43 protein-coding genes are annotated in these 47,276 nt (G+C 72.4%); 10 read left to right on the plus strand and 33 right to left on the minus strand.

The window, feature by feature from the left end:
* Positions 1 to 92: 92 nt before the first annotated feature.
* On the minus strand, positions 93 to 1,247 hold the full coding sequence (locus tag AB0J67_RS16200; protein ID WP_363482488.1) for an alkaline phosphatase PhoX: 1,155 nt from the start codon (positions 1,245 to 1,247) through the stop codon (positions 93 to 95).
* Between the two features lie 447 nt (positions 1,248 to 1,694).
* A complete protein-coding gene (locus tag AB0J67_RS16205) occupies positions 1,695 to 3,836 on the minus strand; it encodes an MMPL family transporter (RefSeq protein ID WP_363482491.1) in 2,142 nt (713 codons plus the stop codon).
* A 131-nt stretch (positions 3,837 to 3,967) separates the two neighbouring features.
* Between AB0J67_RS16205 and AB0J67_RS16210 the strand changes: the two genes are divergently transcribed.
* Both AB0J67_RS16210 and AB0J67_RS16215 read left to right on the plus strand, forming a co-directional pair.
* Positions 3,968 to 4,669 carry a TetR/AcrR family transcriptional regulator gene (locus tag AB0J67_RS16210; protein ID WP_363482494.1) on the plus strand — a complete coding sequence of 234 codons (702 nt, stop codon included), beginning with the start codon at positions 3,968 to 3,970 and terminating at the stop codon, positions 4,667 to 4,669.
* Positions 4,670 to 4,704: 35 nt separating this feature from the next.
* A complete protein-coding gene (locus AB0J67_RS16215) occupies positions 4,705 to 7,182 on the plus strand; it encodes an FAD-dependent oxidoreductase (RefSeq protein WP_363482496.1) in 2,478 nt (825 codons plus the stop codon).
* Between the two features lie 249 nt (positions 7,183 to 7,431).
* Here AB0J67_RS16215 and AB0J67_RS16220 read toward each other — a convergent pair whose 3' ends face one another.
* Positions 7,432 to 8,622, minus strand: coding sequence for a S8 family peptidase (locus AB0J67_RS16220; RefSeq protein ID WP_363482499.1), 1,191 nt, complete (start codon positions 8,620 to 8,622; stop codon positions 7,432 to 7,434).
* Between the two features lie 324 nt (positions 8,623 to 8,946).
* Complete coding sequence (locus AB0J67_RS16225) at positions 8,947 to 10,506, minus strand: Rieske 2Fe-2S domain-containing protein (RefSeq protein WP_363482598.1); 1,560 nt, start codon at positions 10,504 to 10,506, stop codon at positions 8,947 to 8,949.
* Positions 10,507 to 10,732: 226 nt separating this feature from the next.
* On the opposite strand from AB0J67_RS16225, the gene AB0J67_RS16230 reads away from it, so the two are divergent.
* On the plus strand, positions 10,733 to 10,954 hold the full coding sequence (locus AB0J67_RS16230) for a DUF2631 domain-containing protein (protein WP_363482502.1): 222 nt from the start codon (positions 10,733 to 10,735) through the stop codon (positions 10,952 to 10,954).
* A 142-nt stretch (positions 10,955 to 11,096) separates the two neighbouring features.
* Here AB0J67_RS16230 and AB0J67_RS16235 read toward each other — a convergent pair whose 3' ends face one another.
* The 8 genes from AB0J67_RS16235 to AB0J67_RS16270 form a co-directional block, all read right to left on the minus strand.
* Positions 11,097 to 12,206, minus strand: coding sequence for a DivIVA domain-containing protein (locus AB0J67_RS16235; RefSeq protein ID WP_363482504.1), 1,110 nt, complete (start codon positions 12,204 to 12,206; stop codon positions 11,097 to 11,099).
* 103 nt (positions 12,207 to 12,309) lie between these two features.
* A complete protein-coding gene (rlmN, locus tag AB0J67_RS16240; RefSeq protein ID WP_363482507.1) occupies positions 12,310 to 13,437 on the minus strand; it encodes a 23S rRNA (adenine(2503)-C(2))-methyltransferase RlmN in 1,128 nt (375 codons plus the stop codon).
* Between the two features lie 110 nt (positions 13,438 to 13,547).
* Complete coding sequence (locus AB0J67_RS16245) at positions 13,548 to 14,585, minus strand: phosphatidate cytidylyltransferase (RefSeq protein WP_363482511.1); 1,038 nt, start codon at positions 14,583 to 14,585, stop codon at positions 13,548 to 13,550.
* A complete protein-coding gene (gene frr / locus AB0J67_RS16250; protein ID WP_363482514.1) occupies positions 14,585 to 15,142 on the minus strand; it encodes a ribosome recycling factor in 558 nt (185 codons plus the stop codon). Before frr ends, AB0J67_RS16245 begins: the two co-directional genes overlap by 1 nt.
* A 276-nt stretch (positions 15,143 to 15,418) precedes the next feature.
* A complete protein-coding gene (gene pyrH / locus AB0J67_RS16255; protein WP_363482517.1) occupies positions 15,419 to 16,138 on the minus strand; it encodes a UMP kinase in 720 nt (239 codons plus the stop codon).
* A gap of 104 nt (positions 16,139 to 16,242) precedes the next feature.
* Complete coding sequence (gene tsf, locus AB0J67_RS16260; protein WP_363482520.1) at positions 16,243 to 17,070, minus strand: translation elongation factor Ts; 828 nt, start codon at positions 17,068 to 17,070, stop codon at positions 16,243 to 16,245.
* A gap of 78 nt (positions 17,071 to 17,148) precedes the next feature.
* A complete protein-coding gene (rpsB, locus tag AB0J67_RS16265; RefSeq protein WP_363482523.1) occupies positions 17,149 to 17,973 on the minus strand; it encodes a 30S ribosomal protein S2 in 825 nt (274 codons plus the stop codon).
* 364 nt (positions 17,974 to 18,337) lie between these two features.
* The gene (locus tag AB0J67_RS16270; RefSeq protein WP_363482526.1) at positions 18,338 to 19,198 is read right to left on the minus strand and encodes a hypothetical protein; all 861 of its coding nucleotides are present in this window, start codon (positions 19,196 to 19,198) and stop codon (positions 18,338 to 18,340) included.
* A gap of 161 nt (positions 19,199 to 19,359) precedes the next feature.
* Between AB0J67_RS16270 and AB0J67_RS16275 the strand changes: the two genes are divergently transcribed.
* From AB0J67_RS16275 to AB0J67_RS16290, 4 genes are all read left to right on the plus strand, one after another.
* Positions 19,360 to 19,719, plus strand: coding sequence for a YraN family protein (locus AB0J67_RS16275; RefSeq protein WP_363482529.1), 360 nt, complete (start codon positions 19,360 to 19,362; stop codon positions 19,717 to 19,719).
* A 100-nt stretch (positions 19,720 to 19,819) separates the two neighbouring features.
* The gene (locus AB0J67_RS16280; protein WP_363482532.1) at positions 19,820 to 21,340 is read left to right on the plus strand and encodes a YifB family Mg chelatase-like AAA ATPase; all 1,521 of its coding nucleotides are present in this window, start codon (positions 19,820 to 19,822) and stop codon (positions 21,338 to 21,340) included.
* Positions 21,337 to 22,527: a DNA-processing protein DprA gene (dprA, locus tag AB0J67_RS16285; RefSeq protein ID WP_363482535.1), complete on the plus strand. Its 1,191-nt coding sequence runs from the start codon at positions 21,337 to 21,339 to the stop codon at positions 22,525 to 22,527. Before AB0J67_RS16280 ends, dprA begins: the two co-directional genes overlap by 4 nt.
* A 258-nt stretch (positions 22,528 to 22,785) precedes the next feature.
* Entirely contained in the window at positions 22,786 to 23,964 is a 1,179-nt protein-coding gene (locus AB0J67_RS16290; protein ID WP_363482538.1) for an aminotransferase class V-fold PLP-dependent enzyme, read from the plus strand.
* Here AB0J67_RS16290 and AB0J67_RS16295 read toward each other — a convergent pair.
* From AB0J67_RS16295 to AB0J67_RS16355, 13 genes are all read right to left on the minus strand, one after another.
* Positions 23,888 to 24,505 (minus strand): M23 family metallopeptidase, encoded by a 618-nt coding sequence (locus AB0J67_RS16295; RefSeq protein ID WP_363482541.1) that lies wholly within the window; start codon positions 24,503 to 24,505, stop codon positions 23,888 to 23,890. The two genes, AB0J67_RS16290 and AB0J67_RS16295, sit on opposite strands and share 77 nt — an antisense overlap.
* 119 nt (positions 24,506 to 24,624) lie before the next feature.
* Complete coding sequence (locus AB0J67_RS16300) at positions 24,625 to 24,942, minus strand: DUF2469 domain-containing protein (RefSeq protein WP_203751208.1); 318 nt, start codon at positions 24,940 to 24,942, stop codon at positions 24,625 to 24,627.
* Between the two features lie 100 nt (positions 24,943 to 25,042).
* A complete protein-coding gene (locus tag AB0J67_RS16305) occupies positions 25,043 to 25,711 on the minus strand; it encodes a ribonuclease HII (protein WP_363482544.1) in 669 nt (222 codons plus the stop codon).
* A complete protein-coding gene (locus AB0J67_RS16310; RefSeq protein ID WP_363482547.1) occupies positions 25,705 to 26,181 on the minus strand; it encodes an NUDIX domain-containing protein in 477 nt (158 codons plus the stop codon). The genes AB0J67_RS16305 and AB0J67_RS16310 overlap by 7 nt, the downstream gene beginning before the upstream one ends.
* A gap of 50 nt (positions 26,182 to 26,231) precedes the next feature.
* Complete coding sequence (gene lepB, locus AB0J67_RS16315; RefSeq protein ID WP_363482550.1) at positions 26,232 to 26,873, minus strand: signal peptidase I; 642 nt, start codon at positions 26,871 to 26,873, stop codon at positions 26,232 to 26,234.
* A gap of 35 nt (positions 26,874 to 26,908) precedes the next feature.
* Positions 26,909 to 27,796, minus strand: coding sequence for a signal peptidase I (lepB, locus tag AB0J67_RS16320; protein ID WP_363482553.1), 888 nt, complete (start codon positions 27,794 to 27,796; stop codon positions 26,909 to 26,911).
* A 177-nt stretch (positions 27,797 to 27,973) separates the two neighbouring features.
* Positions 27,974 to 28,330 carry a 50S ribosomal protein L19 gene (gene rplS / locus AB0J67_RS16325; RefSeq protein WP_363482555.1) on the minus strand — a complete coding sequence of 119 codons (357 nt, stop codon included), beginning with the start codon at positions 28,328 to 28,330 and terminating at the stop codon, positions 27,974 to 27,976.
* Between the two features lie 162 nt (positions 28,331 to 28,492).
* Positions 28,493 to 29,263 (minus strand): tRNA (guanosine(37)-N1)-methyltransferase TrmD, encoded by a 771-nt coding sequence (gene trmD, locus AB0J67_RS16330; RefSeq protein ID WP_363482600.1) that lies wholly within the window; start codon positions 29,261 to 29,263, stop codon positions 28,493 to 28,495.
* A 17-nt stretch (positions 29,264 to 29,280) separates the two neighbouring features.
* Entirely contained in the window at positions 29,281 to 29,799 is a 519-nt protein-coding gene (rimM, locus tag AB0J67_RS16335) for a ribosome maturation factor RimM (RefSeq protein ID WP_363482557.1), read from the minus strand.
* Positions 29,800 to 29,815: 16 nt separating this feature from the next.
* Positions 29,816 to 30,079: an RNA-binding protein gene (locus AB0J67_RS16340; protein WP_120318507.1), complete on the minus strand. Its 264-nt coding sequence runs from the start codon at positions 30,077 to 30,079 to the stop codon at positions 29,816 to 29,818.
* Positions 30,051 to 30,530 (minus strand): 30S ribosomal protein S16, encoded by a 480-nt coding sequence (gene rpsP, locus AB0J67_RS16345; RefSeq protein WP_363482560.1) that lies wholly within the window; start codon positions 30,528 to 30,530, stop codon positions 30,051 to 30,053. Before rpsP ends, AB0J67_RS16340 begins: the two co-directional genes overlap by 29 nt.
* Before the next feature lie 121 nt (positions 30,531 to 30,651).
* Positions 30,652 to 31,320, minus strand: coding sequence for a DUF402 domain-containing protein (locus tag AB0J67_RS16350; protein WP_363482563.1), 669 nt, complete (start codon positions 31,318 to 31,320; stop codon positions 30,652 to 30,654).
* Between the two features lie 183 nt (positions 31,321 to 31,503).
* Complete coding sequence (locus tag AB0J67_RS16355; RefSeq protein ID WP_363482566.1) at positions 31,504 to 32,157, minus strand: DUF402 domain-containing protein; 654 nt, start codon at positions 32,155 to 32,157, stop codon at positions 31,504 to 31,506.
* A 169-nt stretch (positions 32,158 to 32,326) separates the two neighbouring features.
* Here AB0J67_RS16355 and AB0J67_RS16360 point away from each other — a divergent pair, with 169 nt between their 5' ends.
* The gene (locus AB0J67_RS16360; protein WP_363482568.1) at positions 32,327 to 32,866 is read left to right on the plus strand and encodes a hypothetical protein; all 540 of its coding nucleotides are present in this window, start codon (positions 32,327 to 32,329) and stop codon (positions 32,864 to 32,866) included.
* A 56-nt stretch (positions 32,867 to 32,922) separates the two neighbouring features.
* Here AB0J67_RS16360 and proS read toward each other — a convergent pair whose 3' ends face one another.
* Both proS and AB0J67_RS16370 read right to left on the minus strand, forming a co-directional pair.
* Positions 32,923 to 34,332: a proline--tRNA ligase gene (gene proS / locus AB0J67_RS16365; protein ID WP_363482571.1), complete on the minus strand. Its 1,410-nt coding sequence runs from the start codon at positions 34,330 to 34,332 to the stop codon at positions 32,923 to 32,925.
* Between the two features lie 253 nt (positions 34,333 to 34,585).
* Entirely contained in the window at positions 34,586 to 35,668 is a 1,083-nt protein-coding gene (locus AB0J67_RS16370; RefSeq protein WP_363482574.1) for an amidohydrolase family protein, read from the minus strand.
* Between the two features lie 257 nt (positions 35,669 to 35,925).
* On the opposite strand from AB0J67_RS16370, the gene AB0J67_RS16375 reads away from it, so the two are divergent.
* Positions 35,926 to 36,615 carry a hypothetical protein gene (locus AB0J67_RS16375; RefSeq protein ID WP_363482577.1) on the plus strand — a complete coding sequence of 230 codons (690 nt, stop codon included), beginning with the start codon at positions 35,926 to 35,928 and terminating at the stop codon, positions 36,613 to 36,615.
* Positions 36,616 to 36,872: 257 nt separating this feature from the next.
* On the opposite strand, the gene ffh is transcribed toward AB0J67_RS16375, so the two are convergent.
* The 6 genes from ffh to ftsY form a co-directional block, all read right to left on the minus strand.
* Positions 36,873 to 38,435 carry a signal recognition particle protein gene (gene ffh / locus AB0J67_RS16380; RefSeq protein WP_363482580.1) on the minus strand — a complete coding sequence of 521 codons (1,563 nt, stop codon included), beginning with the start codon at positions 38,433 to 38,435 and terminating at the stop codon, positions 36,873 to 36,875.
* 495 nt (positions 38,436 to 38,930) lie between these two features.
* Positions 38,931 to 41,204 carry a [protein-PII] uridylyltransferase gene (locus AB0J67_RS16385; RefSeq protein ID WP_363482583.1) on the minus strand — a complete coding sequence of 758 codons (2,274 nt, stop codon included), beginning with the start codon at positions 41,202 to 41,204 and terminating at the stop codon, positions 38,931 to 38,933.
* A 27-nt stretch (positions 41,205 to 41,231) separates the two neighbouring features.
* Positions 41,232 to 41,570: a P-II family nitrogen regulator gene (locus AB0J67_RS16390; protein ID WP_166386781.1), complete on the minus strand. Its 339-nt coding sequence runs from the start codon at positions 41,568 to 41,570 to the stop codon at positions 41,232 to 41,234.
* A 24-nt stretch (positions 41,571 to 41,594) separates the two neighbouring features.
* The gene (locus tag AB0J67_RS16395; protein WP_363482586.1) at positions 41,595 to 43,007 is read right to left on the minus strand and encodes an ammonium transporter; all 1,413 of its coding nucleotides are present in this window, start codon (positions 43,005 to 43,007) and stop codon (positions 41,595 to 41,597) included.
* A 249-nt stretch (positions 43,008 to 43,256) separates the two neighbouring features.
* Positions 43,257 to 44,060 carry an aminoglycoside phosphotransferase family protein gene (locus AB0J67_RS16400; RefSeq protein WP_363482589.1) on the minus strand — a complete coding sequence of 268 codons (804 nt, stop codon included), beginning with the start codon at positions 44,058 to 44,060 and terminating at the stop codon, positions 43,257 to 43,259.
* A 28-nt stretch (positions 44,061 to 44,088) separates the two neighbouring features.
* On the minus strand, positions 44,089 to 45,372 hold the full coding sequence (ftsY, locus tag AB0J67_RS16405) for a signal recognition particle-docking protein FtsY (protein ID WP_363482592.1): 1,284 nt from the start codon (positions 45,370 to 45,372) through the stop codon (positions 44,089 to 44,091).
* A 112-nt stretch (positions 45,373 to 45,484) separates the two neighbouring features.
* On the opposite strand from ftsY, the gene AB0J67_RS16410 reads away from it, so the two are divergent.
* Positions 45,485 to 47,068, plus strand: a complete 1,584-nt coding sequence (locus AB0J67_RS16410; RefSeq protein WP_363482595.1) for an alkaline phosphatase D family protein — start codon at positions 45,485 to 45,487, stop codon at positions 47,066 to 47,068.
* Positions 47,069 to 47,276 lie beyond the last annotated feature (208 nt).

Here is a 47,276-nt window from a genome sequence, read left to right on the forward strand (position 1 = left end):
CCGACGGCGGGCAGCGCCACCGGCAGTTCGGCGGTGGCGCTGCCCCGGTCGGTTCGGCGCGCGGGACGGCGACAACGCGGGCCCCGGCCCGGTCAGCTCCGGAACGGGCCGGTGACCTCGTAGGTGATCCCGCCGGACGAGGAGCCCGAGGTGCCCCGCTGGGACGAGAAGTAGAAGCGGTTGCCCGCGGGGTTGAAGGCCGGGCCGGTGATCTCCGACGAGCCCTGGCCGGTGATGCGCAGGAACGGCGCGACGATGTCGTCGGGCGTGATGACGCAGATCTCCATGTTCCCGCCGTCCTCGGCGACGAACAGGTCGCCACTGGTGGCGCTGCCGGTGATGTTGTCGACGCCGGTCAGCGGCGGCGTGCCGCTCACCAGCGAGTCGTCGTACGCCAGCTCGATCAGCGCGGTGGCCGTGTTGTAGGCCCAGACCCGGTTGTCGCCCTTGGTGGTGAAGTAGACGATGCCGTTGTCGTACCAGCAGCCCTCGCCGCCGTTGAACCGCTTCACGCCGCTGACCTGGTTGCGGGTCGCGGTCGGCGAGCCGTCCGGGTCCGGCACGGTGGCCCAGGTCAGCGTCACCGAGGTGCCGGAGCCGCCCTTGGCCACCTGCAGCGTGCCGGTGGCCAGGTTGCCCCAGGTGTTCGGGATGAACCGGTAGAAGCAGCCGTCGGACTGGTCCTCGGTCAGGTAGATGATGCGGTTGACCGGGTCGCAGGCCGCCGCCTCGTGCTTGAACCGCCCCATCGCCGGCCGCGCCACGGCCGCGTTCACTCCCCACGGGTCGGTCTCCCAGACCCGGCCGGTGTTCGTCTCCTCGCACGACAGCCAGGTCTGCCAGGGGGTGTGCCCGCCCGCGCAGTTCGTCGAGGTCCCGGACAGGATCCGGTACGCCCCGGTCACCGTCCCGCCCGAGTTGAACCGCACCGCCGAGGCGCCGCCCGCGGACACCTCGGAGTTGGAGACGTAGATCCAGCCGGAGCCGTCGGCGAAGCAGGCGCCGCCGTCGGGCGCGCTGTGCCAGGTGTACGACGTGCCGGGCACGGTCTGGCTCGACCGCGCGATCACCCGGCTGGTGAACCCGGACGGCAGCATGATCCCGTTCGCGTCGGCGGCCTGCAGCGCGCCGTAGGGCCCGGGGCCCGGCTGCGCGGGCGCGGCGAACGCCTCCTTCCACAGCGCGCCCGAGAAGGCGGCCGCCGCGCCGCCCACGATCCCGGCCCGCAAAACGTTGCGTCGTTCCACGAAGACCTCCACGTTCGTCGATGCCTTTCGGTCATCGAGCACGCTAGAAGCCCCAGGCGTCACCCAACCCGTGATCAGGTGAACCCTTCATGTCTCCACGGTAGCCACTACCGCGGGCCGCGCCGCCGGCCCGACCGGCGGCGGCCGGAAGCCGCGAAGATCGCTGTTTCGTGTCGAAAAGTGCGGTCTCACCGCAAGTTCTGACACGAAACAGCGATCTCCGCCGTGCCACCGCGGACCGGGCACGGTAGAGATCGCTGTTTCTGGTCAAGAAGTGGAGCCAGACTGCACTTTCCGACCGGCGACAGCGGTCATGCTCCCGAGCCCCCGGCACCGGGCCCCGGCCTCGGCCCCGGGCTCCGGCTCCGGGCCCCGGCAGCCCGAGCGCCGGCCTCGCCCCGACCAGACCGGCCCCGGCACCGGTCGGCGGGCCGGTCGGGGCGAGGGTCAGGCCTCCTTGAGGCCGTAGCGGCGGTAGACGAGGCGGAGCGGGCCAGGGGCCCACCAGTTCCAGCGGCCCAGCAGGCGCATGGTGGCGGGCACCAGCACCGCCCGCACCAGCGCCGCGTCGATCGCGACCGCGACGACCATCCCGATGCCGAGCACCTTGATGGTGGTCGCGCCGCCGGTGGCGAACCCGCCGAGCACCACGATGAGCAGCAGCGCCGCCGCGGTGATGATGCCGCCCGTCCGCTGCAGCCCGGACGCGACGGCCTGGGTGTTGTCCCCGGTGGCGTCCCACTCCTCGCGCACCCGGGACAGCAGGAACACCTCGTAGTCGGTGGCGAGCCCGAACAGCACCGCCAGCATCAGCACCATGTTGCCCGGCTCCAGGAACCCGGTGACGGTGAAGCCGAGCCACTCGGACAGGTGCCCGTCCTGGAAGATCCAGACGACCACCCCGAACGACGCCCCGATCGAGATCACGTTCATGGCGATCGCCTTCAGCGGCAGCACCACCGAGCCGAAGGCCAGGAACAGCAGCAGGAACGTGCTGAGCGCGACCATGCCGAGCATCCACGGCAGCCGCCCGCCGAGGGAGTCGAGCTGGTCGAGGTCGGCCGCGGTCCGGCCGCCGACCATGACCCGTGCGCCGGCGGGCGCGGGCAGCTCGCGGATCCGCGCGACGGTGTCGCGGGCACTGGCGTCGGCGGGCTCGCCCGGGTACGACGCCGAGATCAGCGTGGCCTCGCCGCGCTGGGCGGTGATCGCCGCGCCGCTGACGCCCTCGACGCCCTGGACCCGCGCCAGCATGGTGTCCGCACCGGGGCCGACGACCAGGACGCTGATCGGGGCGGCGCTGCCGCCGGGGAACTCCGCGGCGATGCGCTCGGTGACGGTGCGCGACTCGGTCCCGGAGGGCAGCACGCGCTCGTCGAACCCGCCGAACTTCGCCCCGAGGAACGGCGTCGCGGTGAGCGCCAGGAACGCGGCGACGGCCAGCGCGTACACGACCGGGCGGCGCATGACGCTGCGCGCGATGCGGGCCCAGCCGCCCTCCCCCTCGGGCCGGGGCGAGAAGAACCTCGGCAGCGGTACGCGCAGCGCGTTGACCTTCGGCCCGAGCACCGCCAGCAGGGCGGGCAGGGCGGTGAGCGCGGCGAGCATGGCGACCAGCACGGCGGCCATGCCGCCCCAGGCCATGGACTTGAGGAAGTCCATCGGGAAGATCAGCAGGCTGGCCAGCGCGAGCGCCACGGTCAGCCCGGAGACCAGCACGGTGCGCCCGGCCGTGGCCAGCGTGTGCGCGACAGCCGCGCCGACCGCCGCGCGTTCGTCGGCGGGCTCGCCGCCCTCGGGCAGCCGCCGGGCGAGCTCCTCCCGGAACCGGCTCACCACGAACAGCGCGTAGTCGATGGCCATGCCCAGCCCGAGCATCGTGATGATGTTGACGGCGAACACCGACACGTCGGTGACCTGCGCGAGCAGGCGTACCGCGATGAACGCGCCGAGCACGGCCAGCACGCCGACGAACAGCGGCGTGGCGGCGGCGACCAGGCCGCGGAAGATGAAGACCAGCAGCACCAGCAGGATGGGCAGGCTGATCAGCTCCGCCTTGGTGATGTCGTCGCTGATCTGGGTATTGGCGTCGTCGAGGAACGGCATCAGCCCGCCGACCTCGGTCTGCAGCCCGCTCGCGGCCAGCTCGGGCCGCAGCGCGGCGAGGTCGGCGAGCTTGCTGTTCTCGTCCCCGTCGCGCAGCTGGATCGCCAGGTAGGTGGCGTGCCCGTCGGCGGAGGCGAACCGCGGCGGGACGCCGGGGGTGTACGCGCCGACGACGCTGACCACCTCGGGCCGGCCGGACACCTTCGCGGCGACCGCGGTGACCGCGTCCCGGAACGCGGGCTGGTCGTAGGTGAGGCTGTCGGAGGAGTACAGCGCCAGGATGTCGACGTCCTGCCGTCCGAGCTGGGCGGTGATCTCCCGGTGCGCCCGGCTGGACGGGCTGCCGGGGTCGTCGAACCCGCCGCTGATCAGGTCGTTGAACACGCCGCCGCCCCACGACGCCCCGATGACCAGCACCGCGGCCGCGATGCCGAGCACCAGCCAGCGCAGCCGGACCACGGCCCGCCCCCACCACGCGAACATCCGTTTCCCTTCCGGAACCGATATGCTGTTTACAGCACTTATTTAAGTGAACATCGCTTGTTGAAATAAACGCTGTTTAGTGAACGCCGTTTACTTTCGCTGACACGGTTCACCGCCGTCAAGGGAGCTCCATGTCGGACACCTCACACCGCGAGCGGGTGCGCGAGCGCACCGTGGCCGAGATCAAGGAGCTGGCACGCAGGCAGCTGGTGGCGGGCGGTCCGGCGAGCGTCTCGCTGCGCGCCATCGCCCGCGAGATGGGCATGACCGCCGCCGCCCTCTACCGGTACTTCCCGGCGCTGGACGCCCTGGTCATCGAGCTGTGCACGGATCTCTACGACGAGGTCCGGGCCGAGTGCGAGACCGCCCGCGACGCACTGGGACCCGCCGCCGACCCGGTGGACCGGCTGCTCGCCATGGCCCGCACGCTGCGCGGCTGGGCGCTGGCGCACCGGCCCGAGGCCACGCTGATCTTCGGGCCGCCGGTGCCAGGGGTGGAGCAGTTCCACGAGCAGTGCCTCGACCTGGAGCACGCGGGCGCCTGCTTCGGCGCGATCTTCGTGCAGCCGATGGTGGAGCTGTGGGAGGCCGGGCGGCTGCCCGACGCCAGCCACGTCGACCTGACCCGGCTCGCCGGGGCGCTGCCGTCGCAGGGCGAGCTGCCGATCGAGGTGACCGCGGTGTTCCTGACCTCCTGGACCAGGCTCTACGGGGTGCTGGCGGCGGAGCTGTTCGGCCAGCTGGCGTGGGCTGCCACGAACACCGAGCCGCTGTTCGAAGCGGAGCTCGCCTTCTTCGCGTCGCAGGTCAAGCCGGGCGGCGCCGCCGGTTGACTGATTGACCGCTCAGGACGGTAGGCTCGCCCGCTATGACGCCCGACACATCGGTTCCCCAGCTGCCCGACCGTGCCCGCGTGGTGGTCGTCGGCGGCGGCATCATCGGCACCTCCATCGCGTACCACCTGGCGCACATGGGCTGCACGGACGTGGTGCTGCTGGAGCGCGACCGGCTCACCTCGGGCACCACCTGGCACGCCGCGGGGCTGATGGTCACCTTCGGCTCGCTGTCGGAGACCTCGACCGAGCTGCGCAAGTACACCCGGGACCTGTACGCGCGGCTGGAGGCCGAGACGGGCCTGGCCACCGGCCTGAAGCAGGTCGGCTTCGTGCAGGTCGCCACGGACACCGACCGGCTGGAGGAGTACCGCCGCGTCGCCGCGTTCAACCGCCTGTGCGGCGTCGACGTGCACGAGGTCTCCCCCGCCGAGGTCAAGGGCCTGTTCCCGCTCGCGCACACCGACGACGTGCTCGCCGGCTTCTACGTCGCCGAGGACGGCCGGGCCAACCCCGTCGACGTCACCATGTCGCTGGCCAAGGGCGCCAGGATGCAGGGGGTACGCGTCATCGAGGGCGTCCCCGCCACCGGCTTCCTGCGGCAGGGCAACACGGTCACCGGCGTGCGCACGCCGTACGGCGACATCGAGGCCGAGTTCGTGGTCAACTGCGCGGGCATGTGGGCCCGCCAACTCGGTGAGAAGGCGGGCGTGAGCATCCCGCTGCAGGCCGCCGAGCACTATTACCTGATCACCGAGCCGATCGACGGCATGCACGGCGACCTGCCGGTGCTGGAGGACCCGTCCTCCTACGGCTACTTCCGCGAGGAGGGCGCCGGGCTCATGATCGGCCTGTTCGAGGCGCTGTGCGCGCCGTGGAAGGTCGACGGCATCCCCGACTCGTTCTCCTTCGGCGAGCTGCCCCCGGACTGGGACCGCATGGCGCCGTACCTGGAGAAGGCCATGTCCCGGATCCCGATCTCCACCGAGGTCGGCGTGCGCAAGTTCTTCTGCGGCCCGGAGAGCTTCACCCCGGACCTGGCCCCGATCGTCGGCGAGGCGCCCGAGCTGAGGAACTACTTCGTCGCGGCGGGCCTGAACTCGATCGGCATCCTGACCGGCGGCGGCATCGGCCGCGCCATGGCGCACTGGATCCTGAACGGCCGCCCCGACATCGACGTCACCGGCATGAACATCGACCGGCTGCACAGCTACCAGAGCAACCCCGCCTACCGCGCCACGCGCACGGTGGAGTCGCTGGGCATGGTCTACGCGCCGCACTATCCCGGCAAGTCGATGGAGACCGCGCGCGGGGCGAAGCTGTCCCCGCTGCACGAGCGGCTGGCCGCCCAGCGCGCCTACTTCAAGGACGTCAGCGGCTGGGAGAGCCCCGACTGGTACGCCCCCGAGGGGCAGCAGCCCAAGGTCGAGCGGCTGTCCTGGGGGCGGCAGAACTGGTTCGGCAACTGGGCCGACGAGCACCGGGCCGCCCGCGAGAACGTGATCCTCATGGACATGTCGTTCATGGCGAAGTTCCTGGTGCAGGGGCGTGACGCGGGCGAGGCGCTGGAGCGGCTGTCCGCCAACCGGGTGAACGGCGCGACCGGCATGATCACGTACACCCAGTGGCTGAACGAGGGCGGCACGCTGGAGGCCGACCTGACCGTCACCAAGCTGGCCGAGGACCGGTTCTGGGTGGTCGCCTCCGACACCGCGCACCGCCACGTCGAGACGCGGATGCGCCGCCACTTCGAGCAGACCGGCGCGCACGCCTTCGCCACCGACGTGACCGGGGCGTACGCCCAGATCAACATCCAGGGACCGCGCTCGCGCGAGCTGCTCGCCGCGGTGACGTCGGCCGACGTGTCCAACGAGGCGTTCGGCTTCCGGACCGCGCGGGAGATCGACCTCGGGTTCGCCCGCGCGCTGTGCATCCGGATCACCTACCTCGGCGAGCTGGGCTACGAGCTGTACGTCCCCGCCGAGCAGCCGGTGCATGCCTACGACCGGCTGGTCGAGGCCGGGCGGCCGCTCGGGCTGCGCCACGCGGGCCTCAAGGCGCTGTCCAGCCTGCGCATGGAGAAGGGCTACCGCGACTACGGCCACGACATCGACAACACGGACACGGTGCTGGAGGCCGGGCTCGGGTTCGCGGTCGCGCTGGACAAGCCCGGCGGCTTCATCGGCCGCGAGGCGGTGCTGGCGCGCAAGGCGGCCGGGCCGCTGCACCGGCGCCTGCTGCAGATCCTGGTCACCGACCCGGAGCCGCTGATGTTCCACGCCGAGGTGGTCCGCCGCGACGGCGTCCCCGTCGGTTACATCCGCGCCGCGTCGTACGGCCACACCCTCGGCGGCGCCGTCGGCCTCGCGATGATCGACGCCGGGGAGACCCCGCTCGACCAGGCGTGGATCGACGCGGGCACGTGGACGGTCGAGATCGCCGACCGCACCTACCCCGCCACGGCCTCCCTGCGCCCCCTCTACGACCCGAAGAACGACCGCATCCGCATGTAGCACGCCCCCGAGCCGCGCACCGCCCTGCCCCTCCGCACTCCCGGCCCCACCCGCGCGGCGGGCGGGGCGGCGGCTGGGCGGCGCGCCCCGTCTTTCATAGACGTTGGCCTATCTGGATGAGGAATTCGTGATCGAACTCATCCAGATAGGCCAACGTCGATCGCAAGGCGGCGCCCCCTCGACGCGCCTCGCGCGGGTGCCGGGCGGGGTCCGGGGGTCGGTGGACCCCGCCGGGCACGTCAGAGCCGGCTAGAACGCGCCGGTGTAGAGCAGCCGGTTCGGGGAGCCGCTGCCGGGCGAGCCGACCACACCCGTGGTCGCGTTGGCGATGAGCGCCGACTGCACCTGGGCCGGGGTCGCGCCCGGGTTGTTCTGCAGGTACAGCGCGACCGCCCCGGCCACGTGCGGGGTCGCCATCGAGGTGCCGCTGATGGTGTTCGTCGCGGTGTCGTTGGTGAACCACGACGAGGTGATGCTCACGCCCGGCGCGAAGATGTCCACGCAGGTGCCCCGGTTGGCCCAGGAGACCTTGGCGTCGTTGTTCTGCGTCGCCGAGACCGTGATCGCCTCGGGCACCCGGGCGGGCGAGTAGTTGCAGGCGTTGGCCGCGAAGATGCCGAGGATGCCGTTGCCGGCCGCGATGGCGTACGTGACGCCGTCGGCGATGGACGCCTTCACCGCGTTGTCCAGCACCGTGTCGGCACCGCCGCCGAGGCTCATGTTGGCGACCGCGGGCTCGCCCGGGTCGTGGTCGGCGGTGACCCAGTCGATGCCCGCGACGACCTGCTCGGTGGTGCCACTGCCCTCGGCGTCGAGCACCCGCACGCCGACCAGGGTCACGCCCTTGGCCACGCCGTACGTGGCGCCGCCGACGGTGCCCGCGACGTGGGTGCCGTGCCCGTTGGCGTCGTCGGCCGTGCCGCCGTCGATGGCGTCGAAGCCGGAGACGGCCCGCCCGCCGAACTCGCTGTGCGCGAACCGGATGCCGGTGTCGATGATGTACGCCCGCACCGACGAGGCGGTGTTGGAGTACGTGTAGGAGTTGCTCAGCGGCCGGTTGCGCTGGTCGATGCGGTCGATGCCCCAGGTGGCCGGCGACTGCGTGTCCGTGGCCCGGTGGATCATGTTGGGCTGCACGTACGCCACCGCGGGGTCGGCGGCGATGCGGCGGGCGGACAGGGCGCTGCCGGTGAACGAGAAGCCCTTCAGCCCGGCCCGGAACGTCTTGCGCAGCCCGGCCCCGTGCCGGATGGCGAGCGTCCTGGCCTCGGAGACGTCGGCTCCCGGCTTCAGCACGACGAGGTAACTGTCGGCCACCACCTCACCGCTGACGACGAGCACGGGGGCCTCGGGGGGCGCCGCGGCGGCCACGGCGGGCAGCGCGGTGGCGCCGGCCAGCACCGCCGCGACGCCCAGCACGAGTGTGCGGGCACGGTTCATGGTGGGTCCCTCCCCTGTCAGGCCGGCGGCCCGTCGCTCGTGGCTCGTCACAGGGCGCACCGGAACTGTTTTGGAGGAACGTACCCATGGGATATGAATATTTGAAGACTTCTCTTTTATGCCGTCTTCCTATTCACTGGGAAGGTTGGAAACCCTCCCGCGGCCCGGCGACGACGCGCCGAAGCCACCCCCCGCACCCCCGCACACCTGGTTTGACCTGCACAGATGCCAACCAGCGGGACCGTCGGCGGGTGACGGCCGCACGTGATCGGAACAGCGCGAAGGCGACCGCCGGACAGCCGGCGATCGCCTTCTGTAGCCGCGTCAGGCGGCCGGAGCCTGTGCCGGGGTCCCGGCGGGCTCGGACCGGATCTCGTGGCCGACGCTGGTCAGGCAGCGGCCGGTCTCCAGGTTCCACTTCCAGCCGTGCAGCTGGCAGGTGAGCTGGTTGCCCTCCACGATGCCGAAGCGGGTCAGGTCGGCCTTCAGGTGCGGGCAGCGGCGCTGGAACGAGAAGCCGCCCATGGTGATGTCCTCGGCGTCGGGGCGCTGCGACTCGTACCACCCCTCGGCGTACTGCAGGCGCTCCTCGGACAGGCACTTGAAGAACGCGTACACGAACTCGTTGTACTGCCCGATGCGCGCGGCGGAGAACCGGCAGGACAGGAACAGCGAGTTGACCCAGTCGCCCTCGTCGATGAAAAGCAGGTGCTCGATCAGGCGGCGCTCGGTCCGGAACCGGTAGCGGACCTTCTCGTCGGCCGCGATCCGGACCTCCTTGCCCGGGAAGTCCACCAGGATCGACTCGATCACCTCGCCCGCGGGGTCGGTCAGGTCGAACCGCACCGGGCCGCCCACGCCCTGCGCCAGCCGCACGGACTCGTCGAGCAGCGGCTCGATCCGGGCCTTCATGCCGGCCAGCACGTCGATCTCCGGGTGCGACCAGGAGGCCTTCTCCCGCTCGATGACCACCCGCTGGCGCTCCTGGTACGCCTTGAGGTGCTCCTCCTTGCGCGCGAAGAACTCGTCCAGGTCGGCCACCGGGTGCGTGGTGTCGCACGCGTCGGCGGTCACCGTGGAGACCGAGCCGGGCAGCAGCACCACGCCGTTGGCGCCGCCGACCTTGGCGTACTCCTTCATGAACTCCGACTGGTCGGGGAAGATGTTGCCCTCGTCGCCGAAGATGTCGTTGAACTGCCACAGCTCGTCGTCGAGGAAGCACGGCGGGCCCGCGATCGGGAAGACCCAGCTCGCGTGCAGGTCGTCGATGTAGCGCCAGGTGCGGTCGAACTGCCGGTCGCGCTTCTGCTTGCCGAACGCGGTCTTGGCCGACTGCGGCAGCTCGTAGACCATCGGATACCAGATCGCCCCGGAGAACTGCAGCATGTGCGCGTGCACGTGACCCAGCTCGGCGAAGCGGGTGAGGTCGGTGGGGCGGGCGTCGTTCTGGTTGAGCACCCGGACGCCGTCGTGCTCGACCCACAGCGACGAGTCGCCGATCGGGCCGTCGGTCGGCGAGATCAGCGCCTGGATCATGACCTTCAGGCCGCCGTCGAGCTCGTGCACCTCGTCCGACACGGTCTTGAAGAACCGGGTGAAGCCCAGGTCGCGCAGCTCGTCCTCCAGCTGCGAGGTCGGGTACTCCGGCAGCAGGACGGTCGCCTTCTTCGAGACGTACCGCTTCAGGTGGGCCGCGTCGAAGTGGTCGCGGTGCAGGTGCGAGACGTAGAGGTAGTCGACGTCGCCCAGGGTGTCCCAGTCGAGCTGCGAGTTGTCCGGGAAAGGGAACCACGAGGCGAAGTACGCCGGGTTCACCCACGGGTCGCACAGGATGGAACCCGCCGCCGTGTCGATCCGCATGCTGGCGTGTCCCGTACCGGTGATCCGCACTGCCCGTTTCCCTTCTCGCCGCTGTCCGCCGACGTATGACGCTACCTGAGGCCGCAGGTGGGCCGGCCCACCGCCACCGTGGTCCGCCGCTGGACCCGGCGCGCCGCGGCATGCCGGACTCCCCAGGAGTCCTCGATCACGCCATGCCAGACTGTATTGCCACCACCGCGACGCCGCACCGTCGCCGGGGCCCCGCACGTCGAGAGAGAAGGACCAGATCGTGGCCGCAGAAGAGCCGGTAACCTCGCCCGACCAGCACACTCCCACGCCGGTGAAGGCCGCCCGGGTGGCCGGGGTCGTGGTGATCATCAGCCTGCTGCTGATGCTGTTCGGCAACCACGAGGGCAACGTCGAGACCATCTGGCTGCTCGGCACCGCCGGCGTGCTCGCCGCCATCATGATCATTGACGCGGTGCTGCGCCGCAACGGCCTGCGCGACTGACCGCGTGAAACGGCCCCGGTCGCGCCCTGCTGGGCGCGACCGGGGCCGTTTCACGTCGTCGTCGAGTGGGGAGATCGCCGTTTCCGGTCATGAACCGCGATCGGACGGCAGCTCATGACCGCTGAAGGCGATCTCCGGTCGGCTAGCGGCGCGCCACGATGTCCCGGACCTCGCGCAGCGCCTGCTCCACCTCGGCCTCGTAGTAGCCGCCGGGGACCAGGTTGAGCCGGCCCGGGTCGAGCTCGCCCTCGTTGACCGCGCCGCCGGTGCGCCCGGCCAGCGTGCTGAGCACGGTCTCGAAGAGCCGGTCCACCTGCTGCGGGTCATAACCGCTGCCGAAGCGGCGCAGCTGGAAGGTGCGGCGCAGCTGGTCCACCCGGGCCAGCTCGCCCGTGTACGCCGGACCGGCCGGCATGGGCGGCGCCGACGGGGGCGGCGAGGCGAACCCGCCACCGCCGTACGACGACACGGCCGGCGCCGGGGGCACCGCGCTGAACGTGTTGGTGGCGTCGGCGTCGTACCCGCCGCGCGGCGGCGTGTCGCGGTAGACCGGCTGCTGCGCGGTCACCGAGCCGAAACCGCTGCTCGGCCCGTACGGGTCGACGCGCGGCGGCTCCGGGCCGCGGGGCGGCTCGTTGCGCGGCGGCTGCGGCTGCATCCGGATCTCGCTGGTCATGTCGGCGCGGCCGTGGCTGCCGCCGAAGCCGTCGAAGCTGCCGGGCGGGCCGGGCGGCACGGCGGGAGCGCCCTGCCCGGCGTACGACGGCTGCTGCTCCTCGAAGCGGGGCTGCTCGTAGCGCGGCAGCGCACCGGTCGGCGCGCTGGCGGCCGGGGTGCGCGTGGGCAGCGGCGGGGGCGGCGGGCCCATCCGGTCGGGCATCGGCGCGGGAGCGGGCGGCGGCGCGGCCGGGCTCATCCCCGGACGCAGGTCGGGGCCGCCCATGCCGGCGCGCAGCTCGGGGCCGCCCATGCTGGCGCGCAGCTCGGCGCCGCGGCCCGGCGCGGCCGGGCGCTCCTCCAGCTCGGCGAGCTGACGCTCGACCCGGTCGAGGTGCAGGTCGACCTGCCACTCGTCGTAGCCGCCGAAGCGCACCCGGAACACGACGTCGCGGACCTCCTGCGACCGGACGTCGGGCCCGACCGGGCTGCCGTTGAGCGTGGCCTCCACCCGGTCCAGGAACGTGTCGACCTCATCGACCTTGTAACCCCGGCGCATCGCGCGCCGGCGGAACCGCTGCCCGTGCGAGCTCACGCCGACACCTCACTCAGCTTGACCATGCCGCTCATGCCGTCTCCTCGCTGCGCTCGTCGACGGCATGAGTCGACACTGCCCATGATTCGCTCGCTTTGCTCGCTCATGCCTCAACCTCGCTCGCAGCCAACTGTCCACATGCGCCGTCAATCTCCCGGCCCCGGGTGTCACGCACCGTAGTGGCCACACCGGCCGCGCGCAACCTCCGGACGAACTCCCGCTCCACCGGCTTGGGACTCGCGTCCCACTTGCTACCCGGTGTCGGGTTGAGCGGGATGAGATTGACATGTGCCAGCCGCCCCGATAGCAGGCGACCCAGCAGGTCGGCCCGCCACGGCTGATCGTTCACATCCTTGATCATGGCGTACTCGATGCTGACCCGGCGGCCGGTGCGGGCGGCGTACGCCCACGCGGCGTCGAGCACTTCGGCCACCTTCCACCGCTGATTAACCGGCACGAGTTCGTCGCGAAGGTCATCATCGGGCGCGTGCAGCGAGAGCGCAAGGGTCACCGAGAGGTCTTCGTCGGCCAGTTTGCGCATGGCGGGGACCAGACCCACGGTCGACACCGTGACGTGCCGCTGCGACAGCCCCAGGCCCTCCGGCGCCGGGCTGGTCAGCCTGCGCACCGCGTCGATGACCCGGTTGTAGTTGGCCAGCGGCTCGCCCATGCCCATGAAGACCACGTGGCTCAGCCGGCGCGGCTGCCCGCCCATCACCCCGGACGCGGCGATCCCGGCCAGGTAGACCACCTGGTCGACGATCTCCGCGGTGGACAGGTTGCGGGTCAGGCCCGCCTGGCCGGTGGCGCAGAACGGGCACGCCATGCCGCACCCGGCCTGGCTGGAGATGCAGACGGTGACCCGGTCGGCGTAGCCCATCAGCACGCTCTCGACGAGGGAGCCGTCGTGCAGCCGCCACAGCGCCTTGCGCGTGTCGCCGCCGTCGCAGGCCAGCTCGCGCACCGGGGTCAGCAGCTTGGGCAGCAGCGTCCCGGTCAGGCGCTCCCGCGCGGCGGCCGGGATGTCCGTCATCCCGGCCGGGTCGCGCTCCAGGCGCCCGAAGTAGTGCGTCGACAGCTGGCCGGCGCGGAACGCCTGCTCGCCGAGGTCGGCCACGGCGCGGCGCCGCCCCGCCAGGTCGAGGTCGGCCAGGTGGCGCGGCGGCATGGATGCCCGGCGCGCAGTCGCACCGTCACCATCTGTAACGGAAATCAAGGGAAGGCTCGTCATGACCGATCCAGTGTCCCACGTCAGTTCACCGACGACACACCCCCGAGGGTGCCAACAGTGCTGCTCGCGAAGGTGATGGGCGTGCGCGGCGCCGTGCGCTGTGTCTCAACTCACGACGTCGGCGCCAGCACGGAAAGCAACAGGTACGCCGTCGGCACGGCGAACACGATGGAGTCGAGCCGGTCCATGATCCCGCCGTGGCCCGGCAGGATGTTGCTCATGTCCTTGATGCCGAGGTCGCGCTTGAGCAGCGACTCGGCCAGGTCGCCGAGCACCGCCGCGACCGCGATGACCACGCCGAACACCGCGCCCTTCCAGGGGGCGGCGTCCAGCAGCGCCCACAGCAGCGCCGCGCTGCCCACCCCGGCCGCCAGCACCGAGCCGGCGAAGCCCTCCCAGGACTTCTTCGGGCTGATCGTCGGCGCCATCGGGTGCTTGCCGAACAGCACGCCGGCCACGAACCCGCCGGTGTCGGAGAGCACCACCGCGGCGAGCGTCACCACGATCCGCCACTGCCCGTCCTCGGGCGTGGTCAGCGGGGCGGCGAAGCCCAGCAGGAACGGGACGTACACCATGATCAGCGCGGCGGCGCCGATGTCGCGCTGGTAGCCGGCCGGGCCGTCGCCCATCCGCCACACCATGGTGGCCAGCACGGTGATCAGCAGGCCGATGCTGAGCGCGTCCACGCCCGAGTACCAGGCCAGGCCCATCATGGCCACGGCGCCGCCCAGCAGCGGCACCAGCGGCGGCCGGGCGCCGGAGGTGCGCAGCGCGCGGGTCATCTCCCACACGCCCAGCCCCGCCGCGGCGACCAGGATCAGCACGAAGAACTGCTTGGCGAAGAACAGCGGCGTCAGGACGACCGCGAGCAGGCCGACGCCGACGGCGATGGACAGCGGCACGTTGCGCCCGGCCCGGCCGTAGTCCTTCTTCGGCTCGGCCGCGGGCTGGTCGGGCTCGGAGCCGTGGTGGGGCTCGGGGTCCCGGCCGGCGTGCGGCGCGGGCGCGTCCTCGCGGCGGCGGCGGCCGCGGGGCGGGTCGACGGGAGCGTCGGAGGGGTCGGCATACGCGTCGGGCGCGGCATCGTGGGGGTGCCGCGCCCGAGAGGCGCCGGACCGGCGGGGGTCCGTGTCGTATGGCTCGCTCATCAGACCTCGAGCAGCTCGGCTTCCTTGTGCTTGATGAGCTCGTCGATGTGCGTGACGTACTTGCCGGTGAGGTCGTCGAGCTCCTTCTCCGCCCGGCGCCCGTCGTCCTCGCCCGCCTCGCCGTCCTTGACGATGCGGTCGAGCTCCTCCTTGGCCTTACGGCGCACGTTGCGGATGGCGACCTTCGCGTCCTCGCCCTTGGCGCGCGCGATCTTGGTCATGTCGCGGCGGCGCTCCTCGGTCATCGGCGGGACGAGGATGCGCAGCTGGTTGCCCTCGTTGCCGGGGTTGACCCCCAGGTCCGAGTCGCGGATGGCCCGCTCCATCGCGCCGATCTGCGACGCGTCGTACGGCTTGATGATCACCATGCGCGGCTCGGGCACGCCGATCGACGCCATCTGCGGCAGCGGCGTGGGCGTGCCGTAGTAGTCGATCACGATCTTGGAGAACATCGCCGCGTTGGCACGGCCGGTGCGGATCGCCGCGAACTCCTCCTTCGCGTGCTCGACCGCCCGGTCCATCTTCTCCTCGGCCTCGAGGAGCGTGTCGTCGATCACGGGCCTCTCCGTCTCTGATCGTGTGTCCGGGCGGCCCGGCGGTCGCGGCGGGCCTGGTGGGCCCTGCTCCGCGCCGCGCCGGGACGCCGGTCACTGATTGCGGCTGTGCTCTGTCTTCGATCATCCGCCCAACGGCGGCGTGATGGGTGTATCACGTCCGAGCCCGCGTCGACGTGTCCGCCTGCGCGTACCCGTGAACGCGCGGAAACCCGTCCGCTACGCGGCCATAGGGTACCGCCCGTCACACCGGTCACTGCGCGAGCCCGGCCCCGAAGGTCAGGAGGCGGTGATCAGAGTCCCGATCTTGTCACCGCTGACGGCGCGCACGATGGTGTCGTCGCCCTCGGCGCCGAAGACCAGCATCGGCAGGCCGTTGTCGGCGCACAGGCTGAACGCGGCGGCGTCGGCCACCCGGATGCCCTGGCGCAGCACCTCGCCGAAGGTGATCTTGTCGATCTTGACCGCGTCGGGGTTCGTGCGCGGATCGGCGGTGTAGACCGCGTCCACCCCGTTCTTGCTCATCAGCACGACGTCCGCGTGGATCTCCAGCGCCCGCTGGGCGGACACGGTGTCGGTGGTGAAGTACGGCATGCCGGCGCCGCCGCCGAAGATCACGACGCGGCCCTTCTCCAGGTGCCGGATCGCCCGCAGCGGGATGTACTGCTCGGCGACCTGGGCCATCGTGATCGCGGTCTGCACCCGCGTCTCGATGCCCTCCTTCTCCAGGAAGTCCTGCAGCGCCAGGCAGTTCATGACGGTGCCCAGCATGCCCATGTAGTCCGCGCGCGCCCGGTCCATGCCGCGCTTCTGCAGCTCCGCGCCGCGGAAGAAATTGCCCCCGCCGACGACCACCGCGACCTGCACGCCACGGCGCACCACGGTGGCGATCTGGCGGGCGATCCCGGCCACGACGTCCGGATCGACCCCGACCTCGCCACCGCCGAAGACCTCGCCGGAAAGCTTCAGAACCACCCGGTTGAACTGGTGTCCGGACATCAGCACCCTCTCGTCTGACCTGCGACCGCGCAGGCGGTATGGAAAAGGGAGGCCGTGGCTGCCACCGACGACCTCCCTTCTTACTGCTTTGCGCCCGGCGCGGGTCAGGCCTGGCCGACCTCGAACCGCGCGAAGCGCGTGACCTCGATGCCGGCCTCGGCCAGCACCTGCTTGACGGTCTTCTTCTGGTCGCTGACGGACGGCTGCTCGATCAGGACGAAGTCCTTGAAGAACGAGTTCACCCGGCCCTCGACGATCTTCGGCAGGGCCGCCTCGGGCTTGCCCTCCTCGCGAGCGGTCTGCTCGGCGATGCGGCGCTCCGACTCGACGATCTCGGCCGGCACCTCGTCACGGGTCACGTACTTCGGCCGCATCGCCGCGATCTGCATCGCGATCGAGCGGGCGTCGTCCGCGCCGGCCTCGTCGGTCTTGCCGGTGTACGCCACCGCGACACCCACCTGCGGGGGCAGGTCGGCGCTCTTGCGGTGCATGTACACCGCGACGTCGCCGTCCAGCACGGCGAAGCGGCCGATGACCAGCTTCTCACCGATCTTGGCGGACTGCTCCTGGATCAGGTCGGCGACGGTGCCGTCGCCGATCTTCGAGGCCAGCAGCGCCTCGACGTCGGCCGGCTTGGTGGTGGCGACGTGGGCGACCAGCTGGTTGGCCAGCGCGATGAAGGCGTCGTTCTTGGCGACGAAGTCGGTCTCGCAGTTCAGCTCGAGCAGCGCGCTGCCGGAGTGCGCGACCAGACCGTTGGCGGTGGTGCGGCCGGCACGCTTGCCGACGTCCTTCGCGCCCTTGACGCGCAGGATCTCCACAGCCTTGTCGAAGTCGCCCTCGGCCTCCTCGAGCGCCTTCTTGCAGTCCATCATGCCGGAGCCGGTCAGCTCACGGAGCCGCTTGACGTCTGCAGCGGTAAAAGTGGACATCAGTTCCCTCTTTGGTAGAAGACTTCGCAAGTCGTACCACACGGTGCGGGCTCGTCACCCGCACCGTGTGACAGCGGGTCACTCAGCGGCGGCGGCGGGCTGCTCGGCGGCCGGCTTGTCACCGGTCAGCAGCTCCTGCTCCCACTCGGCCAGCGGCTCGTCGGCCGCGACGGTGCCGGGCTCCGGCTTCACGTCGCCGCCACGGGCGGCCTTGCCGGAGCGGGCGATCAGGCCGTCGGCCACCGCGGTCGCGATGACCTTGGTCAGCAGCTCGGCCGAGCGGATCGCGTCGTCGTTGCCCGGGATCGGGAAGTCGACCTCGTCCGGGTCGCAGTTGGTGTCCAGGATCGCGATCACCGGGATGCCCAGCTTGCGGGCCTCGTCGACGGCGATGTGCTCCTTCTTGGTGTCCACGATCCAGACCGCGGCCGGGAGCTTCTGCATGTCCCGCAGACCACCGAGGGTCTTGGTGAGCTTGGTCTTCTCCCGCGACAGCTGCAGGGTCTCCTTCTTGGTGTACCCCGCGGCGGTGCCGGTCAGGTCGATCGACTCCAGCTCCTTCATGCGCTGCAGCCGCTTGTACACCGTCTGGAAGTTGGTGAGCATGCCGCCCAGCCAGCGGTGGTTGACGTAGGGCATGCCCACGCGCGCGGCCTGCTCGGCCACGGCCTCCTGGGCCTGCTTCTTGGTGCCCACGAAGAGCACCGTGCCGCCCTCGGCCACGGTGTTGCGGACGAAGCTGTACGCCTTCTCGATGTAGTCGAGCGTCTGGCGCAGGTCGATGATGTAGATGCCGTTGCGCTCGGTGAAGATGAAGCGCTTCATCTTCGGGTTCCAACGACGGGTCTGGTGCCCGAAGTGAACGCCGCTTTCCAGCAGCTGGCGCATGCTGACAACAGCCATGTCAGGCCAATCTTCTCGGCACGGTCGCAGACCGTGCGTTCCCTGGTTGAACCGGCGGCCGGCGGCCGCCGCCTGGCGCCCGGTCGTCGGCCATGGTGGAACCCCGTGCGAACGGGGACCAGGGAGGCCGCCGCCCAGCCTGTCGAAGGCGGGAGGGCGCGCGAAGTCGACCACGAGGTGTGGTCGCGATAGTCAAGTGTACGCGGTGGTCCGGGCCGCTCTCGCCCGGGACACCGCATGCGGGATCCGGAGCCCGCAGGACCAGGCGCCCGGTGTCCAGCCGGGGCGCACCGCAGGCCGGACGACCGGCCAGGACCGCGCTGCGGGCTCCGCGTCACACGGATCAGGAGCCCGCCGCAGCGGCCTATCCGGCGGCGCTGCCCGCCGCGAGCAGCAGGCCCAGGCCCACCAGCAGGTAGACCAGGGGCGTGCGCAGCCACACCCGCGGGCCCTGGAACTGCACCGCCGTCGCCGCACCGGTGGTCACCGCGTACAGCCCGATGGCCAGGAACGGCAGGCCGAGCATGGCCAGCAGCGGGGCCAGCGCGGGGCCGGGCGGGCCGTCGAACGCGCCCGCCAGCAGCGACTTGAGCATCATCAGCTCGCCGAGACCCGCCACCACGCCGAACAGCGCCAGCAGCGCCGGCCGCTTGCTGCGGTAGAGCCCGTCGGACTCGGTCACCGAGCGGCGCACCGCGGCCGCGTCCACGGTCGAGGTCGGCTGCTGGATCGGGTCGGGCGCGCCCGTGATCATCGGCGGGCCGTACTGGGCGGGCGGCGACATCGGCGGGCCCGACGGCGCCGGCGGCGACATCGGCGGCGGCATGTCGCCCGGCCGCGGGCCGCGCGGGCCGAAGCCCGGGTCGACCGGCGGCAGCGGCTCCCCCGAGCGGGCGCCCCGCGGCGCGAAGTCGGGATCCACCGGCGGCATCGGCTGCCCCGACCGCTGCCCGCGCGGGGCGAAGTCCGGGTCCGCCGGCGGGGCGTAGCGGTCGCGGCCGCGGTCCCAGTCGTCGCCGCGGTCCCACTCCCGGTCGTCGGCGCGGCCGCCCGAGTTCAGCTCGGCCAGCGACGCGTAGCGGCCGTCGCCGGCCGAGCGGGGCGCCGGGACGCGGGAGTCCCCGTCGAAGTCGTACGAGTACTGGTCGGGTGCGCGTCGATCGTCGCGGCCGCCGCGCTGCTCGCGGAAGGAGCTCCAGTCGGCGAAATCGTCATGTCCGTCCACGGGCGCCCACCGTAGAGGAGTTTTCACGTCGGCGCCAACAAGCCGTCCCAATAACAGATCAACTGCATGATCAGGCGCATATCCCCAAGCGCCGCTCCGTCCACAGCCGACGGCCGCGCCGGGTGGCCCGTGACCGGTCCTCGCCCGCATCCTCGGCGGCCATGACGAAGGTGACACAGGCCGTCGGCGCCTGGGGAGAACGCCTGGCCGCCGCGCATCTGGTGGCGGCAGGCATGGTGCTGCTCGACCGGAACTGGCGCGGCCCGGCCGGGGAGATCGACATCATCGCCCGCGACGGCGACGCGGTGGTCTTCTGCGAGGTGAAGACCCGGCGCAGTGCGACGTACGGCACACCCGCCGAGGCGGTGGCGCGGGCCAAGGTGCGGCGGCTGCGCCAGCTCGCCGCGCACTGGCTGGCCGTCACCGGCGTACGCCCCTCGGAGGTGCGCTTCGACGTCGTCGCCGTGTACGCCCGCCACGGCGGCGAACCTGTCGTCGACCACATCCGCGGCGCCTTCTGATGCGCGGGCGCAACGGCCCGCCCGATCGGGTGCGGGAGCAGCGCGGCGTGGCGGGCGGAGCGGGTCGCGTCCGGGCATGCGGGCGGGACGGGGGGCTGCGGTGAGCTACGCGAAGGTGCTGTGCGCGGCGCTGGAAGGGGCCACCGGGCAACTGGTGCGGGTCGAGGCCGACCTCGCCCTCGGCCTGCCCGGCGTGGTGGTGACCGGCCTGCCCGACACCGCGCTCAACGAGGCCCGCGAGCGCGTCCGCGCGGCGATCACCAACTCCGGCGAGACCTGGCCCCAGCGGCGCATCACCGTCAACCTGGATCCGGCCGATCTACGCAAGCGGGGTTCGGGTTTCGATCTTTCGGTGGCGCTCGCCATTCTCGGCGGCTCGGGGACCCTGCCGCTCGTCGCGCTCGACGGCGTGCTGGTGCTCGGCGAGCTGGGCCTGGACGGTTCGGTCCGGCCGGTGCGCGGGGTGCTGCCGATGGTGGCCGCGGCCGCCCGGCAGGGGGTCACCCGGGCCATCGTGCCGCTCGGCAACGCCGCCGAGGCCGCGCTCGTGCCCGGCATGCAGGTCCGCGCCGCGGACACGCTGAACCGGGTCACCGGCTTCGTACGCGGCCGGTGCGCGCTGCTGGACCCGCCGGACGTGCCGCCGCCCGCCACCGCAGCCGAACCGGACCTGGCCGACGTGGCCGGGCAGGAGCTGGGCCGGCTGGGCGTGGAGGTGGCCGCCGCGGGCGGGCACCACCTGGCGCTGTTCGGCCCGCCCGGCGCGGGCAAGACGATGCTGGCGCAGCGGCTGCCGTCGCTGCTGCCGCGCCTCGACGACGAGGCGGCACTGGAGGTGACCGCGCTGCACTCGATCGCCGGCGTGCTCGCCCCCGGGGCGCCGCTGATCCGGCGGCCGCCGTTCCAGGCACCGCACCACACCGCCTCGGTCGCGTCCCTGGTCGGCGGCGGCAGCGGCCTGGCCCGCCCCGGCGCGCTGTCGCTGGCCCACCGGGGCGTGCTGATGCTGGACGAGGCCCCGGAGTTCAGCAGGCAGGCCCTGGACACGCTGCGCCAGCCGCTGGAGGACGGTGTCGTCACGCTCGGCCGCACCCGCGGCATCGTGGCGTACCCGGCCCAGGTGCAGCTCGTGCTGGCGGCCAACCCCTGCCCGTGCGCCCGGCCGGTCGGCGACGCCGCATGCGCCTGCAGTCCCCACTCGCGGCGGCGCTACATCGGCCGCATCTCCGGGCCGCTGCTCGACCGGATCGACATCCAGCTCCAGCTGCCGCCGGTGAAGGCGGCGCACCTGTTCACCGACCTCACCACGCGCGAGGCGTCCGGGACGGTCGCGCAGCGGGTCGCCGCCGCCCGCGCCACGGCCGCCGCGCGCTGGACCGGCCTGGGCGTGCGCTGCAACGGCGAGGTGCCCGGCACGGTGCTGCGGCAGCGGCGCTGGCGGCTGCCGGACGAGGTCACCGCCGAGCTGCGCCACCGGCTGGACGTCGGCACGCTGTCCGCCCGCGGCCACGACCGTGTGCTGCGGGTGGCCTGGACCCTGAGCGACCTGGCCGGACTGGACCGGCCGGGCGCGGCCGAACTCAACATCGCCCTCCAACTCCGCACGGGAGCACTCACATGAACATCCCCGACGACCTCGCCGGCGGTGCCGACGACCGGCAGGTCCGCGACGCCCGCATCGTGCTCGGCTGCCTCGTCGAGCCGGGCAGCGCCGCGCTGCACCGGCTCGTCACCGCGTACGGGCCGGTGGAGGCGCTGGACCGGCTCACGTCCGGGCTGGAGTCCGGCCCGCTCGCCGAGGCCGCCGCGCTGCGGCTGCAGGGCCGGTCCGCGGCCGAGCTGGCGGAGCGGCTGTGGGAGCGCGCCGCACGGCTGGGCGTACGCGTCATCACGCCGGAGTCCGCCGAGTGGCCCGGCCACCTGGCCGACCTGCGGCACATCAGCCGGGAGGGCCCGTCCACGATCGACCGCGACACGTTCCCGCCGCAGAGCGTGTGGCTGCGGGGCCCGCACCTGCTCGCCGAGGCCGTCGCGCGCTCGGTGTCCCTGGTCGGCGCCCGCGCCAACACGGTGTACGGCGCGCACGCCGCGGCGGAGCTGGGCTACGGGCTGGCCGGTCGGGGCTGGACGGTGATCTCCGGTGGCGCGTACGGCATCGACGCGGTGGCCCACCGGGCCGCGCTCGCCGCGGGCGGGCTGACCGTGGCCGTGCTGGCCTGCGGCGTGGACCGGCCGTACCCGCTGACCAACAGCGCCCTGTTCGAGCAGATCGCCGAGGAGGGGCTGCTGATCAGCGAGTGGCCGCCGGGCACGGCGCCGTTCAAGCTGCGCTTCCTGGTCCGCAACCGGGTCATCGCGGCGCTGTCGCGCGGCACGGTGCTGGTCGAGGCGGGGGCGCGCAGCGGCGCGCGGCAGACTCTGCGCCGGGCGCGCGAGCTGGGCCGGGCCGCGATGGCGGTGCCCGGCCCGATCACGTCCGAGGTCTCCGTCGGCTGCCACGAGGAGCTGCGCCGCGAGCCGCACGAGCCGGTGCGCCTGGTCGCCTCGGTGGAGCACGTGCTGGAGGAGGTCGGCGGGGTCGGCGACCTGGCGCCGGTGCCGCGCGGGGCGCAGCGGCCGCTGGACGGGCTCGACCCCGTCGAGCAGCAACTGGTCGACGCGGTGCCGCGGCGGGGCTCCGCGCACGCCACGCAGATCGCCGTGGACGCCGGGGTGTCCCTGCGCGACGCGCTGGCGAAGCTGCCCTCCCTGGCCCTACGCGGCCACCTGCGCGAACAGTCCGGTTCCTACAGCCGCCCCCGCCGGTAACGGGTGAAGATCGCGGTTTCTGGTCAGGAAGTGAAGCCTGACCACACCTTCTGACCAGAAACCGCGATCTTGACGCGGCTGGGGCGTGTGGCCGACGCCGCGGGGCGGGAGCGCGCGGCGGCGCGGGGGCGCGCGGGGGCGCGGGGGCGCGCGGGGGCGTGGGGTGCGGCGGGGGCGGGGCGCAGGGTGGGGTGGGTGGTGGCCGGGGGCTGGGATGAACGGTGCCGGAGGGGGGTGCAGCGCCTAGACTCCGGTTGCGTGATCACCTCTCTCGCCGCCCCCGCCCCGCTGGACGGCTCGCGTGACCTGTTCGCGCTCGACTTCACCGTCGCGCACCTCAACCACGGCTCGTTCGGCGCGGTGCCCGTGCCGGTGCGCGAGGCGCGCCGGCGGCTGATGGACGAGCACGACGCGAACCCGGTGCGGTTCGTCACCAACTCGGGCCTGTGGGAGCGGGTGGCGGCGGCCCGCGCCACGCTGGCCGGGTTCTGCGGCGCCGATCCCGACGACAGCGCGATCGTCGCCAACGCCACCACCGCGACCGCACTGGTGCTGGCGACGGTGGCCCCGCGCGCGGGCGACGAGATCCTGGTGACCGACCACGGCTACAACGCGGTCCGGCTGGCGCTGACCGACGTGGCGCAGCGGCACGGCGTACGGGTGGTGACGGTCCCCGTCGAGCTGGGCTCGTCCGACGCCGACACCGCCGAGGCCGTGCTGTCCCGGGTCGGGCCCCGCACCTGCCTGGCCATCGTCGACCAGGTGTCGTCGGCGACCGCGCAGCGGCACCCGGTGGCGACGCTGGCCGCCGCGCTGCGCGAGCGCGGGGTGCCGCTGCTGGTCGACGGCGCGCACGCGCCCGGCATGCTGGCCCACCCCGCCCGCGGCCTGGAGGCCGACTTCTGGGTGGGCAACCTGCACAAGTGGGGCTTCGCCCCGGCCGGGACGGCGCTGCTGCGGGTCGCGCCGTGGTGGCGGGAGCGGATGGTGCCGCTGGTCGTCTCGCACTCCCAGCCGGACGGCTTCCCGGCCTTCCTGGAGCAGCAGGGCACCACCGACCTCAGCCCGTGGCTGGCCGCGCCGGTGGGCCTGACCCTGTTCGAGCGGTACGGCTTCGACACCGTCCAGCGGCACAACGCGCAGCTCGCCGCGTACGGGCAGCGAATCGTCGGTGACGCGCTCGGGATCGACCCGGCCGCGCTGCCCGATCCGGGTGAGCACGTGAGCATGCGGCTGCTGCCGGTGCCCGACGGCCTGGTCGCCGACCACGACGCGGCGGCCGCGCTGCGCAACCGCATCGCCGACGAGCTGGCCGCCGAGGTCAACGTGATGGTCTGGCGCGACCGCTCGTTCGTGCGGCTCAGCGCGCAGATCTACAACCGCGCCGCCGAGTACGAGCGCCTCGCCGAGGGCCTGCCGGCACTGCTGCGGAAGTAGGCAGCAGCCGCACCCGGCCGAGCCCGAGCACCGCCAGCGGGTCGAGGTACTCCCTGCCCCGCCGCAGCCCCCAGTGCAGGCATGCGGCGGCGGGGCAGCCGGGGTGGCCCGGGGCGAGGGTGCCCAGCGGCTGCCCGGCGGCGACCTGCTGACCGGCCTTCACCACGGCGTCGACGGGTTCGTAGGTGGTGCGCAGCCCGCCCGGGTGGTCGACGCTGACGACGCCGCGCCCGGCGAGGCGTCCGGCGTAGACCACCGTGCCCGCGCTCGCGGCCAGCACCGGCGTGCCGGGGTCGGCGGCCAGGTCCACCCCGCGGTGGCCCGGCAGCCAGGGCTGCGGCGGCGGATCGAACAGGCGCACCGGGCGCGGCGTGCCGCTCAGCGGCCACCGCCAGCCGCCCGAAGGCGCGACAGCCCAGCCGGCAGCGGTGGCTGCCGGGCGGGATGCGACGGCCGCGACGGCTCGCCCGGTGGCCGGCGGCGGAGCGGCGGCGAGCGTGGTCTGCGTGAGCAGGGCCAGGACGGCCCAGGTCGGCTTCATGGCGGGCAGCCTGCCGGGCCGCGCGCTCGCGCGCCACGGGCGCGGAAGCGGGCCTGTGGACGGGCGGGCGGTTGTGGACAACCGCCCGCCCACGCCTTCGGTGTGCTAGGGGCCGTGCGTCAGAAGCCGCCCTCGGCGGGCAGGGAGATGTCGGGCTTCTCCAGCTCCTCGACGTTCACGTCCTTGAAGGTCATCACGCGCACGTTCTTCACGAAACGGGCAGGACGGTACATGTCCCACACCCACGCGTCGTGCATCTCCACCTCGAAGTAGACCTCGCCGTCAGAGTTGCGCACGTGCAGATCGACCTGGTTGGCCAGGTAGAACCGCCGCTCAGTCTCCACCACGTAGGAGAATTGGCGCACGATGTCGCGATACTCCCGGTAGAGCTGCAGCTCCATGTCGGTCTCGTACTTCTCGAGATCCTCTGCGCTCATCGTTCGCCCTCCTGCGGCCACGTCCTGCCGATGAACCGTACCGCGCCGTGCCACGCGGCGCGCGTTTAGCCACGGAGGGCGCTCGGCACCGTCGGCTCGGTCACATTCCCACGACGGCGCGCCCGCGCTCCGCCCGCGCCACGTTCTGGTACGACCGCCGGTGCACCGGGCTGGGCCCGTGCTCCTCCAGCGCGGCCTGGTGCTCGGCGGTGCTGTACCCCTTGTGCAGCGCGAAGCCGTACTGCGGGTACACCATATCGAGCTGCGTCATGATGCGGTCGCGCGACACCTTCGCGAGCACGCTGGCCGCCGCGACACACGCCGCCACCTGGTCACCCTTCCACACGGCGAGGTTGGGCACGCCCACCCCGTCGACGGGGAAACCGTCGGTCAGCACGTACGACGGGCGCGGCTGCAGGGCCGCCAGCGCGCGGCGCATCGCGGTGAGATTGCACACGTGCAGCCCGCGCGCGTCGATCTCCTCCGGGCCGATCACCACCACCGCGTGCGCCACCGCCACGTCGAGCACCCGGGCGTAGATCCGGTCCCGGGCCGCCGCGGTCAGCAGCTTGGAGTCGGTCAGGCCCTCGATCTCGGCGCGCCGGCTCTCCGGCAGCACCGCCGCCGCGGCCACCAGCGGGCCCGCGCAGGCCCCACGGCCGGCCTCGTCGGCCCCGGCGACCACGGCGAAGCCGCGCCGCTGCAGGGCGCGTTCCAGCGCGTACACGCCGCCGTCGACGCGCAGCACGGGCCGGGACGGGCTCAGCACGCGACCACCCCCGCGCCGCACATCACGGCGACCAGGTCTGCCGGGTAGATGACCTCGTCGGTGCCGCGCAGCTCGGCCACGCTCCACCAGTGGTGCCCGTGCACCCAGGCCCGCTCGACCTCGTCGAAGCCGCTGGTGTCGACCTGCCACTGCGGCACGCGTACCACGAAGAAGTCCTGTTCCTGCTGGTATGCGACGCCGGCGAACGAGAACGCGGTCACCTCGGAGTGGACCGGGCCGCCCAGCCGCTCGGCGGGCACGGCCAGGCCGGTCTCCTCGTACAGCTCGCGGGCGGCGGCCTGCGCGGTCGTCTCACCGTCGTCGAGGCCCCCGCCGGGGGTGAACCAGTACTGCCGGTCGGGCCGGTGCGGATCGCTGCCCCGGAACAGCAGCACCCGGTCGGCCGCGTCCACCAGCAACACCCGACCGGCACGCCGGCGCCGGGGTTCGGCCTGCGGTGCCACCTGCATGTCATGGAGCCTAGTTCCTCCGCCGGCCGGCCGCCCGCCCGGCGGGGCGGTCACCGGCTGGCCGCCGCCGACGGCTCGGGCACGCCCGAGAACGTGTCCGGCACGGTGAGCCAGGTGGTCCGGTTGAACGGCCAGAACAGCACGAAGGCACGGCCGATCACGGAGTCGACCGGCACCGTCGCCTCCTCGATGTTCTGGCCGTGGTTGTTGTAGTTGGCCAGCGAGTCGCCGGACGCCTCGCGGTGGTCGCCCATCACCCACAGGCGGCCCTCGGGCACGGTGATGTCGAACTCCTCGGGCGCCATCCGGTTGCCCGGGTAGACGTAGGGCTCGTCCAGCGGGTGGCCGTTGACCTGGATGCGGCCCTGCGGGTCGCAGCAGACCACGCGGTCGCCCGGGACGCCGATCACGCGCTTGATGTAGTCCTCGTGCTCGGGGGTGTTGCGCCAGCTCTGCGGCGACACGAACACGATGATCTCGCCGCGCTCGGGCTCCCGGAAGTCGTAGACGAGCTTGTTGACCAGCACCCGGTCGTCCACCAGGAGGGTCTCCTCCATCGAGCCGGACGGGATGAAGAACGTCTGCACCACGAACTGCCGCACCAGGAACGCCACGATGATGGCCACGCCCAGCAGGATCGGCAGTTCCTTCCAGAACGAACCCTTGCTGCTTTTGGTCTGCTCGTCAATCACGGACGGAGCCTACGCGGCGAAACTGAAAACGACGATCACCCGTGCTGTGTTGCACCACCGCGTGTAAGCCTCCGGCGTACCAGCACGGCGCCCAGCAGCACGGGAGCGATCACCGCGAGCTCCGGTGCGGACGCCGGGGTGGCGGTGCCGGCCGCCAGCGCCGGGTCCGGCACCTTGTCGAACACCTCCTGGTGGGCCACCGAACTCCAGCGGTCCAGCGGCAGCGCGACCACCATCGCCTTGCCGATGACGTCGTCGATGGGCACCTGGCCCTGGCAGCGCGAGTCCTGGGACACCAGGCGGTGGTCGCCCATCACGAACAGCATGCCGGGCTCCACCGTGACCTCGGCGAACTTGCGCGAGTTGCAGCTCTTCTCGGCGGTTGTCTCCAGCGACGAGTTGCGCACCACGTACGGCTCGTCGATCGGGACGCCGTTGACGTAAATCCGACCCTGCACGTCGCAGCAGGACACCCGGTCGCCGGGCACGCCGATCACGCGCTTGATGAAGTCCTTCTCGCCGGGCTGGCTGATGCCGACCAGGTCGCCGACGGTGCGGCCGAGCTTGGAGAAGAAGCCTGCGTCGGGGTCGTTGCCGTTCTCCGGCGCCCAGTTGTCCGGGCCCTTGAACACGATGACCTCGCCCCGCTCGGGGTCGCGGAACTCGTACACCACCTTGTTGACCAGCACCCGGTCACCGACCAGGAGGGTGTCCTCCATGGACCCGGACGGGATGTAGAACGCCTGCATCAGGAAGGTGCGGATGAGCACGGCCAGGCAGAACGCGACCACCAGCAGCAGCGGGAGCTCCTGCCACAGGGGCATGCCCTTGCGACCGCGCCCCCTGCGGCGGCGGCGCTTCTTCCACTGCTCGCCCGTGAACTCGTCGTCGTGGGATGCCCTACGGCTGGGAAGGAGTGCCACAACTGCCGCCGCTCGTGAAGTTCGCCACCGGATGTCGGCGCAACTCTAGAAGACCGGAGAACTTTTCAGAAGTCCCGTCCGGTTCTGGAAATGCGGCGGTCACCCGGTGGGCGCAACGGCGACGGGCGGCGACACCCGCAGGTGTCACCGCCCGTGAACGGCTTTCGGCCGAAGGTCTCAGGCGACCTTGGCGTCCCGCAGCTCCTTGATCTTCGCCTTCTTGCCACGCAGGTCGCGCAGGTAGTACAGCTTCGCCCGGCGCACGTCACCGCGGGTGACGAGCTCGATCCGGTCGATCGCCGGGCCGTGGATCGGGTAGGTGCGCTCGACACCCACGCCGAAGCTCAGCTTGCGGACCGTGAAGGTCTCGCGCAGGCCCGAGCCCTGGCGACGGATGACGACGCCCTGGAAGACCTGGATACGGGAGCGGTTGCCCTCGACGACCCGGACGTGCACCTTGAGGGTGTCACCGGCCCGGAAGGAGGGGATGTCCGCCCGCAGGGAGGCGGCGTCAAGTGCGTCCAGCGTGTTCATCGCTGCATCCTTGAATCTCAGCGCACCGTCGCGATGCGCGTGTGGGCGATACTGACCCCGCGCGCACGCCAACCGCGTGGCGGCGTGGGTCCGGGGTCCTCGTCGTCGCGCACGGCGTGCTCGTCCGACGGCAGACGTCACCGTCCGCGGACGGCAACCTCCCTACTCTGCCACATCGACCGGCCGGGCCGGAAATCCAGCCCCGTCGAGGAGCGCGAGGTCACGCTTGTCCAGGCTCGCCCGGTCGAGCGCGGCCAGCAGGTCCGGCCGCCGGGTGGCGGTACGCAGCAGCGCCTGGTCGCGCCGCCAGCGGGCGATCCGGCCGTGGTCACCGGAGCGCAGGATGTCGGGCACCTCGTGCCCGCGCCACGACTGCGGCTTGGTGTAGACCGGCGTCTCCAGCAGGCCGTGCGCGTGCGACTCGTCGGCCAGCGACTCGGCGTTGCCGAGCACGCCCGGGATGAGCCGGGTGATCGCCTCCATCATCACCAGCACCGCGACCTCGCCGCCGAAGAGCACGTAGTCGCCCAGCGACACCTCGCTGACCGGCATCCGCAGCGCGGCGTGGTCGAGCACGCGCTGGTCGATGCCCTCGTACCGGCCGCACGCGAAGATCAGATGCGGCTCGCGGGCCAGCTCGTACGCGGTGGCCTGGGTGAACGGTGCGCCCGCCGGGCTCGGCACGACCAGCCGCGCCGCGGTGCCCTCGGGCGCCAGCGCGTCCAGCGCCTCACCCCACGGCTCCGGGCGCATCACCATGCCCGGCCCGCCGCCGTACGGCGTGTCGTCCACGGTGCGGTGCACGTCGTGCGTCCACGTGCGCAGGTCGTGCAGGCGCAGGTCGAGCACCCCGGTGGTGCGCGCCTTGCCGATGAGCGACAGCTCCAGGGGCGCGAAGTACTCCGGGAAGATGGTGACGACGTCGACGCGCATGCCCATGCCGGTCTCCGTCACAGGTCGAACAGCCCGCCGGGCGGGTCGACGACGATCCGGCCGCCGGCCACGTCCACCTCGGGCACGATCGCGCTGACGAACGGGATCAGGCCGGTACGGCCGTCCGGCATGCGTACCACCAGCAGGTCCGACGCCGGCGCGTGGTCGATGCGGGTGACCTTGCCCAGCGCCTCGCCGCCGACGGTGACCACGTCGAGCCCGACCAGCTGGTGGTCGAGGAACTCGTCCGGGTCCTCGGGCGGCGTGATGTCGGCGGAGTCGACGTTGAGGACCGCGCTCTTGGCCAGCTCGGCCGTGTTGCGGTCGGCGATCTCCGCGAAGGTGACGATCAGCTTGCCCGAGTGCGGGCGCGCCGACTCCACCGTGAGTGTCCCGGGCAGCCCCGCCACGGTGGGCTCGACGACCAGCGTCGAGCCCACCGCGAAGCGCTGCGCGGGCTCGTCGGTGCGCGGCTGCACCAGGACCTCGCCCCGGATGCCGTGCGCGCGCACGACGTGTCCGACGATCAGAAGCATGAGCCGCTGATCGCCGTCAGAATGCGTCGACGATGTCGACGCGGATGCCCTTGCCGCCGACCGAGCCGACCACCTGGCGCAGGGCACGCGCGGTGCGACCACCCCGACCGATGACCGTGCCGAGGTCCTCGGGGTGCACCCGAACCTCCAGCCGCGGCCCGCGGCGGTTGTCGACCAGACGCACCCGGACGTCGTCCGGGTGGTCCACGATGCCCTTGACGAGGTGCTCCAGCGCGGGCCGGAGCGCTGCGTCAGCCCTGCTGCTCGTCGCCGGCCGCAACAGTCTGCTCCTCAGCCTTGGCCTCGGCTGCCGGCTCGGCAGCCTTCTCCGCCTTGGCGGGCTCCGCCTTGGCGGCCTTCTTCGCCGGGGCGGCCTTCGGGGCCTCGAGGCCCGCGGCAGCCTGGGCGGCAGCCTCGTAGGTGGCCTTGCGGTCGGCCTTCGGCGCCGCGACCAGCAGCGGCGGCGGGGCCGGCAGGCCCTTGAACTTCTGCCAGTCGCCGGTCTTGGAGAGGATGGCGATCACGGACTCGCTCGGCTGCGCGCCGACCGACAGCCAGTGCTGCACCCGGTCCGACTTGACCTCGATCACCGAAGGGTCTTCCTTCGGCTGGTAGATACCGATGTACTCGATCGCCTTGCCGTCGCGCTTGGTGCGCGAGTCGGCGACGACGATGCGGTACTGCGGGTTGCGGATCTTGCCCATCCGCAGAAGCCGGATACGAACGGCCACGTTTTTACGCTCCTGTGGGATTGAGATGAGCGCCATCGCCCTGCGTGGGGTTGCCGGGCTCCGTTGCTCGAGACATCGAGACGCACCGGAAGTTAGAGGGCAGCCGGGAACGAACCGAATATCAGCTAGCCATTGTGCCAGACGGATCGGCCCGCACCGCGCGCGGGCGGTCCCAACCCGCTGTGCGCCGCGGCACCGGCCACGCCGGGTCGGGACGGAAGTCACACCAGGTCCCGTCGAACGGGAACGCGCCCGACTGCGCCACCGCGGCCAGCCGCGCCCCGTCCGCCCGGATCGCCGCGGCCTGCGCCTCGTCCCAGTAGTGCAGGTGACCGGTCTTCGCCACCAGCTCCCGCTCGTCCTTCCAGCGCCAGCTCAGGTCGGGGTCCACCAGCACGTCGAGCGCGTTGTCGGCGAAGTCCACGCCGCGCACGTCACCGTCACGCCAGCGGACGAAGGGCTCCTCGAGGTTGCCGTACCAGGACAGGAACCGCCCCTGCCGGAAGAACCACCACACCGACCACGGCTCGCCGGAGCGCTGCCACATCAGCAGGTCGTTGCCGCTCCAGACCAGCGGGCGCAGCACCGCGTCCGGGCCCAGCTCGTCGAGCGTGCCGTCGTGGTGGGTGCGCCCGTCCCCGGTCATGATCCGCCAGTACGTCGCGCCCGCGGGCAGCCACAGCAGCAGCCCCCGCTCGCCGTCCTCGATCACGCGGGTGGCCTGCAGGAACGTGATCCGTCCACCCCGCCAGCACCGCCGCAGCACGGTCTGTCCCGGTTCGAAGTACATGCGCCGGGACCATACCGGCGGATCCGGCCACGCGGGGTCCCGTCACCCCATGATCACGATTCGGTGTCATGATCCGCAGCCGGACCGCAGATCATGACACCGAACAGCGATCATGCGTCGGCGCGACGCGACGCGACACGGCGGCGTGACGTGACGTGACGCGACGCGACAGGCTCGGCCGGGTCAGCCGGCGAGGGCGCGCGGGCGGTCCCAGCCGGCCGGGACCACGCCGGGGACGGTCCAGGACGGGTCGGGCTGGAAGTCGCACCAGGTGCCGTCGAACGGGAACGCGCCCGCCTCGATCAGCTTCACCACCCGCTCGCCCTCGGTGCGCACCGCCTCCCCGTCGGCCACCCAGTAGTGCCCCGGGTACGCCAGGCGCTCGGTGAACTCCTCCTCGTCCTTCCAGCGCCACGAGCGGTCGGGCGCCACCACGATGTCGAGATCCTGGTCCACGATGTCCACCCCGGCGACGTGGCCGTCGTCCCAGCGCACGCCGGACTCCTCCAGGTTGACGTACCACCGGGTGAACCGGCCCGCGTCGTCGCGGAAGAACCACACCGAGTGGTCCTCGCCGCGCGGCAGCCACTTGAGCAGGCTGGGCCCGGACCAGCTGACCTCCCACAGCTTCGTCTCGGTCTCGATCCACTCCGTGAACGGCATCGCCCGCAGCCCGCGCCGGTCCACCGTCAGCCGGTCCAGCATCGGCGCGCCGCGCGGCACCCACAGCAGCAGGCCCTGCTCGTCGTCGGCGGCCACCACGGCCGTCTTGAGCAGGCCGATGCGGTGGCCGTGGAAGTGGCGGTGCAGGATCACCCGTCCGGGTTCGAAGCGCATGTGCCAACCCTAGCGAAATACTTGATTGACCAAGTCGTACGACACTAGAGTCGTTCCGTCGCGATGCACCGCAGCGGCCTGTCCCGGCCCGCTCGCACAGGGAGCGGGAATGGGTGGCACTCGTCCGGGTGACCGGGCCGGATCGACGAGCCTGCCACATACCTGAGTCATGTCCGTGCACCACGCTCAGGAGGACTGGGGAGTGCAGATTCCCTTCGAACACGCCAAGCGGATCCCGAAGATCGACGAGGACTTCACCTCGTTGGCCGAACACGTCCGCCAGATCGCCGAGACGCAGCGCAAGCACACCGCGATCCTGGAACGGCACACCGTCTACCACCAGGAGCACCGGACCGAGCTGGCTGCCATGCGCAGCGAGCTGGCCGCCGCTCGCACCCACATGGACCTGCGCTTCACCGCGCTGGAGGACGACCTCGTCGGGGTCAAATCCGACGTTGGCACGCTGAAGTCCGACATGATCGAGGTCAAGTCCGACGTGGCCGGTCTCAAGACCGACGTGGCCGGTCTCAAGACCGACGTAGCCGGTCTCAAGACCGACGTAGCCGGTCTCAAGACCGACGTAGCCGAGATCAGGACCGACGTGGTCGAGATCAGGACCGACGTGGCGGAGCTCAGGACCGACATGTCCGAGATGAAGGGCACCCTAGCGGTGATCCTGTCGCGGCTGCCGGAGCCGCCCGCCGTGTGACATGGCGCGAGGGCGGCCCACCGGGGTTCCGGTGGGCCGCCCTCGTCGTTGGTTCGTCAGTACGAGCGGGCCAGGATCGCGGTCAGGTCGGGCTCGTCCTGGGAGGCCGGGACCGAGCCGTCGGCCCGGTACAGGCAGCGCACCGTGACGGCGCGCTCGTTGGCCAGCGCCTCGCCGTCCACGCCGACCGCCGACCACGGGATGCGGGCCCAGCCGGTCGCGGCCGCCTCGAACGCCTCGTCCAGCGTGGACACGTCGGCGGTGTTCGCCTCGCGGCGCGCCAGCGCCTCGTCGTACAGCGCCTTCTGGTCGGCCTCGAGCGCGGCGGTGACCGCGCCGACGGCCTCGCCCAGCGCGAGCGGGGTCTTCGAGCCGTCGAAGCGGCGCACCAGCACGACCCGGCCCTCGGCCAGGTCGCGCGGGCCGACCTCGACCCGGACCGGGTATCCCTTCAGCTCGGCGTCGACGGCGCGGCGGCCGAACGGGGTGTCCACCCGGTCGTCCAGCTTCACCCGCACCCCGGCCGCGGCCAGGTCCTCGACGAGCGTGCGCGCGGCGGACGTGATCGAGCCGTCGGTCTCCTTGACCACGGTGACCAGCGCCTGGATCGGCGCGAGCGCCGGCGGGATGCGCATGCCGTTGTCGTCGCCGTGGCACATGATCAGGCCGCCGAGCATGCGGGTCGAGGTGCCCCAGGAGGTGGTCCAGGCGTGCTCGCGGGCGCCGGCCTGCGACGAGTACGCGATGTCGAACGCCTTGGCGAAGTTCTGGCCGAGCTCGTGCGAGGTGCCCATCTGCAGCGCCTTGCCGTCACCCATCATCGCCTCCAGCGTGTAGGTGCTGGTGGCGCCCGCGAAGCGCTCGCGGTTGGTCTTGCGGCCCAGCACCACCGGGATGGCGAGCAGGTCGCGCATGTGGCGCTCGTACACCTCGTGGTGGATCTTCAGGGTGTAGGCCTTGGCGTCGGCCTCGGTGGCGTGGGCGGTGTGGCCCTCCTGCCAGAGGAACTCCGAGGTGCGCAGGAAGATCCGCGGGCGCATCTCCCAGCGGACCACGTTGGCCCACTGGTTGAGCAGCAGCGGGAGGTCACGGTACGAGTCGACCCACTTGGCCATGAACTCGCCGATCACGGTCTCGCTGGTGGGGCGCACCACGACCGGCTCGGCGAGCTGCTTGCCGCCGCCGTGGGTGACCACCGCGAGCTCCGGCGAGAAGCCCTCGACGTGCTCGGCCTCGCGCTTGAGGTAGCTCTCCGGGATGAACAGCGGGAAGTACGCGTTCTCCGCGCCCGCCGCCTTGATCCGGGAGTCCATGTCGGCCTGCATCCGCTCCCAGATGGCGTACGCCGTCGGTCGGATGACCATGGTGCCTCGGACCGGGCCGTTGTCGGCCAGCTCAGCCTTGGAGATCAGGTCCTGGTACCAGCGGGGAAAGTCCTCCGCCCGGGGAGTGAGCACACGTGCCATAGCGGGTCATCCTACTGACCCGCCCGCGTCCGCCGCGCGCCGCCGTCCCGATCCAGCCAAGATCGTCCGACTTGCCAGGCACATGGGCGTATGCGCGTCCAAGATACGCACAGGTGCCAGGCAAGTCGGACGATCATCTCGCGGGGCACGGCGCACGGCGCGTGGAACGCGGGTCCGCGGCCGGCGGCGGGTCAGCGGATGACGCGCCGAGATCGAGGCGGGTCAGCGGATGACGCGCCGAGATCGAGGCGGGTCAGCGGATGACGCGGCCGCGCAGGACGATGCGCTGGGGGACGAGCAGGGCGCGCAGGTCGGCGCGGGGGTCGTCGGCGTAGACGACGAGGTCGGCCAGGCCGCCCTCGACCAGGCCGGGGAAGCCGAGCCAGTCGCGGGCCCGCCAGGAGCCGGCGGCCAGCACGTCCGCGGCGCGCATCCCGGCGGCGTGCAGGCGCAGCATCTCCTGGGCGGCGAGGCCGTGCGTGATGCCGCCGCCCGCGTCCGAGCCGACGAAGATCGGCACCCCCGCCTCGTACGCCGCCGACACCACCGCCGGGAACCTGTCCCGCAGCGCCAGCATGTGCTTGGCGTACCCGGGGAACTTCGCCTCGGCCCGCTCCGCGATGTGCCCGAACGTCTCGATGTTGATCATTGTCGGCACCAGTGCCGTGCCCTGGCGGGCCATCAGGTCCAGCAGGTCCGCCGACAGGCCGGTGCCGTGCTCGACGCAGTCGATGCCCGCCCGCACCAGCGTGGCCACGCTCGACTCCTCGAAGCAATGCGCGGTGATGCGCGCCCCGGCCGCGTGCGCGGCGCCCACGGCCGCGGTCAGCGTCGCCTCGTCCCAGGCGGGCGCCAGGTCGCCGCGGTCACGGTCGATCCAGTCGCCGACCAGCTTCACCCAGCCCGTGCCCGCGGCCGCCTGCCTGGTCACCTCCGCGACCACCTCGTCGGCGGGCACCTCCACCCCGATCTCGGGCAGGTAGCGGCGCGGCGGCGCGACGTGGCGGCCCGCGCGGGCCAGCCGCGGCATATCCTCGGCGTCGTCGAGCTCGGCGTACGGGAACGGCGAGCCCGCGTCCCGGATCGCCAGCACGCCGGCCTCGCGGTCCATCGCGGCCAGCTCGCGGGCCTGCGCCAGCTCGGTCACCGGTGCGCCGCCGGGGGCGATGCCGATGTGGCAGTGCGCGTCGACCAGGCCGGGCAGGACGTACCCGCCGTCGCTGACCGTCTCCGCGCCCGGCACCGGGGTCAGCGTCACCCGGTCCCCCACCAGCCAGATGTCTCGGACCTCGTCCTCGGGGAGCACCACGCCCCGCACGTGCAGCGCCGTCGCCATGCACGCACCATTTCACACTCGTGGACACCGCTGGCTACGGTGTGCGCCATGCCGCCGACCCAAGGTCCCCCGCGCCGGTACGCGGACGGCGATCTCCTGGCCGCGACGATCCGGCACCCCGTGGCGCAGCACCCCGAACACCGGCCGCGTGTCGGCACCGGGGCGCACCCCGAACACCGGGCGCGTGTAGGTGTCGAGGCCGCGCCGCAACGCTGCGTAGCCCTCGGTCACGCCGACGGACCTGGCGGTGGCCGCGCGTGACGCGGCTGCTGCGGCGAGTGCTGTGGGCGGTGCCGGGCGTGCTCCTCGGTGTGCTGCTCAACGTGACCGCCGGCCTGCTCCGGCACGTCCCCGGCTGGCCCGGCGGCCTGGTGGGCCTGCTCTCGGGCTACCTCCTGGTCCTGACGCCGGCCGTGCTCGGGCTCACGGCCGCGCTGCGCCGGCTGACCGCGCCGGCCGTCGGCTTCCGGGCGCTGCCGGGCAGGTTCCAGACACAGGCGGCACCGGGCCTGTACAGCATCGTGGTCCTCGTGGGCTACCTCGCCGCACCGGGGCTGCTGAGCGGCGATCCCTGGGCCCTGGTCGTGGTGGCTCCGCTGGTCGGGTTCGCGTTCCTGCCGCGGTTCATGCTCACGCCAGCGGGGCTCGACCTGCGCCCGTTCGGGCTACCCGCCGTCCCCTGGGCGCAGCTGGCGGCGGTGGAGGTGCTTCCCGGCGGGTGGCGAGGCCGCCAGCGCCTACTGCGGATCACCCAGCAGCCGCCGGCCGGCCGGCCGCGCGTGGAGTCCGTCCCGCTGTGGCCGGCACGCGACAGCACGTTCCTGGTGGACGCCATCCGGCACTACGTCGCGCACCCGGAGCACCGGGCGGCCATCGGCGCCGAGGCCGAGCTGCGCCGCCTGCGCGAGGCGCTGGTCACCGCCCCGGAGGGTGGACAGCGGGCATGACCGGCCCGGTCACCCGAAGGAGCGAAGGCCGCCGCGGGATCGATCGTGGTGCCTTGCGTTGTTCGAACATGTGTTCGATAATGGATGCAGGCGCGGGGCGCCGGCGCAGCTGAGTGATGGCAGTCAGCATCTGCGACGGCGCCTCCCCGACTGCATGCATCGATCCCATGCAGAGACGAAGAAGATCGCCACCTCGGGGCCGGGGTCGGGGGGTGACCGGTTGCGGACCCTGAGGTGGCGATCTTTTTCTTACGGACCTACTTGTCCTTGCCGTCGTCCTCGCGGCGCATCAGCTTGCCGAAGTCGAGCTTCGGCGCCTTGAACGGGTTGCCGCCGCCCATCTGCTGCTCCAGCGCGGCCGGGTCCAGGCCCGGGGGCAGCTGCGGCATACCGGCCATGCCGCCCGGCAGACCGGCCGGGAAGCCGCCGCCACGGGGGCCGCCGCCGCCCTTGGTGCCCTTGCGCTTGTTCTTGGGCGACTTGGTGGCCTTGCGGCGCCCGCCGCCGGGCAGGCCCATCATGCCGCCCATCTGCTTCATCATCTTCTGCGCCTGCTCGAAGCGGTTGAGCAGCTGGTTCACGTCGGTGACGGTGACACCCGAACCGCGCGCGATGCGCGCCCGCCGCGAGCCGTTGAGGATCTTCGGGGTGGCCCGCTCGCCCGGGGTCATCGAGCGGATGATCGCGGTGACCTTGTCGAAGTGGCTGTCGTCGAGCTCGGCGAGCTGGTCCTTCATCTGCCCCATGCCCGGCATCATGCCGAGCAGGTTGGCGATCGGGCCCATCCGCCGCACGGCGATCAGCTGGTCCAGGAAGTCCTCCAGCGTGAACTGCTCGCCACCGAGCAGCTTCGCCGTCATCTTCTCCTTCTGCTCCTCGTCGAAGGCCTGCTCGGCCTGCTCGATGAGGGTCAGCACGTCGCCCATGCCGAGGATGCGGCTGGCCATCCGGTCGGGGTGGAAGACGTCGAAGTCCTCCAGCTTCTCGCCGGTGGACGCGAACAGGATCGGCTGGCCGGTGACCTCGCGGACCGACAGCGCGGCACCGCCGCGGGCGTCGCCGTCGAGCTTGGAGAGCACGACACCGGTGATGCCGACGCCGTCGCGGAACGCCTCGGCGGTCGCCACCGCGTCCTGGCCCACCATCGCGTCGATGACGAAGATGACCTCGTCGGGGTTCACCGCGTCACGGATCGCGGCGGCCTGCGCCATCATCTCGGTGTCGATACCGAGGCGGCCGGCCGTGTCGACGATCACGATGTCGCGCATGTGGCGGCGGGCGTGCTCGATCGAGTCCTTGGCGACCTGCACCGGGTCGCCGGTGCCGTTGCCCGGCTCCGGCGCGTACACCTCGACACCGGCGCGCTGGCCGAGCACCTGCAGCTGGTTGACCGCGTTGGGGCGCTGCAGGTCGGCCGCGACCAGCAGCGGCTGGTTGCCCTGGGCCTTGAGCCAGCGGGCCAGCTTGCCCGCTAGCGTGGTCTTACCGGAACCCTGCAGACCGGCCAGCATGATCACGGTCGGCGGCTGCTTGGCGAACTGGAGCCGGCGCGCCTGGCCGCCGAGCACGGCCACCAGCTCCTCGTGCACGATCTTGATGATCTGCTGCGCCGGGTTGAGCGCCTGCGACACCTGCGCGCCGCGCGCCCGCTCCTTGAGCCGGAAGATGAACGCCTTCACCACCGGCAGGGCGACGTCGGCCTCCAGCAGCGCCAGCCGGATCTCGCGAGCGGTGGCGTCGACGTCGGCGTCGGTGAGCCGGCCCTTGCTCCGCAGCTTGGAGAAGATGCCGGAGAGCCGGTCGCTCAGGGTGTCAAACACAGCGCAACATCCCCAACTGGTCGATTACGTGTTGATCGAGTGCCGATAGGCAGCCCTGGTAAGGGTAGCCGCTGCCGTCGCGCCGCCTCGCCACCGCCGCCCGATCCCGGCATACCCCCGCCCCCACCCTCCCGAACCCGCCGCCGCCCCTCCGCCGACCGCCCCACCCGCGCCGCCCGCAGCCACCGCTGGCCGCGCCGCCCCGCGACTCTATGGTCACCGCCCGAAGATCGCTGTTTCTGGTCGGAAAGCGCAGTCAGGCTGCACTTTCCGACCGGAAACAGCGATCTTCGCCGCCTGCCCCGCCCCGCCGCGCACCGCGGCCGACCGACTGACGCGAACCGCCCACTTCCGCCGCCCGCCGGTTAACGCGGCCCGCCGACTGACCCGGCCCCGCCCACTGACCCGGCCCCGCCCACTGAACCGGCCCGCCGGTTGACCCGGCCCGCCGATGGGGGGGCGGCCCCGCCGCACGCCGAGCGGCGGGGCCGCCGGTCACACGGCGGCGAGGACGGCCGCCTCGACGGCGTCGCGGTCCACGTCGCCGACCAGGTAGAAGGCGTCGACGACGTCGGCGCCGAGGGTGGACACGCGGGCGGTGCGTACGTCCACGCCCAGCTCGGCCAGGGCCGAGGTGACCCGGTAGAGCAGTCCGGGCGCGTCGGTGGCCCGCAGTTCGAGCAGCGTCGCCCCGGTGGCCTCACCCCAGATCACCCGGGGCTCGGCCCCGGCCGCGGGCTTGCGGCCGCCGCTGCCCAGCCGGCGCGGCAGCGGCAGCTGGTCCAGGCCCACCCGGCGCAGGTCGGCGGCGAGCAGCTCCCGGTCGGGCGGGGTGCCGTAGCGGTTGTTCACGGCGCACTCGATGATCGCCCGCTCGCCCAGGGTCGTGGTGACCGCCGCGACGATCTCGAGCTTGTGCGTGGCGAGGCAGCCGGCGACGGCGGCCAGCAGGCCGACGCGGTCCCGCGCGGCCAGCGCCACCCAGTCGTCGGCGGCCTGGACCACCGGCAGCGGCCCGGCCAGCAGCGCCGGGTCGGGCGGGGTGGGCTCGGGCAGCGTCCCGCCGCCGAGCACCTTGCGTACGCGGACGCACAGGTCGTCGATGAGCTTGGACTTCCACGCCGACCAGGCGCCGGGACCGGTCGCGGCGGCGTCGGAGCGGGCCAGCATCTGCAGCAGTTCCAGCGTGCCGACGTCGCCGACGAGCTTCGCGACGTGGTTGATCGTCGCCGGGTCGTCCAGGTCGCGCCGGGTGGCCGTGTCGGGCAGCACGAGGTGGTGCCGGACCAGGGTGGCGATGGTGTCGACGTCGGCGGCCGGCAGGCCGATCGCGGTCGCCATCTCGCGGGCCAGCTCGGCACCTACCTCGCTGTGGTCGCCGGGCAGGCCCTTGCCGACGTCGTGCAGCAGCGCGCCGAGCACCAGCAGGTCGGGCCGGGCCACCTCGCGCGACCAGCGGGAGGCGTTGGCGGCGGCCTGCACCAGGTGCCGGTCCAGGGTGAAGCGGTGCACCGGGTGGTGCTGCGGAGTGCCCCGCAGCCGGGTCCACTGCGGCAGCCAGGTCGAGGTCAGCCCGAACCGGTCGCAGGCCTCCCAGGCGGCCACCAGTCCGGTCCCCGCGCCCAGCAGGGTCAGCAGGGCGGTACGCGCCGACGCGGGCCACGGCGTGGGCAGCGGCGGGCAGAAGCGGGCCAGCCATTCGAGCGTGGCCCGGGCGATGGGCATCTGGTGCTGCGCGGCGGCGGCGGCCACCCGCAGCGACAGCGACGGGTCGGGGTGCGGGCCGACGGCGGCGCGGGCCAGCACGATCTCGCCGTCGACGGCGACCACGTCCCGGGCGATCGGGCGGCGCACCGCCGACGCCTCACGGGCGCGGGGGTCGCCGTGGTGGACGGCCGCGGTGTGCCAGCGCTGCACCGAGCGCCAGGCGTCGGTGAGCGACCAGGCGACGGTGCGCGCGTCGAGCCCGATGCGGCGCAGCAGCGCGTCGCCGTCGGGCAGGCCGAGCAGTTCCGCCACCTGCAGGCGCTCCTGGGCGCGCAGCCGGTCGTTGCGCCGGCCGATGCTCACGTGCAGCGCGTCGCGTACGTCGAGCAGCCGGGTCGCGGCGGCGCGCACCTGCGGCGGCAGCGCGTCGGCGACCCCGGCGACGCCGATGCCGCGCAGCACGCCGACGTCGCGCAGTCCGCCGGCGGCCTCCTTGACGTCGCCTTCGAGTAGGTACGCCAGCTCGCCGTGGGCGGCGTGGCGCTCCTCGACCAGCTCGCGCAGCCGCATCAGCTGGCGGCGCGCGGTGCGCCGCCACTGGTCCACGGCGGCCCTGGCGAGCTGGGCGGACAGGGTGGGGTCGCCGGCCACGTGGCGGGCGTCGAGCAGGCCGAGCGCCACCTTGACGTCGTCGTGCGCGGCGTCCAGCGACTCGGCGACGGTGCGGGTGGAGTGGTCCAGCCCCATCCGGGCGTCCCAGATCGGGTACCACAGCGACGCGGCGAGCTCGTCCACCCGCGGCACGCCCGCGTGCACCAGGATCAGGTCGAGGTCGCCGTGCGGGGTGCATTCGCGGCGGCCGAGGCCGCCCACGGCGACCAGGGCGACACCCGGGGTGTCCGGCAGCAGCCGGCGCAGCCAGGCGTCGAGCGCGTCGGCGCGGGCGCCGCGGGCGACCGCGCCGATCGAGGCGGTGTCCCGCAGCGCGAGCCGCGCGTAGTCGGGCCCGGGGCCCGCCGCGCTGTCCGATGGTGCGGAAGCTGCGACGTTCCCCGGGCCCATGGTCCTACCTTCAGTTCTTCGTGGTTGTCAGAGCGCGTCGAGCCCGCGCTCGCCGGTGCGGACGCGGACCACCTCGGAGACCTCGGTGACCCACACCTTCCCGTCGCCGATCTTGCCGGTCCGGGCGGCGGTGACGATGGAGTCGACGACCTTCTCCACGTCCAGCTCGTCCGTGACCACCTCGATGCGGATCTTCGGAAGGAACTCCACCGTGTACTCGGCACCCCGGTACACCTCGGTGTGGCCCTTCTGCCGTCCGTAGCCCTGTACCTCGCTGACCGTCAGGCCCGCCACGCCCATGGCGTGCAGCGCCTCCTTGACCGCGTCCAACTGGTACGGCTTGATGACGGCGGTGACCAGCTTCATGCTCAACCCCTCCATCCGGGAACCTTAGCCGGACACCTTTTCGGTGGCCGGTGCCGCCTCTTCCACATCGGCCTGCGAGGCCTTGGGCGCACCGCCCGCGATACCCGCCAGCGAGAACGCGCCGGCGCTGCCACTGCCGCTCGACGACGAGAGGTCGTAGCCGCTCTCCGCGTGCTCGGCGACGTCGATGCCCTCCACCTCGGCCTCGGGCTTGATCCGGAAGCCGATGGTCTTGTCGATCACGAAGGCGAGGATGCCCGCGACCACGAAGGAGAACACCGTCACGATGCCGCTGGCCAGCGCCTGGCGACCCAGCTGGGTGGCGCCGCCGCCGTAGAACAGGCCGTCCTGGCCGCCCAGCGTGGTGATGAAGGAGTTCAGCTCGGTGCTGGCGAACAGACCGATGAACAGCGAGCCGATCCAGCCGCCGACGAAGTGCACGCCGACCACGTCGAGCGAGTCGTCGTAGCCGAGCTTGTACTTCAGGCTCACCGCCAGGGCGCAGACCGCACCGGCGACGAGGCCCAGCAGCACCGCGGGCAGCGTCGGGATGAAACCGCAGGCCGGGGTGATGGCGACCAGACCCGCGACCGCACCCGAGGATGCGCCGACCAGGGTCGGCTTGCCGTCACGGATCCACTCGACGACGAGCCAGCCGAGCAGGCCGGCCGCCGTGGCGACCTGGGTGTTCAGGAACGCGACACCGGTGATGGCGTCGACGGTCAGCTCCGAGCCGGCGTTGAACCCGAACCAGCCGAACCACAGCAGCCCGGCGCCCAGGGCGACGAACGGCACGTTGTGCGGCTTGAACTTGTCCTTGGGCCAGCCGATGCGCTTGCCGAGCACCAGGGCCACCGCCAGCGCCGCGGCACCGGCGTTGATGTGGACCGCCGTACCACCGGCGAAGTCCAGCGCGAAGATCTTGGCGCCGATGAAGCCGCCGCCCCACACCCAGTGCGCGACCGGGATGTAGACCAGGGTGACCCAGGCGAAGGCGAAGACCAGCCAGCCGGCGAACTTCGCCCGGTCCGAGATGGCACCGCTGATCAGGGCGACCGTGATGATCGCGAACATCATCTGGAAGATGGCGAACACGTAGGTCGGGATGCCCGTCGACGCGCCGGCCAGGAACCAGATCTCGCCGGTCTTGTCGATCGGCATCCCCAGGTACGTGGAGAAGTTACCGATGTACGCGTTCAGGTCCGCGTTGTCGTTGGTGCCGAACGCGGCCGTGAAGCCGTAGACGACCCAGATGATCGAGACCAGCCCGATGGAGGCGAAGCTCATGATCATCATGTTGAGGACGCCCTTGGCACGGTTCAGGCCGCCGTAGAACAGCGCCAGACCCGGAGTCATGAGCAGCACCAGAGCGGACGAGACCAGCAGCCACGCAGCGTTACCGGTGTCGATCGTCGGTGGATCTTCAGCGAGCAGCACGCTGCCCTCCTAAGTGAGTGGGTTCCTCCCTCCCAGCCACCGAGGTCGACCGGCGGGGGCGCGCCGTGTCGGCGAGCCGCCTTCCGTGTCCTCCCGGTCCGATCGCCGCAGTGCCATCGGTGCTGGTTGGGGGGCAGCATCGCCAACCCCTGTTTCGCGCAGTGACGCTGCTCGGTTTCCGGCACGTCACGATCTGTTTCGTACGTGTGAAGAAATGTTCACACGTGAGGAGACGATTCATGGCGCGTTTCAGCGCAGTGCGTGCTCCAGCGTGTACCGCTCGTAGTCAATCAGCCGAAGGTCGCGAAGCGGCCGCCGAAGGTGGCCCTTCTGCACGATCCGGACGAAGGCCGGCTCCCCCGCTGTGGCGAGGCGGCGGATGCCCTCGACGTGGTCCACGATCCGCTTGCGGATGGTGCGCACCAGACGGTGCCGGTCGCGCGGGATCAGCCCGTACGCGTCGGCGAACAGCCGCAGCCGGCGCGGCCGGTCCGGCCGGTGCCAGCCCAGCGTGATCGAGTCGCGGTCGCTGAAGATCGGCACCCAGGTCCACGCGGCGTACGCCACGTCGTAGATGCGCGAGCCGGGCGAGGCCAGGTCGAAGTCGATCATCGCGAGCGTGCCGTCGGGCCGCCAGATGACGTTGTGCGGGGCGGCGTCGTGGTGGCAGATGATCTCCGCGTCCGGCGGGGGCGGCCCGAACGAGCGCCACACCCCGCCCGCGGGCGTGCGGAAGCCCGCCTGCGCGTCGTGGAACATCCGCAGCATGGTGGCGACGGTGACCAGCGCCTCGTCGGTCACCCAGTGCGGGGCCAGCGGGTACTCCCCGCACTCCCCCGGCAGGTAGGACAGCACCTCGCGGCCGTGCTCGTCCATGCCCAGGGCACGGGGCGACCCGGTGAAGCCGGCGTACTCGAGATGGCGCAGCAGGGCGTGCACGGTCGGCGTCCACGGGCCCGCGTTGCGGCGCACCGTCTCGCCCACCCGCACCACCGTGCTGACGTTGCCGCCGCGCAGCGGGATCTCGGCCGGATCCTGATAAGGGGTCGTCACCATCGGCTCGTCAGCTGCTCGTCGCTCGTCACTCGTCGCCCAGCAGGGCGGTCACGAACTGCTGCGGGTCGAAGGGCGCGAGGTCGTCCGGGCCCTCGCCCAGGCCGACCAGCTTGACCGGGATGCCGAGAGCGCGCTGCACCGCGATCACGATACCGCCCTTCGCCGTGCCGTCCAATTTAGTGAGCACCACGCCGGTGACATCGGCGACCTCGGTGAAGACGCGGGCCTGGCTGAGCCCGTTCTGGCCCGCGGTGGCGTCCAGCACCAGCAGGGTCTCCGAGACCGGGCCGTGCTTCTCCACCACCCGCTTGATCTTGCCGAGCTCGTCCATGAGGCCGACCTTGTTCTGCAGCCGGCCCGCCGTGTCGATCAGCACGGTGTCGACGCCCGCGTCGATGCCCTTCTTGACCGCGTCGAAGGCCACCGCGGCGGGGTCGCCGCCCTCGGGGCCGCGGACGACCTGCGCGCCGACCCGGCTGGCCCAGGTGGCGAGCTGGTCGGCGGCGGCGGCGCGGAAGGTGTCGGCGGCGCCCAGCACCACCGTGTGGCCGTCGGCCACCAGCACCCGGGCGATCTTGCCGCAGCTCGTGGTCTTGCCGGCGCCGTTGACGCCGACGACGAGGATCACCGAGGGCTTGCCGTCGACGATCCCGGTGTGCAGGGAGCGGTCCAGCTTCGGGTCCAGCGCCTCGGTCAGCTCCTCGGTGAGCAGCCGGCGCAGGTCGCCCGTGGTGCGGGTGCCCAGGACCCGGGTGCGCTCGCGCAGCTTCGCCACGATCTCCGTGGTTGCCTGCACGCCCACGTCGGCGCTGATCAGGCTCTCCTCGACCTCGTCCCAGGCGTCGTCGTCCAGGTGGTCGCGGGAGAGCAGGCCGAGCAGGCCCTTGCCGAAGACGTTCTGGGAGCGGGCCAGGCGGGCGCGCAGCCGGACCAGGCGGCCCGCGGTGGGCTCCGGCGTCTCGATCTCGGGCGCGACCGGCTCGGCCGGGGCCTGCGGGGCCTCGACGACCGGCGGCGGCGCGACCGGCGGCGCCTGCTCCACCGGCGGCGCCGGGGCGGGCGCGGGCACCACGGTGGGCTTGTCCACGGCCGGCTTCTCACCGACCGGCTGCTGCTCGGTGGGCGCGGGCGGGGCGATCACGTCAGTCGGGATCTGCCGGCCGCGCTCGATGACGGGGCGCTCGGCCTGCTTCGTGGACGCCTCGGGCGGCAGCGCACCACGGCGCGGCCGGCGCACGAAAAAGAGCGTCAGCCCGGCCACGACCAGCAGGGCGACGATCACGAGTACGGGGACGAGCGCGTCTTTCATGACGGGCATCCTCTCAAATCCAAGGCGGGTCGGCGCACACCGGAGCCCGCGCGCGCCTTTTCGACACGCCCGGACCTGGCCACCGCGCCCCCCATCCCGGAGGATGACCGGCGTGGCGACCCTCCTGCTCGGCCCCCTGCTGCGCCGTGTCGACGGCGATCAGGCGGTCATCTGGGTACAGACCGACCGGCCCGCGCGCGTGAGCGTGCGAGCGGCGGACCGCACCGTGACGTCGGACACGTTCGAGGCGTTCGGCGTCCATCTCGGGCTGGTGGTGCTGTCCGGGCTGCCGGCGGGCGCGCACGCGTACGCCGTCGAGCTGGACGGCTCGGCGGTGTGGCCGCAGCCTGGGTACCCGGACTCGGTGATCACCATTCGTGATCCCGGCGACCCGGACGCGGTGATCGTCTTCGGGTCCTGCCGCGAGGCCAGCAGCAGCACCCACGCCGACGCGGGGCACGACCCCGACGCGCTGGAGGCCCTCGGGCAGCGGCTGCTCGACGCCGCCCGCACCGGCCGGGCCCGGCTGCCGGACCTGCTGGCGCTGATCGGCGATCAGATCTACGCCGACAACCTGTCCGCGCCCACCACACGCTGGCTGGCCGGGCAGCAGCGGCCCGACCTCTCCCCGCCGGACCACGTGGTGACCTTCGCCGAGTACGTGCACCTCTACCACGAGTCGTGGGATGAGCCGCCGGTGCGCTGGCTGCTGTCGACCGTGCCCAGCGTCATGATCTTCGACGACCACGAGATCATGGACGACTGGAACTCCTCGGCGGGCTGGCTCGCGGCCGTGCGCGCCCAGCCGTGGTGGCGGGAGCGGATCGTCGCCGGGCTCGCGTCGTACTGGCTCTTCCAGCACCTGGGCAACCTCACCCCGGCGCAGCGCGACGCCGACCCGGTGTGGCGGCGCATCCGGGCGGGCGAGGACGCCACCGCCGTGCTGACCGCGTTCGCCGAGCGGGTCGCGGTGCCCGCCGGGCCCGACCCCTACCCGTGGGGGTGCACGGTCGACGTCGGCCGGACCAGGCTGATCCTGATGGACTGCCGCGGCAACCGGGTGCTCGACGGCGCCGAGCGCCGGATGTGGCCGCAGCAGCAGTGGGACGCCCTGGCCGGGCAGACCCGCGCCGACTGCGACCATCTCGTCCTGGCCTGCTCCCTGCCCTGGCTGCTGGCGCCCGCGGTGCACCACGGCGAGTCCGTGATCGAGGTGCTGGCCGCCCGGCACGGTGCGATGGAGCGGCTGCGCCAGAAGTACGACCTGGAGCACTGGGCCGCCGTCGGGCACTCCTTCGACGAGCTGACCGCCCTGATCGCGGGGGTACGCGGGCCGGCCACGGTCAGCGTGCTCGGCGGCGACGTGCACCACTCGTACGTCGCCCCCGCGACCATCCCCGGCGCGACCGCGGCCGTGCACCAGATCACCTGCTCCCCGCTGCACCAGAGCATCAAGGGCGTCATGCGCACCCTGCTGCGGGTCGGCTGGTGGCGGGCGCTCGGCGGCCCCGCGGCCCTGATCGCCCGCGCCTTCGGCGTGCCCAGACCGGCCGTGCGCTGGCGCGCGACGCGGCCGCCGTACTTCGGCAGCGCCGTGGCCACGCTGACCCACCGCGGACGTACCGCCTCGGTGGTGATCGAGGGCACCACCCCGGGCCCCGCCCTGCGCCCCGTCCTCCACCACGACCTCACCTGACCCGGCCCGCCCACCCCGCACCCGACGAGCCCACCCGCACCCGGCGAGCCATCCGCGTCCCGCCGCACCCCGCCGGCGTCCCCGGTTTTCATGGACGTTGGCCTATCTGGATGAAGATGATCTCGAAGATGGACCTCCACCGCCAGCACGGCGGCAAGCGCTTCGGCGGTGGCCGCATCGCGCTTGTCGGCGTCGGCCTTGGCGGCGG

The organism is Catellatospora sp. NPDC049609, assembly GCF_040675365.1.
In the GTDB taxonomy this organism is placed as follows: Bacteria; Actinomycetota; Actinomycetes; order Mycobacteriales; family Micromonosporaceae; genus Catellatospora.

Bases quoted from the DNA above. Each gene is read 5' to 3' on its own strand.
- AB0J67_RS16205 (WP_363482491.1), bottom strand. From the start codon at position 3,836: ATGTTCGCGTGGTGGGGGCGGGCCGTGGTCCGGCTGCGCTGGCTGGTG.
- AB0J67_RS16210 (WP_363482494.1), top strand. From the start codon at position 3,968: ATGTCGGACACCTCACACCGCGAGCGGGTGCGCGAGCGCACCGTGGCC.
- AB0J67_RS16215 (WP_363482496.1), top strand. From the start codon at position 4,705: ATGACGCCCGACACATCGGTTCCCCAGCTGCCCGACCGTGCCCGCGTG.
- AB0J67_RS16220 (WP_363482499.1), bottom strand. From the start codon at position 8,622: ATGAACCGTGCCCGCACACTCGTGCTGGGCGTCGCGGCGGTGCTGGCC.
- rlmN (WP_363482507.1), bottom strand. From the start codon at position 13,437: ATGACGAGCCTTCCCTTGATTTCCGTTACAGATGGTGACGGTGCGACT.
- AB0J67_RS16245 (WP_363482511.1), bottom strand. From the start codon at position 14,585: ATGAGCGAGCCATACGACACGGACCCCCGCCGGTCCGGCGCCTCTCGG.
- pyrH (WP_363482517.1), bottom strand. From the start codon at position 16,138: ATGTCCGGACACCAGTTCAACCGGGTGGTTCTGAAGCTTTCCGGCGAG.
- tsf (WP_363482520.1), bottom strand. From the start codon at position 17,070: ATGTCCACTTTTACCGCTGCAGACGTCAAGCGGCTCCGTGAGCTGACC.
- rpsB (WP_363482523.1), bottom strand. From the start codon at position 17,973: ATGGCTGTTGTCAGCATGCGCCAGCTGCTGGAAAGCGGCGTTCACTTC.
- AB0J67_RS16275 (WP_363482529.1), top strand. From the start codon at position 19,360: ATGACGAAGGTGACACAGGCCGTCGGCGCCTGGGGAGAACGCCTGGCC.
- dprA (WP_363482535.1), top strand. From the start codon at position 21,337: ATGAACATCCCCGACGACCTCGCCGGCGGTGCCGACGACCGGCAGGTC.
- AB0J67_RS16295 (WP_363482541.1), bottom strand. From the start codon at position 24,505: ATGAAGCCGACCTGGGCCGTCCTGGCCCTGCTCACGCAGACCACGCTC.
- AB0J67_RS16300 (WP_203751208.1), bottom strand. From the start codon at position 24,942: ATGAGCGCAGAGGATCTCGAGAAGTACGAGACCGACATGGAGCTGCAG.
- AB0J67_RS16310 (WP_363482547.1), bottom strand. From the start codon at position 26,181: ATGCAGGTGGCACCGCAGGCCGAACCCCGGCGCCGGCGTGCCGGTCGG.
- rplS (WP_363482555.1), bottom strand. From the start codon at position 28,330: ATGAACACGCTGGACGCACTTGACGCCGCCTCCCTGCGGGCGGACATC.
- trmD (WP_363482600.1), bottom strand. From the start codon at position 29,263: ATGCGCGTCGACGTCGTCACCATCTTCCCGGAGTACTTCGCGCCCCTG.
- rimM (WP_363482557.1), bottom strand. From the start codon at position 29,799: ATGCTTCTGATCGTCGGACACGTCGTGCGCGCGCACGGCATCCGGGGC.
- AB0J67_RS16350 (WP_363482563.1), bottom strand. From the start codon at position 31,320: ATGTACTTCGAACCGGGACAGACCGTGCTGCGGCGGTGCTGGCGGGGT.
- AB0J67_RS16355 (WP_363482566.1), bottom strand. From the start codon at position 32,157: ATGCGCTTCGAACCCGGACGGGTGATCCTGCACCGCCACTTCCACGGC.
- AB0J67_RS16360 (WP_363482568.1), top strand. From the start codon at position 32,327: ATGTCCGTGCACCACGCTCAGGAGGACTGGGGAGTGCAGATTCCCTTC.
- proS (WP_363482571.1), bottom strand. From the start codon at position 34,332: ATGGCACGTGTGCTCACTCCCCGGGCGGAGGACTTTCCCCGCTGGTAC.
- AB0J67_RS16370 (WP_363482574.1), bottom strand. From the start codon at position 35,668: ATGGCGACGGCGCTGCACGTGCGGGGCGTGGTGCTCCCCGAGGACGAG.
- AB0J67_RS16385 (WP_363482583.1), bottom strand. From the start codon at position 41,204: ATGGGCCCGGGGAACGTCGCAGCTTCCGCACCATCGGACAGCGCGGCG.
- AB0J67_RS16390 (WP_166386781.1), bottom strand. From the start codon at position 41,570: ATGAAGCTGGTCACCGCCGTCATCAAGCCGTACCAGTTGGACGCGGTC.
- ftsY (WP_363482592.1), bottom strand. From the start codon at position 45,372: ATGAAAGACGCGCTCGTCCCCGTACTCGTGATCGTCGCCCTGCTGGTC.